Here is a 57,671-nt window from a genome sequence, read left to right on the forward strand (position 1 = left end):
CGTGTTGGAATCCCACCGATCTGCATGCATTGACCCACTTGGCGTCGTCGGCGTCGACGTGAAAGACGAGTCCCGCGAAACCAGCTCCACGAGCGGCGGCAGCAGCACCTCGGAGCAGCCGACGCCGACTCGCCACAGGATCCGTCGTACCCGCATCCAGGCTGACAGACGTCAGCGTGGCGCACCGGCCGAACTCTTCGGACGTGACGGGCCGGGGGTCGATCTGCGCGGTGGCGACCAGCCGGCCGTCATCACGCAACGTCATCACAGGGCCGGCGATCGACGCGGTCACCCACTCGGGTAGCGCTGCGCCGCAGGGATTGTCGACCAGTTCGAGCACCTCGGTCACCACGTCGTCCCCGGGGTCGACGGGGCAGATCAGTTTCCAGACCCGTCGGGTGCTGGGAATGAGAAACCTGTTGCTCAGCCGCGTCGCGGCGGGATGGTTCCCGCGCGCCCACGCGGTGATGACCTCGTACTCCCCACCCCACGGACCGGATGGGCCGTGGCGATCGACACCCATGCGTTCGAGCAGCAACGTGGTGATGCCGATCGATCGCAACGGCGGGTCGATGACGATCGTCGCCTCCGCCGTCTGCCCGTCAGCATCAGCGACGAGACGGATGATCCCCGCGATTCGCTCGGGACGGTCCATCTCGCCCAAGGCAGTGCTGTACGGCAGCATCCAGATCACCAGATGCCGTGCCCGCTCATCCGACGTCGCCATCGACTGCTCGATGTCTGCGAACGCGAGGGTGTTGTATTCGGGTTCCGCGTCGTACTCGGCTGCCCTGGCCAGCAGGTCGGCCAGTTGTCCGGCCTCAGCGGCGTCCAGACCGGTGCGCCACTCGTACTTGATCATCGAGGCTGTGGCGCCGTTCCCCGGGCGAGGAGCTTGCGGGTCTCGCGACGGAACACCTGATTGGCTGTCTCGTTGCGGCCCAACAGCATGTCGCCGGCGTCGGCGCTCGCCATGCCGCGCTGCGAGTTCCGGAGGAGGGGAAAGTCCTCGCTGTGCAGAACAGCGAGCAGGATCTCCCAGTTCTTGTCCCACCGTTTGGTCCAATGGGCCTCGTCCAGTCCCGAATTCTCCACCGAGGGGACCATCAGCCGCTGCTCCATGCGCGAACGGGTGGGATCGCGTTGATCGGGGCGGAAAGTCAGCAGCTGGAAGTGATCCGGCTGGCGCAGCAGCGTGCTGTTCGGCAGGAGGAAATGAGTTTCGGTGACATAGGAGTTCAGGTCGCGGTCGCCTGGATCTTCTTCCAGCCACCGATCGATCGACTTGCGCGGCGCGATGAAGCGGCAATGTCGGCCGAAGTCCTCGAATGCCATGACATTGGTGTGGATAACCTTGGCTGCGGTATTCGGGTGGGCGTACTGGATGTGGTACCCGTCGAGGAAGGCGTCCTGCATGATCTTCCAGTTGGTGGGTTCGTCGAACCCTCCAGCGCGGACGCAGACCAGCTTGTCCAGGTGGTAGCCGGCAAGGATCTCGTCCATCTCGGGTCCCAGCCACGCCGCGACGTCGATATCGGCATGAGCGTTGTCGATGACCCAGATGAACCCGTGACGCTCCTCGCACGGCACCTCGATCAGACCGTGCTGTGCGCGGTCGATCTCACCGAACGTGTTGTCTCTGGTCACCATTCGCAGCGCGCCATCGGGATCGTAGGACCACCGGTGGTAGGGGCAGGAGAAGAAGCGGCACCGCCCCTTCTCCTTCTCTTCGAGCAACGCCCCCCGGTGGCGGCAGAGGTTGACGAAGGTCTTGACGCTGCCGTCTTTCTGGCGAACGACGATGATGTTGTTGCGCGGCATGGTGACCGTCAGAAAGTCGTACGGTTTCGCGATCTCCGAGCCGTGGGCCACGATCGACGGGACGGTGCCGAAGATCAGGTCGCGTTCCGACTGTGCGATGACCGGATCGGTGAACTCTTCAGCGGAGAACCCGACCACATCGTCGAACTGGTCGGTGGTCTCGTGACGGAGCAACTCCAGAGCTCGACGAATGCGGTCCTGGCGGGGTGGCGAGACAGTCATCTCTTCTCTAGTTCTCGGGGGTGAACGTGATGGGCAGGCGCATACATCCCCGCACCTGGCTGGAGTGGAAGACAGGCGGATCGGACTCGACCAGCTGGTAGTCCGGTATCCGGCGGTGCAACTCTTCGAGCGCGATGGTCAACTCGATCCGACCCAGATGCGATCCCAGGCAGCGGTGGGGTCCAGCCCCGAATGACAGGTGGCGGTTGGGATGGCGCTCGACGGTGAAGTCGGCCGGGCCGGGGAACTCGTCGGGATCTCGGTTGGCGCCGCAGAGCATGAGGATCAGCTGATCGCCCTCAGCGATTCTCACGCCGCCCAGCTCGACGTCGCGGGTGGCACGGCGACCGGGGATGATCGCGGCCTCGATGCGCAGGATCTCCTCGACGGCCTTGGGGATCAGTGACGGGTCTTCGATGATCGCCGCCCGCTGATCCGGATTGTTCACCAGGTGCACGATGGCCCAGGCGAGCGAGCCCTGAACGGTGTGGAGGCCACCGATCAGCAGCAGGAAGAACATGCGGTTGAGCTCTTCGTCAGTGAGGAGCCGCTGACCGTCGGGGAGTTTCACCTCGGTGTGGATGAGAGTCGAGGTGATGTCGTCCCCGGGAGTGGCACGGCGTTGTTCGACGATCGACTGGAAATAGCCGAACATGGTGAAACCGGCCATCATCCGCGCCTGGTTCGACTCCTCCTCGGTCCCGCCCGGCTTCCCGAAGAGGATCGTGTCGGTCGCCTCGGTGAACAGTGGCGCATCCGTGAGCGGCCAATCCATCAGTGCCAGGAAGATCCGCGCCGGCAGCTCGTGCGCGAACTCCGAGATCCACTCGGCGTGCCCTGTGGTGGCGAACCGGTCGATCAACTCGTTCACGACGACACGGATGCTCTCGGACAGTCTCTTCATCCGTTGCGGACTGAACAAGGGTTGGAGGGCCTGACGATAGGAGGTGTGCTCCGGTGGATCGAGTTCGAGAGGGATGAACTTGCCGATGTCGTTGGTCACCAGGTTGTTCGGATAGCTGGAGAACGTGGCGGGATCGGTGAGGACAGCCTGGATCTCCTTGTAGCGGGTCACCACCCAGTGGCCGCCGTACGCCCGGGAGTACACCACCGGCCCCTTCGCGGCGAGCTCAGCCACGCGCTCCTGCATGACGTCCACCGGGGTGGCGAGGTCGGGGTCGTAGACGTCGAAGTCCACGACGAGGTCGGCGGGAACCTTCTCCACTGTTGTCATTTCCGTGCTCCGTCTCTGACTGCGAGTTCGATTGGTGTGTCAGGGAACTGGTTCGGGATTGAGATCCTCGGGGAACCACATCCCGACGCGGCTCAACGTGCCGCCGTCGGTTGCTCCGAGAGTGGCGCCGGAGATGTAGCTCGAATCGTCGGACACGAGGAAGAGTGCCACTTTGGCGTTGTCACGCAGGGACGGTGGCCGCGTGAGCTTCAGCGGCATCGGGGACACCGTCGGGTTCCACGGGCCCGCGGTCTCCTCGTAGGACTGACCGACCACAGGCGAGCCCGGCGGCATCAAGAAGTTGGGTGACATGCCGTGCGTCGGCGCGATCGCGTTCACCCGGATCCCGTAGCGACCGAGATCCAGGCTCAACCCGCGAACCAGGCCGTTCACGCCCGCCTTCGTCGCGATGTAGAACGGGATCTTCGGGTAGGCGACAAGCGACGCCGCTGATGAGGTGGCGAGGATGGTCCCTGCCCTTTTGGCCTTCATGTGCGGCACCACAGCCTGTGCGGTGTAGACCACGCCGGTGAGATTGACCCCCAGGACATGGTGCCAGTCAGCCTCGGTCAGATCCTCGAACTCGACAGCCTCCTCGATTCCCAAAGCTGCTGCGCCGCCGCGTGACACGATGCCGGCATTCGCCCATGCGATGTCGATCCTGCCGAAATGGTCGATGGTCTGCGCGACGGCATCGACGATCTGCGACTTCTCGGCGACGTCGGCGGTGATCGATATCGCCTCGCCCCCAGCCTGTTCCACGAGCTTGCGAGTCTGCTCGGCGCGGTCGCCGTCGATGTCGACGATGGCGACCTTGGCACCTTCTTCACTGAACAGGACCGAGCTCTCGCGTCCGAGACCGGAGCCCGCGCCGGTGATCAGTGCAATCTTGCCCTGCAGTCTCATGAACCCTCCTTTGGGTTACGGGGCGGCTGGTATGCGTGACCACACCACGAACCCACTACGTCAACCGCACGTCGCGTCGGTCGTGGCTGTGGCGCTCGCCACTGTGTCGAAAACCTTACGTGAGTAGATAATGGACGTCAATGAAAAGTCGTTCACCCTGATGCTTTGTCAGCTTTATGCCCAGTTCAGGAACATTTTTAGCAGCCCGCGGCGCTACGAGCGGGCGGGCACATGTCTCCCGAAGTTCCATCGGGGCGCCGAAAAGCCGGCACCGTCGCGCCGCCGCAGCGCCACGGCTGTTTCATGCGGGAAACATCGGCCACACAGCATGGTCACGGGAACTCCCTAACGTCTCGGCATGAGCACTGTGACCGAGCCACCACACAGCGAGATGGTCCGACTGGCCACCAAGCCACCCTGGTACACGTCGCTGTTCATCCAGTTGCTGGTGGCGATCGTCGCCGGCATCCTCGTCGGCTGGCTGTGGCCCGACATCGGCGGCGCACTCAAACCGCTGGCCGACGGGTTCATCAAGCTCATCAAGATGCTCATCGCCCCGATCATCTTCTGCACCGTCGTTCTCGGCATCGCTCACGTCGGGGATCTGAAGTCGGTGGGCCGCATCGGGGTGAAGGCGCTCATCTACTTCGAGGCGGTGACCACCTTCGCGCTGCTCTTCGGTCTGGTGGTCGGCAACATCGTCAAACCCGGCGGCGGGTTCAGCATCGATCCGCAGACACTGGCCAGCGGCGCCGACGCCGTGGCCAAGAAGACCAGCAACGGCGAGCTGCCCCATACCGTGGAGTTCCTGCTCAACATCATTCCCACCTCGGTGGTGTCGGCATTCGCAGAGAACGCACTGCTGCAGGTGCTGTTCTTCGCGGTGCTCTTCGGCTTGGCCCTGGCCAAGTTCGGGGAATCCGGGCCGCCGCTGATCCTGAATGTCGTCGACCATCTCAGCCACATCTTCTTCACCGTGATCGGCTGGGTGATGCGACTGGCTCCGCTCGGCGCGTTCGGCGCGATGGCCTACATCATCGGGCAGTACGGCATCGGATCGCTGGCCAGTTACGGAAAGCTGATCGCCGCCTGCTATGTGGCGGCGGTGCTGTTCATCCTCATCCTGGCGGTGATCGTGAAGGTCTTCGCCGGGGTGAACCTGTGGAAGTTCGTGAAGTACATCAAGGACGAGTTGTTCCTGGCTCTCGGCACGGCATCCACCGAAGTGGTGTTGCCCCGCATCATGGCCAAGCTGACCAATGCCGGATGCTCGCGCACGACAACGGGTCTGGTGGTTCCGACCGGATATTCGTTCAACCTCGACGGCGCCACCCTCTACCTGTCCATCTGCGTGTTGTTCCTGGCCCAGGCGCTCGGGGTGGATCTGAGCCTGGGCGAGCAGATCACGGCAGTGCTGGTGCTGATGCTGACCTCGAAAGGGATGGCCGGCGTGCCCGGTTCGTCCTTCCTGGCCCTGTCGGCGACGGTTGCCGCCATCGGACATGGGGCGATTCCCGTTGCCGCAGTGGCACTACTCCTGGGCGCCGATCGGATCATGGATTCGATGCGCGTCTCGGTGAACCTGCTCGGCAACTGCGTGGCGACCTTCGTGGTAGCGAACTGGGAGGGCCAGCTCGACAAGGAGCGGATGCAGAAGGTGCTCGACGGTGAGGAGGTCGAACCGCTGGCCGATGCGCCCGAGCAGGACGCGGTCACGGTCGGTCCACGCGACTGACCATCAACCGTCAAGCGATGCAACGAAATCCGATGTGGGTGGTGGCGCTGTCTTGCGACTGCGACGAACGGGCCGCCGGACGGTAGCGGTGGCAGTACTCGGGTGCGCACAGATGGGAACCGCCCTTGAGCGCCTGATGGACACGCGGATCAGGCGTCTCGGGTGGTGGCGGGCAGCAGCCCTGCGCTGGTGCGTCAGTGTGGTGCTGCCTGCGATACGTCGTGGTCGTCCACTCCCAGACGTTGCCGATCATGTCGAACAGCCCGAAGTCGTTGGGCGGGAACAGGCCCACCGGGGAGGTGCCCGTCCAGCCAAGGGCGCCGTCGTTTCGGTACGGGAAGCGGCCCTGCCATGTGTTGGCCATCAGTCGTCCGCCCGGGCGGGCGTCGTCGCCCCATGCGTACACGGTCTGCGAGCCGGCGCGCGCCGCGTACTCCCATTGAGCTTCGCTGGGCAGCCTGCGCCCGGCCCAGGCCGCGTAGGCGCCGGCATCCGGGTAGGCGACCTGCACGACGGGATGGTCGGGCCGGTCGGCTATCGACGAGTCGGGACCGAAGGGGTGCCGCCAGCATGCGCCCGGTTCCCACGACCACCACTGCCGCCAATCGCGAAGATCGACCGGACCCGCGGTCGCGCGGAACACCAGCGCCCCGGGCACCAGATCGGCGGTCGGGACGCCCGGGAAGTCAGCCGGGTCCAGCTGGCGCTCGGCGACCGTCACATATCCCGTGTCGGCGACGAACTCGGCGAACTGCGCGTTGATCACCGGGTGACGCTCGATCGCGAACGGTGCGACGGTGACGGCGTGGACGGGAGTCTCCTCGGGATAGAAACCCACCGTCCCCATGAGGAAGTCTCCTCCGGGTAGGTCCACCAACTCGGTCAGCACCCGACCAGCGTAAGTGCCGACGCGTCCGAGCAGGACGCGGTCATCACCCCTCCCCGCGCAGCTTTCACCCCGTCGGAGGCGCTTTGGGCGTTCCACGCGAGCGTTTGGTGCGGTACATGGCGCGGTCTGCGGTGGCCAACAAGTCGGCGAGCGGCGAGCCGGCAGGTGCCGTGGCCGTGCCGACGCTGGCGGACAGCTGGATCTGGTCGTCGCAATGCGGCACGTCGAAAGCCACCGACATCTCGGCGCGAAGGCGGTCGGCGATGAGCACCACATCCGATTCGGCGACGTCGGGGCAGAACACGACGAACTCGTCACCGCCGAAGCGCGCGGCATGATCGTGTGCCCGGATCACCCGGATGATCCGTTGGGCCACCTGCTGCAGTACCGCGTCACCCGCGTCGTGGCCATGAGTGTCATTGACCGCCTTGAAATCATCGATGTCGATGAACAGCACGCCGTCGTGCCTGCCGACGATGCTCGGATCGGTGAGGTGCAGCATGTGCTCGAATCCCGCCCGATTCGGCAGAGCGGTGAGCGGATCGGTCAGTGCCGCCCGTTGCAGCTCCTCGTCGTGGTGGTGCCGCTGAGTGACGTCCAGAAGATGTAGCAGGACCTCCGCGGGGCCGCCGTGGCGACCCGGCATGAGCAACGCCGTACACCAGCCCCACAACGTGCCCCCGTCCTTGCGCCGGTACTGGAGCTCACTGTGTTGTGCCGTCGGGCCGAGGGTGTCTGGATCGAAGGGCTTGTCGCGACCGCATACGTATTCAGATACGTTGTGGCCCGCCAGCTCGGCGGGACTCACACCCAGCAATGCTTCCAAAGCCGGGTTGGCTTGCTGGATCGCACCGCGGATGTCGCAGACCGCGATTCCGATGGGCGAGGTATCGATGATCGCCTGCATCTGGCGCAGCAGCCTGCCGCGTTCATGGTCGGCGTCGATGCGCGCCGTCACGTCACGCCATGCGGTGCGCATCTGCGCCGCGGAGCCGTCGGGGTGGCGCAGCACGTGTCGGCGGACTTCGAGGGCGACGTAGTGGCCGTCTCGGTGTCGCAACCGCAGTACCTGGGTAGTCGCCGCGAGGCCGCGCCACTGTCTGTCGCATGCCGCGCGCGCCAGTGCCTCGTCCTCGGGATGCATGAATTCGAAAGCCTGCCGTCCCACGAGCTCATCGGGGTGGTACCCGAGAACGTCGTTCACCGCAGGCGACACCCACAGAAAGGTCGTGTCGGCCAGTTGCCACGCGGCGATGTCCGGGCTGGTCTCGACAAGGAATTCGTGGAGCTGTCGCAGATCGGTCGTCTGCAGGTCCGCGGCGAGCGAGCCGGTGAGCAAGCGGAACCGCGAGACGACTTCGCAGGCTCCACCGTCGGGGGACACGAGGGGCACACTGTCAACGAGCAACCACGCGCGCTCCCCCACTCCATGCTGTCCGCTGCGGTAGATCCCGAGGATCGCGCCCCGGACAGGCTTGCCTGCGGCCAGCGCTCTCATCGACGGATGGTCTTCTCCCGGCAGCGCTGCGCCGTGTTCGTTACTGCCCGCCCAGCGCGGATCCGACGATCGTCGACCGAGAAGATCCTGCTCAGACAGGCCGAGTATCGATCCGGCGTTCTCCGTGGCGGCCAGGATCACGCCCTCGGATGACTGAACGACCAGTCCGTCGCGTGCGGGGTCGACATCCAGTCCTGCGCGAGCCGCCGCTGCGAGAGCTTCAGTCGGCTCCCATGAGCCCATAGTCCTGTATAGCGCTTTTCAGCTAACTCAAACCGCATTTCAGAAAACCGTCGAGGCCCGCGCAACCCCGGTGCTCCGCCGTGCGCACCCGTCACCCGACGCGCGTGTCGCGGCTGACCCGACCACGTGCGGCCAGCTCTCCGACCACCGCGACCCGCACGCCTGAGCGAGCAGTAGCGAGATCAAGACCAAGACCTGGGCCGCGGAGCCCGCCAAGACGAAGGTCTGGAGCGGGGAGAAGACGGTTCGCACATCGAAGCGCCCGGGATCTCCGGTTACTCACGCTTCAGCAGGGACTCACGGGTTTCGAGTCCGAATGCATTCTCCGACACCGAAGATCGGATCTGGTTCAAGACCTCCGCGGGCTCAGCGCGTGCCAGGTCCAACCGCCTGAACTCGGTTCGATCGGCTGTTGCGTCTATGAACACGACGTCTTCGGGATGGCCGGTGGCGGGATCGACGGCTGTGGTCTTGACCGACAGCGAGATGGTTTCTACGTACTCGCGGCGATCTGCCTGGAAAACCACGTGAAAGGTGCGCACAGCGACGGCCGCCACCGCTCGGTTGTAGCGCTCCCGCTGTTCTTCTGGAGTTGCCGGGATCTCCCGGATCTGGTCGCTTGCTTCGACGTACTCGTAGGCCTTGATCGCGGGAACCATGTCGGGCGTCGGAACGGCGAGTTCGATGGTCAAATGCCCGTCGTCGGGTTCGAAACGATAGTCGTGGTCGACATCGAATGCTTCGGGATATACGGAGTTGTCGAGGATCAGACCGATGTAGTCGTCGATGGCGTCGTGATCGCCGGCCTCGAGCGCGCCACGGAATTGATCGAGTAGGGCATTACTGTGTTCGACGTGCTCCTTCTCGTCTGCACAGAGGCGCTCGTAGTAGTCCTTCTCCGCGACGAGCTCCTCTTGCCGCGCCTTCTCGGCCGCGGCGTGCCGGGACTGCAGGGCAGCGTTCTTCTGCGGTAGGACGCGGTGGACGTAATCCGTCCACTGCGCATGCAGCGCTTGCCATTCCGCTCGAGCATCCGCGACCGCTTGCCCACGCGCCTTCTTGCCGAACATCTTCGTGATGCCCGTGGGTTCGGGCGGTGGAGTGAAGACGGGCTCCGCAGGAGGGTGTTCGAGTGCAGGCGGGGCGATCGGCGAAATCAAGTCGATTCGATCAAATGGCGGTGGAACATACTCCACCGTCAGCGAATCGACGTCGACAGAATGATCTGCGTCGAGGGCGGACGCCACGATGGAGTCGATCTGCGCGAGCGTGTGAGCAGCCTGCTCCGTCTGCGCCTCGGCCTCTTCTCGAGGATGTCGCAGTTCCGCAGGAATCCGGCGCGTCCGCCCCACCCGGTGGACGTTACCGCTGGAGACCTTTCACCACATCCGATTTCCGTCTCCTACCCGAGCGCACAGGCCTCCGGCACCCGTTGAACTCACGATGCGACGTCAATCGCGCGCCGCGGCGGACTGACGAGCGAATTGTTCGTAATCGATTGGCTTCCTGGGTAACACCTTTGACATGTCGTCGAAGTTTCCGGCGGGTAATCCGTTGACGTCGTAGTACTTCATCATCTGCACGTAGGTGTCCTGCGCGTCGGACGACCAGCTGCGAAATCCTCGGGTGTTGGGCGCCGCGCGCAACCCTCGAACGATGTCGGGCAGGGAACGCAATCTGGTCGACAGCAACGACCGGGCGATTGCGGAACCGAACGGTCTCACCGCCGCGAGCGGATTTTCCAGCGCTTGCGGGGGGATTCGGACCGCGACCATGGAATGGCCCAGGACCCGGCTCCAGATTCGCGCCATGTCGTGGCGGGTGAGCTCCACCGTCGAGAGGTCGTAGGTCTTGCCGATGTGTTCGTCTGGGTTGATCAAGACGTTCGCCGCCGCGGCAGAAATGTCCTCCACGTCGACGACGCCCATTCGACTGTCTGGCGACGTGGGGTAAGGGAGCAGTCCGGCGCCGAAAAAATCCCGGAAGTCCAACACGTTCTGCATGTAGTGCGAGGGGCGAAGCACGGTCACGGGCGCATCCGAATCACGCAGGAGCGCCTCGACTTCGAGCTTCTGCCGATGGTGAGGGAGTTCGGCGATGTCGGGGTGGATGACGGAGTGGAACACGATCTGATCGAGATGTTCGGCCTTGGCTGCGACTATCAGTCGTTCGGCCACGGGCACCTCGTCGACCAGCTGGGTCGGGGCAGCATGGTAGATCTGACGGGCTCCACGGAGCGCGTTCTCCAGATCGCCCGGTCGTCGCAGGTCGCCGATCACGATGTCACTCACCCCGTCTGATCGCGAACGCCGCGCCTGATCGTCGTTCTTGACGAACGCCCGCACAGCGTGTCCGTCGGCGGCGAGCTGTCGGACCAGGGGGCGTCCGACGCCACCTGCTGCGCTGGTGACCAGTATCATCGCGTGCTCCTGTCGTCGGAGGTGAATATGACTGTCGTGAAACACGTTTCGTCGTGTATCGCCGATCGGGTGATCATCTCTGCGCCTTTACTGGTCGCAGCGACCGCGCGAGTGCCGGCATGAGCACCCGCCGTGGGACCAGCCGGGCCAGTGCAGCGGTGATCGAGTTGCCGACTCCGGAGACCGCTGAGGGCGGTGTCGAGCGGCGATCAAGCACACGCAAGCCCGCCGCCGCGACCTGGTCGGCGGTCTGCATGCGGCCCACTGCGGTGGCGGTGTCGCCGATGACGTCGAAGAACTCGGTCTGGGTGGGTCCTGGCGCGAAGGAGAAGACCGTGACGCCGTGTGGTCGTGTTTCGTACCAGAGGGATTCGCTGAAGCTGACCACGAACGCCTTGGCGGCAGCGTAGACGGCCAGGGTCGGTACCGGTTGATATGCCGTCGTGCTGGAGACGTTCAGTATCGCGCCACGACGTCGCCGGATCATCTCCGGCAGGAATGCATGGCAGAGGTCGACGACCGACCCGATGTCGAGGGCCAGGACGCGCGCGAAGTCGTCAGCGTCGCCGTCGACGAACCGGCCTTGGACGGCGAATCCGGCGGCGTTGACCAGCAGGTCCACCTCCCCGTCGACGATTGCCCGCAATCGTGCTCCCGGATGCGACATGGATAGACCGAATGACACTGTCGTGCAATCGATTCCATGCCGCACCTTGAGATCCTCGGACAACAGGTCGAGTCGATCCTGACGGCGAGCGACCAACACGAGGTCACAGCCGCGTGCGGCGAGTGCCTTCGCGAACGCCTCCCCTATTCCGAGCTGGCACCGGTCACCAGCGCGCGGGTGGTCCGGTGGTCGTGAGTCACGGGAAGCCTCCTGCGTGTGTCAGCGTTCCGATATGGCGAGTTAGACGAGGCGGGGCGAACCGCCTTGATGCGACTATTGCACGCGTAATGCAATAAATGCAAGGTGCGATCCTCGTAGGATCGTCGGATGGCCGGACGGTCGAGCCTCGAGATCTCGGTGCGGCAGGCAGCTGTTGAGCGGGTGTTGGGTGGACAGCGGGCGTCGGCGGTCGCTAAAGAGCTCGGCGTGCATTCGTCCACCGTGCATCGGTGGGTCAACTCGGCGTCCGTGCGCGGCACCGATTCCGCCCCCACCGATCTGCGTCTGATGATCGCCACACAGGAGCTACTCCGCGAGCAGGACTACAGCCAGATCACCGTCGAAGCTGTTGCGCGACACTGCGGTGTCGCGCTGCGAACGGCCTTCCACCACTTCGACAGCAAGCGCGAACTCTTTCGAGCGGCGATCGACAACACCGCCACGGTTCTGGTCGGGGCCATGGCTCGCGAGTACGAAGCGGCGCCATGGCCGGACGAGCCGCTCCTGCAGCTGCGAATCTTTCTGCGCCGCTCCGCCGAAGCCATCTACGCCACGCCCTCGGCGCACGTCCTCTTCCGTGACCTCGGAGTTCCCCGCTCCGACAGCTTCGCCCTGCGGTGGCACGACACCTTCGAGCAGGCCGTCGCACAGATCCTGGAGCGGTGCGCGGCAGTCGAGTCGATCGACCCCGACACCGATGTCCCAGCAGCAGCTCACGCGATCACCGGAGCCATGCGCGGCATCCATGCCGCGGTCTTCGACGGCGGCGACCCGGCGCAGGCATTGCGCATCGTCGATCGTCTCCACCTCACGGTGTCGGCCGACTGAGGGCGCGGCGCTGGACTAGAAGCTGTGCCTTGGCGGCGTGGTCTTGGACTGTGATCCAAGTCGTCGGTGTCCACAGTCTCTACTCTGGCGGCATGACGGTTCGGCAGCGCCTGCATTGGTTGACCCTGCACGGCGTGATCCGAGGTCTCACCACACTCGGTGCTCGTCGCGGCGATCTGCAGGGCCGTCTGATCGCCGATCCCGCCGCCCGCGCGAACCCCGGCGAGTTCTCCGACGAGATCCGCGCCCAGGGCAAGCTCGCCCGTGCCCGCGCGGCCTGGCTCACGGCGGATCATGGCGTCGTCCACCAGATCCTGCGCTCCGATGATTTCGCCGTCACGTCGAGCGGCAACTCGCTGCCGGCATTTCTCGGCCGGATCGAGGAACGCCTGCGCGCGCGAGGCCGTATCCATCCACTCCTGCCACCCTCGATGTTGTCGGTGGAACCGCCCGACCACACCCGCTACCGCCGGACCGTCTCCTCCGTCTTCACCGCCCGGGCGGTGGCAGCGCTGGAGCAGCGCATCGAGTCGGCAGCGGTGGCGCTGGTCGACGAGCTCGACGGCGAGGCAGGCGTCGTCGACATTGTCGGGCGGTACTGCTCACAGTTGCCGGTGACGGTGATCGGCGACATCCTCGGGGTGCCTGAAGAGGATCGTCCCAAGATCCTGCAGTTCGGCGAGCTCGCGGCCCCGAGCCTGGACATCGGGTTGTCCTGGCCGCAATTTCTGCGCGTCGAGGAGGGCCTGGACAGCTTCACGCAGTGGTTGACCGACCACATTCGGCAGTTGCGGGCGTCGCCGGGCGATGACCTGATGAGCCAACTCATCGAAGCCAACGATGCCGGCACCCGGCTCGATGACTCCGAGCTGCTCGCCACGGCAGGTCTGGTGCTGGCCGCGGGCTTCGAGACCACAGTGAACCTGCTCGGTAACGGGATCGAACTGCTGCTCCGTCATCCTGATCAATTGGATTTGCTGCGGGAACAGCCCGACCTGTGGCCCAACGCCGTCGAAGAGATCCTGCGGCTCGAATCGCCCGTGCAGCTCACCGCACGCGTCGCCACGGCGGACTCCGAGTTTGCGGGGCACGTGGTGCGGGCCGGTGACGCTGTCGTGCTGTACCTCGCCGGGGCCAACCGCGACCCCGAGGTCTTCCCGAACCCCCACGTGTTCGACGTGACCCGCGACAACGCCGGGCGGCACCTGTCGTTCTCGGGGGGCCGGCATTTCTGTCTGGGTGCAGCTCTTGCGCGGTCGGAGGGTGCGGTGGGTCTCCGTACGTTCTTCGACCGCCATCCGCACCCGGCCCTGGCCGGCGAAGGCCGACGGCGGGACACCCGCGTGCTGCGCGGATGGGCGACCCTGCCGGTCGACCTTGCCTAGCCGGCCTCCGACGTCGCGGATCGAAACGTGGTTCGCCGAACTGGAACCACGGTCACCGGGGGCCTTTCCGGACGGCTCCGTCCTCCCCGAACGTTCCCAGCTACTCGCCGAGGCGTTGGGCCCCGGTCCCACAGGCTGGGCCATCGAACTGGGCGCGTTCATGGCGTCGCGCGTCACCGCCGCGATTCCCGAGCTGGCGGTGGACGTGGTCGCCGGAGAGGTCGCCAAGGGTTGCGAAGCCGTCGCCCTCGGTGCGCTGTCCCTGGTCGCCCTGGACGAAGACGTCTCCTTCGCGCAGATGCCGGAGGTCCTCGCAGGGCCGATGGAGGTGGTCGCACGCGGCATCGGCATCGAACACATGCTGCGAAGCATCCACCTGGCCCACTCAACCGCGGTCGGTTTTTTGCTCGACGCCGCCGAACGTCTCGTTCCGGAAGCGCAGCGCTTCACCGAGATGCGGCGCATCAACGAGGTGCTGTTCGGCATCGTCGACGTCCTCACCACGCACATGGCTGCGGAATACGCCCGCGCACACGAGGAGTGGGTGGCGGGGTCGGTGGCGCTGCGCGCCCAGATCGTGGAGGACCTGCTGGCGGGAACCCCCGTGCCGATGGATCGGGCCGTCCGTGTGCTCGGTTACGACCTGAACCGCTGGCACCTCGGGATCATCGTCTGGACCGGCCCGACAGCGTCTGTTGAACCGGCGCAGCTGAAAACGGTTGCAGCAGAAACGCTTGCCGCGGCTGGGTGCGCGTCGACGCTCGTCCATCCCATCGGTGCGCAGCGGGTGTGGGCCTGGGGGTCACGCACGACGACGCCGCCCGACGCTGTCATACCTACGGCACCACCGCCGCACGGCATACGCGTTGCGATCGGGACGGCCGGCGCCGGCGTCGAGGGCTTTGGTGAAACTCACCGGCGGGCAGCAGAAGTAGCGCGGATCGGCTCGATGTCGACGAGTCCGGGCTGCGTGTTCCGCTATCAAGACCTCGACATCGTGGCGATGCTCAGCACCGACCTCTCCGCGGCCCGGGAGTTCGTCGCACGCGAACTCGGGGACCTTGCCGGCAGCACCGAGGCGGTGCGGACCGTGCGTCACACCCTGAAGTGTTACCTCGACCGGGATAGAAGCCTGGCCGGAGCTGCGTCGGATCTGCAGGTCGCCCGGAACACCGTGGCGTACCGGGTACAACGCGCCGAGCAGCTGCGTGGCCGGCCCACGACAATCCGCCGCCTTCACTTGCACGCAGCGCTGACCCTCGTCGAGGAGCTCGGCGACATGGTGCTGACACCGACCTCCCACTCGTTGGACTGAGCGCTTACTCCCCCGCGTTGATCCTGGACTCGGGACCAGGTGCTGCGGGACTGGCCGGCAGTTGACTGATCGTCGAGCCGGTCGAGCGACCGGCAGACGGGAGTCGTCGATGGTCGTCCACCTCGTCCGCTTCTCGCGCGACGAACGCGCGTCGTGGGGTGTGCTCGCCGGCGAGCACATCTCGCCCCTGAGCGGGGACTATCCGCGCACGGCGGACCTGATCGAACGCGGGCGGGCCGACTGGACCGCGGCCGCAACGCATCCCGCGGAGGTCGGGCTCGACGACGTCGAACTGCTCTCGCCGGTCACTGTTCCCTGCCGGGTGATGTGCCAGGGGGCGAACTACCGCCAGCACGCCATCGAGTCGGGGATGGACCCCGACGCGCGCGACTTCAACCTGTTCTTCGACAAGACCGACGCGGCCGTCACCGGACCCAACGCCCCGGTCGTCCGCCCGGTGCACGTGACCCTGCTCGACTACGAGATCGAACTCGCGCTGGTGCTGCGCGGCGGGGTCGATGCACCGATAACGGTCACCACCGAGAACCTGCCCGAGTACGTCTTCGGTGTCACCATCGCCAACGACCTCTCGGCGCGTGACGTCCAGCTGCCGCAGGGACAGTTCCTCAAAGGCAAGAGCTATCGCGGATTCTGTCCCCTCGGGCCGGTGCTCGCGGTACTCGAGCCCGACGACTTCGGCCTGCTCGACGATCTCGAGCTGCGGCTGGAGGTCAACGGGTCGCTGAGACAGACCGACAGCACCAAGAACTTGCTCTATAAGCCTGCCGAAACACTCACGGAGATGAGCGAGTTCTGCAACTCCGATCCCGGGGATGTCCTGCTGACCGGAACGCCGCACGGCATCGTGGCGGGGTCACCGCCCGCGGTGGTCCGCCGCCTCGCCACGGCGCTGCTCCCGGAGGACAAACTGTGGGCTGCATTCGTCCGGATGAATCAGCGCAAGCCCTATCTGCAGCCCGGTGACGTCGTCACGGCGTCCATCCGCAACACCACGGGGACCCTTGACCTGGGCACACAGCGCACCACCATCACCACCGTCGGGAGGTCGAATACATGAGTGCCACACCCAATCCCTTGCAACCGGACCACCAGGACGACGCGGACAACGTCGACACGGCACCGGACCTCAGTGATCTGCCGGATCGTCTGGTACCGGACTTTATCGCGCACTGGGTCGTCAAGACGGCGCGCAGCGCCGAGATGATCGAATGGTACGGCCATGTCTTCGGGGCCCGCGTGGTTCACGAAGACGCTCAGATCGCGTTCCTCACCTGGGATCACGAGAGCCATCGGCTGGCTCTGGTCAAACTCCCACCGCCGCTGCGCTATGCGTTTCCCCTGTCGCGGTGGCGCCGAAAGACCTACGGCATCGACCATCTGGCCTTCACGTTCGTCTCGGTGGAGAAGTTGCTGTTGACCTACGAACGCCTCAAAGGTGTTGGTATCACACCGGTGTGGGCCATCAACCACGGACCGACGACAAGCCTCTACTTCGAGGACCCCGAGGGGATCCGACTGGAGTTCCAGACCGAGAACTTTCCCACCGCACAGCAGACCGCAGACTACTTCAACAGCCGCGAATTCGATGAGAACCCGATCGGTGTCGACATCGATCCTGATTACCTGCTCGAGCAGCTGCGTGCCGGCGTCGACTCCGAGCAACTACTGACCCAGGGCGCCGGCACCCGGCCCGGCACCAAGCCGCGGTCCAACAAGCGCGCCATCACCTGGAAGACATTGTGACACATGGTCAATGACTCGATCGTCATTGTCGGTGCCGGTGCTGCCGGATCGACCATGGCGCTGCTGCTCGCGCGCTACGGCATTCCCAGCACTCTCGTCGAAGAGCGGCGAGACCCGCGCCTGCATCCGGCAGCGCACGTCATCAACGCCCGAACGCTGGAGATCTGGCATCAGGCTTCCCCCGACCTGGGCGGCGCGCTGGACGACATCACACCGCCGATCGACACCGTCAACATCATCCGCTGGTGCACCGACGTCCGCTCCGATCCGATCGGCGAGATCGACCTGCTGTCCCAGCCGGCCCGGCTCGCGGAGGTCCGCACACACAGTCGTCATCTCATCTCCCACATCGGTCAGCATCTGCTCATGCCGACGCTGTGGAACGCAGTGGAGAGCGAACCCCTGGTCGATTTCCGCCGTGGCTGTCACGCCGAGATCCTCGGCAGCAGAGTCGTTCTACGGTCCGGAGAACGTGATCGCGAGGTCGTCGCGCCTTGCTTCGTCGTCGCCGCCGATGGGGCGAACAGTGCTCTGCGGGACAAGGCCGGAATCAGCATGAGCGGCCCTGTCCTGGCCAACATGGGCAGCGTCTTCTTCCATGCGCCCAGGCTGTACCCGGACGGTGCAAGTCGACCGCTCCTCAGTTGGATCTACCACCCGCGCTTCAGCGGCGTGATGATCGCTCACGCCGACGACGACTATGTGCTGATGACGCCGTATCTGCATGCGGCACAGTCGATCGCGCGTAACAGTCGACGGTACTGGGACTCAATCCTGCCCGACGTGATCGGGTCCGCCGGTTACCGAATCCGCTCGACCGGCACCTGGACCATGACCCAGCAGATCGCAGGCCGGTTCCGCCAGGGTCCGCTGCTGCTCATCGGCGATGCCGCGCATCGGTTTCCCCACACCGGGGGGTTCGGCCTCAACAGCGGGGTGCAGGACGCCCACAACCTTGCGTGGAAGCTCGCAGCGGTGCTGCGCGACGGCGCAACGGAATCCCTGTTGGACACCTACGAAGCCGAGCGGCGGCCGGTCATCGAGCGGTTCGCCGAGCAGAGCGCCCGCAACCACTTCGCCCTCGACCACGTCACCGCGCCACTGGGCATCACGAACCGATCGCTGCACCGGGCCACCGAGCTCTTCGGCTCGCTGCCGCTGAACTGGCTTCCCGACGGGATGATCGCGCGCGTCGCGGATGCGCTGACCACCGCCCAGACATCGCGCACCCGGCGCCTGCTGCGGCAGAGCGCGCACAGTCGGCGGCTGAGGCTGCAGATGGCCGAGGCCATTCCGGGGCAGGAGGAACATTTCGTCGCCAGCGGCCTGGAGTTCGGCTACGCGCACCACAGTGCGCTGATCGACGAATCCGAAGGTCCCTGCCCCGCGGGCGACGTCGCGCTCTATCGCCCGACCACCCACCCAGGCGCCCGCCTCCCGCATGCGACCTTCACGTCACCCGACGGTGTCGAGACGTCGACCCACGATGCTGTCCGCCGCCGGGGACTCACCTTGTTCACCGCCGATCCGCGGCCATGGACCGAAGCCCTATCGGAGCATCCCGTCTCGGTGCCGCTGGCAATCGTCGCAGTGAGCCGAGCAGACGGCGCTGTGGTGGACTTGCTTCAAGTGGGTGAACAGGGTGCGGTCGTGGTGAGACCGGACGGCCACGTGGTGTGGCGGACCCGCACCGGTCCGGCGTCGATCGACCGCCTCGTGAAATTCATCGAGAACCGTTGGCGTGATGTCTACGGTTACGACAGCGCGCACCGCGGTGAGCACTCCGCCTAGACCGAAGGACGGCTGACGTCATGACGATCGCCCACTCTCCCGAACCCGTGTCTGGTCCACGCGATGCGGCGACAGTGTCGGATCTCGACACGATCGCATCCCGTGTGCTCTGGCTGTCAACAGCGATGGTGCACCACGCCAACCGGAGACGTCTCAATGCCAGCGGCCTGAAAGTCGGCGGTCATCAGGCGTCGTCGGCATCGATCGCCGGCATCATGACTGCGCTGTACTTCGGACGGCTACGCGCCGGCGACAGGGTCTCGGTCAAACCCCACGCATCTCCGGTACTGCACAGCATCAACTACCTGCTCGGATCTCTGGACGAGCAGTACATGACCAGCCTGCGGGAATTCGGCGGCCTGCAGAGCTACCCCAGTCGGACCAAGGACCCCGATCCGGTCGACTACTCGACGGGATCAGTGGGCATCGGGGCGACGGCACCGATTTGGGCCACCTTCGCGCGCCGCTACGTCGACACCGTGTTCGGTGGCAGTGGGACCGGGCGTCAGTACTCGCTCGTCGGCGACGCGGAACTCGACGAGGGCGCCATCTGGGAAGCCGTGCTGGATCCGGTGGTCCCCGAGCTCGGGGAGATCGTCTGGATCGTCGACATGAACCGGCAGTCGCTGGACCGCGTCGTCCCCCACATCGCCTCCGGGCGGCTGGAGGCAATGTTCGCCGCCGCGGGATGGCAGGTGCTCACCGTGAAGTTCGGCACCGTGCTCGACGGGCTGTTCCGCCGGCCCGGCGGTGACGACCTGCGTCACCGCATCGTGACCATGCCCAACGCCGAATATCAACGGCTGCTTCGCTGTTCGGCAGAGGAGCTGCGCGCCAGGCTGCCCGGCAACGGGCCGGGATCGGCCGGAGTGGCCGCGTTGATCGCCGACCTCGACGACGCCACCCTGGTCCGGGCAATCGCCAATCTCGGTGGGCACGATCTCACGACCCTGCTTGACGCCTACGACCGAATCGACGACACCCGACCCACTGTCATCTTGGCCTACACCATCAAGGGGTACGGGTTGCCCACCCAAGGGCACCCACAGAACCATTCGTCGCTGTTGACCGACGACCAATTCGCCGACCTGGCAGCCACTCTCGGTGAGGACGCCGGTCAACCCTTCCACCGGTTCGACCCCGTGTCGTCCCCCGGCAGACTCTGCCGTCAGGTCGCCGAACGGCTGCACCGAGACGCCATTCAGCCCGTCGCACCCCCGCGGGTCCCGACCGACATCGGGCGCAACCCACCCGCGGTGTCCACCACCCAGAGCGCACTCGGACGCACCTTGCTCGACCTGACACGGGAAGCGCCCGAGGTGGCCCGGCGCATCGTCACCGTGAGCCCAGACGTCAGCTCCAGCACCAACCTGGCCGGGTGGCTCAACAAGGTGGGCGTGTGGTCGCCGTCGGAACGGCCCGACTGGTTCGCCGACGACTCGGACACGATCATGCATTGGCGGGAACGCCCGACCGGGCAGCACATGGAACTCGGGATCGCCGAGGTCAACCTCGTCGGCCTGCTCGGCGAACTCGGCGCCACCTGGAGTCGCTGGGGGCAGCCGCTGCTGCCCATCGGGGTGCTGTACGACCCCTTCGTCGAACGTGCGCTGGAACCGTGGTCCTTCGGTATCTATGCGGGCGGACAATCCGTCCTCGTCGGCACGCCGTCCGGGGTCACGTTGGCCGCCGAAGGCGGTGCGCATCAGTCGATCACCACGCCGTCCATCGGTCTCGAGCAACCCGGCTGCACCAGCTACGAACCGGCGTTCGCTGCCGAGGTCGAGTGGATTCTGCTCGAGTGCCTCAGCCGGCTGGGCAAGCCTGACGGGTCGTCGTCCTACCTGCGACTGTCGACCCGTCCGGTGCGCCAGGATCTGGCCGGCATTCCGACGGATCCGGCGGCACGGGAACGACGACGCCGGCACGTCCTCGCCGGCGCATACACCCTGCGGCCGGCCATCGCGCCCGCGGTGTCCATCGTGGCAATGGGCGCGCTGGCCACCGAGGCACTCGCAGCGGCGGACCGGCTCGCCGGCGCGGATGTCGAGGCCGAGGTCATCTGCGTGACGAGCCCCGACCTGCTGTACCGCGCGATCCGTGCCCGCGACGGCCTCATCGAAGGACCGTCGTGGATTCTCGACCAGATCTTCCCGTCCGATCGAGCCGCGCCCATGGTCACCGTGCTCGACGGGCATCCCCACACCCTGGCGTTCCTTGCGACGATCAATCGTGTGCGTTGTAAGTCGTTGGGAGTGAGCGTCTTCGGTCAGGTCGGTGACCTGGAGTCGGTGTATCGCCTGCACGGCATCGACACCGACAGCATCGTCGGTGCCGCCTTGGACGTGCGCTGACCCAGAGGAGTTAAGGCGCCTCGTCGTAGGTGGCGGTGTGGCCCCGGAGCCCGTCAGCTCTCGGCGGTCGCCGTCGGGGTGTCTCGCTTGCGCTCGTCGAGGTGCAACAACTCCCTTACCGCGGTGCGGGTTCCGTACGGGCGGAACATTCGGCTGGCGGGGCTGGGCCGCACGTTCAACGGCCACCAGAACCAGCGGCCCAGTAGCGCCGCGATGGCCGGTGTCATGAACGAGCGCACGACCAGGGTGTCGAAGAGCAGACCGAGCCCAATCGTGGTGCCGATCTGACCGAGCACCACCAAGTCGCTGAAGATGAACGACGACATCGTTGCCGCGAAGACCAGTCCGGCTGCGGTGACGACGCGGCCGGTACCGGCCATCGCTCGGATGATGCCGGTGCGCAGACCAGCGTGCATCTCCTCCTCGAACCGCGAGATCAGCAGCAAGTTGTAGTCCGCACCGACCGCGAGCAGCAAGATGATCGCCAACGGAACGACGATCCAGAACAGGTGAATGCCGAAGATGTACTGCCACAACAAGACTGACAGACCAACCGATGCGCCGAGGGATAGTGCCACGGTACCGACGATCACGATCGCGGCCACGATGCTGCGGGTGATGAACATCATGACCAGCAAGATCAGCGCCAACGCTGCCAGCGCGGAGATCAGCAGGTCGTAGGTCATCCCTTCCTGGATGTCCTTGTTTGTCGAAGCGAGACCCGCGACGTAGATCTTGGCGTCCGACATCGGGGTGGCCTTCAGGGCATCGAACGCCGCATCCTTGATTGCATCGATGTGCGGAATACCTTCGGGGTCAGCTGGATTGCCCTGATGGGTGACGATCATTCTGGCCGCTTTACCGTCGGGCGACAGGAACAGCTTCAGGCCGCGCTTGAAGTCCGGGTTGTCGAACGCCTCTGGCGGTAGGTAGAACGAGTCGTCGTTCTTGGCGTCGTCGAAGGCCTTCCCCATGGCGGTGGCATTGACCAGCGCCTCCTGGCTCTGGTTGTTGGTTCCACCCGTGGTCGCGTAGTTCGACAACGTCAGCTCGCGGTTGCGTTCCTGGATGGCGATCTGCGGTGGTAGCAGCGCAACCAGTTGGGGCTGGAGCGCATCCAGTTTGTCCAGGCTGGCGGTGATGGCGTTGAATTTGTCAGCCAGCTGCGAGATGCCATCGAGGGAATCGAACACCGAGCGCAGCGCGGCGCACATCGGGATGTCGAAACAGTGCGGCTCCCAGTAGAAGTAGTTGCGCAAGGGCCGGAACTGATCGTCGAAGTTGGCGAGCTTGTCACGCAGATCGGTGACCGTGTTGACGGTGTCGTGGAACGCCTCGGTCTGCTCGTGTGTGACCGCGGCGCTCTGCTGCTGCAGGGCCAGCTGCTGCCTGAGCACGTTGATGGTGTTGTCGATTTCGTTGGCTTGTTTGAGTAGATCCTGCGCACGGTCTTGCTGGTAGCTCAAGTTCATGATCTGGCTGGCACTCGACGCACTGATCTGAAACGGTATGGAGCTGTGCGTGATCGGCGTGCCGAGCGGCCGAGTGATCGACTGGACCAGGGCGATACCCGGCGTGTGCAGGACCGCTTTGGCAACGCGCTCCAGGATGAGCATGTCGGCCGGGTTACGCATGTCGTGATCGGTCTCGATCATCAACAGCTCTGGATTGATGCGCGCTTCGGTGAAATGCCGTTCAGCGGCCTGCATACCGACCACACCGGGCGCACTGTCCGGGATGTAGGGCCGGTTGTCGTAGCTGGTCTGGTAGCCGGGCAGCGCGAGCACGCCGATCAGCGCGATACCCATCGTCACCACCAGGATGGGGCCGGGCCAGCGCACGATGGCAGTGCCGATCCGGTGCCATCCGCGGGCCTGTAGCTTGCGCTTCGGTTCCAGCAATCCGAAACGGCTGGCGATCAACAGAACTGCGGGCCCCATCGTCAACGCCGCCGCCAAGGTGATGAGAACCCCGAGAGCCGCCGGTATGCCCAAGGTCTGGAAGTACGGCAGCCGGGTGAATTGCATACACGCGACAGCGCCGGCGATGGTCAGGCCCGAGCCGAGGATGACGTGCACGGTGCCGCGGTACATGTCGTAGTAGGCCGGCAGTCGTTCGAGCCCTTTGCTGCGCGCCTCCTGGTACCGGCCGACGACGAAGATCGCGTAATCCGTTCCGGCCGCGATGGCTATCAGTGTCAGAAGATTGGTCGAGTACGTGGACAGACCGATGAAACCGGAATGGGCCAGAACTGCGACCACGCCGCGCGCTGCCATCAGTTCGACGGCCACCGTGAGGAGAACGATCAGCATCGTCACCACCGAGCGGTAGACGACCAGCAGCATGATCGCGATCACGAGGAACGTGATGGCCGTGACCTCATGGGTGCCCTCGCTACCGACTTCGAAGTTGTCGGTGACCAAGGGCGATGCGCCGGTGACATAGGCTTTCACACCCGGCGGCGCCGGAGTGTCGGCGACGATCTTGCGGACTGCGTCCACCGACTCGTTGGACGCCGCCTCGCCCTGGTTTCCGTGCAGGTAGAGCTGTACGGTCGCGGCCTTGCCGTCCTTGCTCTGCGATCCACCGGCCGTGAGCGGGTCACCCCAGAAGTCCTGGATGTGCTCCACGTGTTCGGTGTCCGCCGACAGCCGCTTGACCAACCGGTCGTAGAACTCGTGTGCGTCGGCTCCCAACGGCTTGTCGCCCTCGAGCACGATCATCGCTGCGCTGTCGGAGTCGAATTCACCGAAGACCTGGCCGATATGGCGCATCGCCATGATCGACGGTGCGTCCGGCGCGTTGAGACCCACGGAGCGTTCTGCACCGACGACCTCAAGTTGGGGGGCCATCACGTTGGACAGCACCGCGATTGCGACCCAGACCAACACGATGGGGAGTGCGAGCCGGCGGATCAGCCGGGCCATCCGTGACCCCTCGGCGGTCTCCGCGCTGTGGTTGCTCATGCGGTCTTGTCCAGGCAGGAGATGTACCCGTTCACGTTGTTCGTGGACCTTTCGTCCTTGACTATCCCGTTGACCGTGATGCGGCATCCGATGGTCGCCCCGTCGCCTTGAGCGCGCAGGTCGGCATACAGCGTCGGGTCGTCGGTGGTCAGCGTCTGCGTCCACGGCAGCGGAACATCGTCGACGCGCTGCGGTTGGGCGTGGATGTCGAGGTAATTGATCGTGGCCACCGATCCCGGGGACCCGAAGACCTCGAAGATCACCTGCTTGGGGTTGAACCCCGTGTTCTCCAACGCGTCCGATCCCGGCCGGGACACCTCGTTGTCGGATCCGAAGATGCCGTGCAACCGGACCACGGTGAACGCGACCAACGCGACGACTACGACGGCGACGATGACCGTCCACCACCGCCGCGCGAACCGGCCAACCGAAATCCCACTCACTGGTGCGCCTTTCGCATCCGGCCGACATAGCCGGCACCGGCCGTGTCCGTCGATCATCCCGTGGACCGTACGAGAACGGTACGGTACCGTTCAACGCGTCGCAACCGCTTGACGCGCGCACGAATGACTGCTCTCCCCGCTGCGAACGTCGCCGGTCGCGGATGCATTCCGATCGCGCGACCTAAGGTGAAAAATGTGAACACCGAGTCCACGGCTGACACCGCGCAGTGTCCATGGACGACGCGTGAAGCTGAACTGCTCGCCGTCACGCTGCAGCAGTTACAACAGCACGGGTACGACCGGTTGACCGTCGAGGCCGTCGCGGCAGAAGCACGGGCCAGCAAGGCGACCATGTACCGGCGCTGGCCCTCGAAGGCCGAGTTGGTGCTGGCCGCATTCATCGAGGGCACCCGCAGTTCGTCGGTGCCGCCGCACACGGGCTCGCTGCGCACCGATCTGCTCGAGATCGGGCGCGCGGTGTGCGAGCATTCCCGCGAGCACACCGCCACCATGCGGGCGGTGCTAAACGAGATGTCGCACAACCCGCGGCTCAGCCAGGCGTTTCAGGAAAAGTTCGTCATACAGCGCAAATTGATCATCGACGGCGTGCTCGCCGCCGCGGTGGAACGCGGCGACATCGACGCATCGGCGATCAACGAGGAGATCTTCGATCTGCTGCCCGGATACCTCGTGTTCCGAGCGTTGGTCGCCGACCGACCGCCAACCGAGGACACCGTCCGTACCCTCGTGGACACGGTGCTGCTGCCCAGCTTGACCAGAAAGGTCACCGAGTTCTAGTGGCAGTGCACGTGCTCGACGGCCGTGCCAGCAGTCACCGGATCGACCGCGAGATCCGAGCCCACGCGATCGGTCAGCGTTCCGGTCGAGTGCGCGACCGTTCCGTCGACCATCGTCAGCTCGGCGCGCTGGTGCAGTAGCCCCTCCGGCGAGTTCTGGTGGTCGTACAGGTCGCCGGACCACACCACGAGATCGGCGAACAGCCCGGTTCGGATGCGGCCCCGGTCGTGTTCCGCGTGCCAGGCGCGCGCACCGTGGACGGTGTAGGCCTCCAAGCCGCGATCCAGGCCGACCCGTTCGTCGACGGTCCACGGGTCGGAGCCGTCCAGCCCGGCTCGTGTCGCCGCCGAGTACAGGCCGACGAGGGGATCCATCTCCCCCACCTGCCAGTCGCTCGAGAATGCCACCGTCGCACCGGATTCCAACAGGCTGCGGAAACGCCACGCGCGATCCCACCGCTCCTCGCCGACGTTCTCCATCCAGGTGCCCGCGACCAGATCTGGCGAGCAGTGTCGTGGTTGCATCGCCGCGGTCACACCCAGTTCCGCGAACCTCGGCAGGTCGTCGGGGTGCAAGCACTCGACGTGCACGATCCCGTGCCTGCGGTCGCGCGTCCCGTTCACCCGAGCGGCGTCCTCGATTGCGTCGAGGGTCAGGCGGATTCCCGCGTCTCCCGTCGCGTGGGTGTGGGTCTGGAATCCCATCCTGTCGAGTTCGCCGATCACGGCGACGAGTTCGCGTCCCGGATAACTCGGCCTGCCACGCTGACCCGGCCGGTTGGCGTAATCCTCCAGCATCAGCGCGGTGTGCGGTTCGATGACGTCGTCGGCGTACAGCTTGACCGGACCCAGTCGCAGCATCGGATGGTCCGCCGCCGAATCGACTGCGTCACGCAACCGCCGCCGGAAGCCACCGTCGGCGCCGACGGGATGGAACAGCGCCGCGATCACCCGCGACGTCAACACCCCCTCGGCCAAAGCACGCTCGAACAACGGCAATTCAGCCAACGGCACCTGTGGTTCCACGACCGTCGTGATGCCCAGCGCCGTCGCCATCCGCATACTCGACTGCAGCTTTCGGTAACGACGGTCGGGCGAGTACATCGGGACGTCGGCTTGCAGCGCCGCAAGGCCGGCCTCGGTCATGGCGCTCGTGTAGAAGTCGGTCACCCACCCGGTGGGATCTCCGGTGACTTCGTCGCGTTCGGGCCGCCCCCACGGCACGTCGGCGCCGTCTGCGATGCCCAGTACCGCCAGCGCTGCGCGGTTGAGCCATACCGAGTGCTGGTCGTAGGTCGTGATGAACAGCGGCTTGTCGGTGAGCCCGTCGAGGTCGCGAGCGTTGGGTCGACGTCCCTCGACCACCGAGTAGACGGCGTTCTCGGCGCAAATCCATGTCAGATCACTTCGCCTGCTGCTGAATTCGGAGATGCGTCGACGGACCTCGTTGAGGTCGTGTGCACCCTCGAGCGATACGGCGTCCTCGTCGAATCCGAGCAGCAGGTGGTTGTGACTGTCGACGATGCCCGGCGTCACCAGCCGGCCACCCGCGTCGATCACCTGCTCGGCGTCGGGAGCGGAGGCGACCGGACCGACGAAGGCGATGCGGCCGTCACGGACGCCGACGGCCTCGGCCCACGGCAGCGCGTCGTCGAACGTGCGGACCCGCGCGTTGGTGATGAGAGTGTCCATCTGCGTCAGCCCTCCTCGTCGCGCACGTCGAGCAACAGCAGGTGAGTGCCCGCCCGCGAGCGCAGATAGCAGAAGTAATAGGCGAAGCCGGCCGCGACGATGCCGACCGCGATGCCCAGGCTCAGCCACTGGTTCGGGTCCAGCACGCCGACCACGAAGATCGCCGCGATCGCGAGCAGCGCGGCCACCGGTGGTAGCGGCCACAGTGGCATACGGTAGCCGTCATCGGGAGACGCGTTGCGCCGCATCATGATTGCCGCGAGTGCTATGAACCCATAGCTGAAGGCCAGCGTCGATCCGGTGGCATTGAGCAGTACGTCCAGCGGCATCAGGCAGCCGACCGTCGCAAGAACGCCCATCACGATCGTCGCGACCCACGGCATCTGCGTCGACGCAGACACGCGGGTCAGCGGAGCGGCGAGCGAGGCGGGCAGGGCCTGGTCGCGTGCCGCGGCGAACAGCAGACGGCCGGATTGCAGTGCGATCGCGATGATCGCGTTGACGATCGCGAGCGCGATCGACACCAGCACGAACACCGTCACGGCGTGTCCGGCGCGCTCCTCGAGGAACGCCTCGACCGGCAGGTCCGATCCGAACAGGTCGGTCAGTGAACCCGTGCCGAGAAGGATTGCGGCGAGCGGAACGATCTCCGCTGCGATCGTGATCGCGGCGCTCCACAGCACCGCGCGGGCGACGGCGCGCCTGGCGTTCTTCGTCTCCTCGGCGAAGTACACCGCTCCGCCGTAGCCGTTGTAGGAGAAGATCCCCTGCGTGACGGCGATGACGAGGCCGGCGATTCCCAGCGGCGCCAGGCCGCCCGTCGCGGCGTCGAACGCCTGCGGATCGAGCAGGGCACTGACCGGCCGCTCGACGTGCACGAACCCGAGGACGGCCAGCAGCGCGAGTGCCGCCATCTCCACGAACAGGAACGCGCCGGTCACCCACGCGTTGGCGCGGATGTTCAGGCACGCCGTCGCCGTGGCCAGCACCGTCACGACGACCGCCGTCCACAGCGGGTCCAGGCCTCCGATCGCGACACCCAGGTAGTCGGCGACACCCAGCGCGAAGATCGCCACGATCAGCGGCAGCGTGACCAGTCCGACGAAGAACACCGCGACACCCGTTGCGGGGCCGAGGGTTCGGCTGACCAGCGAGTAGTCGCCGCCCGCAACGGGATGGCGGGATGCGAGCTCGGCGTAGCAGAGCGCGATCAGCACGCTGATCACACCGGCGATCGCGAAGCCCCAGAACACTCCCGTGCCGTAGGCGGCCAGCGCGGCCCCACCGAGGACGAAGACGCTGGAGGCGGGCGAGATGCCCGACAGCGTGATCAGGACGTTGCCGCCCACGCCGAGCGAACGCGAGAGCACGCCGTCGTAGGTCGCGGGCGGCTGGCCGGTGACGCCGGGGGGCGTCGTCGATCGGGTCATGTCGGGTCCAGACGTCGGGGAGGAATTCTTTGACAGTAACGTCGAAGAATGTGGCATGTGACCTCGATTACTGTCAACCCATGGCTCGACCGCGTAATCAGGGCGCCCGCCGACAGGCCCTCATCGAGGCCACCTACAGCGCCGGACACAAGCGCGGCCTGCGTTCGCTGTCCCTCACCGATGTCGCCGAGCAGGCCGGACTGAGCCGCGGCACCGTCCTCTACTACTACGACGACCTCGACGCACTGCTCGTGGAGGCGCATTCCGCCGGCGTGGAACGGTTCTGCAACGAGCGCGATCGCCTGGTCGGCGAGACGGCGGATGCTCGCAGGCAGCTCGGAATCGCGATCCGGGCGGGCCTACCCAGCGGACCCGACGACGCGCTGATGCGCCTGCTGTACGAATTCGACTTTCTCGCAGGCAACTCCGCTCTGCACGACGAACTCGTGCAGAAAATGTACCTCCGCCAGACCGCCACCTACCGCGGCATCGTGGCCGCGGGCAGGCACAGCGGCGTGTTCACGCCGAACCTCGACGACGATCAGCTCGCGATGACGTTCGTCGCGCTCGAAGACGCCTACGGCCTGCACGTCGTCGCGGGCAACGCGCTGCTGACGGTGGACAACGCCGCGGCCGCCATGATTGCGGTGGCGTCCGAATTAGGTTGCCCACCAAGCGATTAGACGGCGGTCTGCGGACTGTCGCGATCGCCCGCCATCCAAAGCTCGTCACTCAATCAGGGCATCAGCCCGCCACCATCGCATGACACGCATACTCCGCGGCGCCCACGGCCCCGTCCTCCCGCCCCGTCTGGCATATCCCGATCACGAGCCCCTTGGTGGCTGCCGGCCGCGCATGCTCGTACACCTGCTGCCGCACCGCCGACAGGACCACGTTCTCCGCGCCCCGGATACCTGTCGAGACGAAGACCGCCGCGGGGTTGAGGATCGTCACCAACCCGGCGATCGCATAACCCACGTCTTTTCCCGCAGAGCGCAATAACGCCGTCGCAGAGGGATCTTCCAACAGCGCTGCCTGCCCGATCGTCTGCATCGACAGCGGGCCCGCAGCACGCAACTCCGCCAGGGCCGGCGAAGCCCCCGACGACGCCAGCGCTTCTGCCTCCCTCACCAACGCCGGCGCTGACACCGACGCCTCCAGGCATCCCGTGTTACCGCACGCGCACACCGCGTCGCTCGCCGGGTCGACGCACACGTGCCCGATGTCCCCCGCGTACCCGTCGCTACCCCGCACCAGCGCGCCGTTCACCACCAGCCCGCAGCCCACGCCGCTGGAGATCTTGACCACCGCATAGTTGCGCAACCCCGACGCCGGCCCACCCCTAGCCCTCTCGGACACCGCCAGTACATTGACGTCGTTCTCCACGTAGACCGGAACACCGAATCGGCCCGAGAAATAACCCCCGATCGACACCCCCGCCCACGCCGGCATGGTCGGAGGAGGCTCTGAGACCTGACCCGCGTTGTCGATGTCGGCCGCAATCGACACCCCGATCAACCGCACCGTGGTCCGCGCGCTGGTCAACTCTTCCTTCAGCGCCACAGCGATCGCTGTCAAGGACGGCCCAGGATCCGAGGGTGCCGAACACTCCACCACGCGTCGCGTCACAACCGTCCCGTCGAGCTGCATCAGTACCAGAGACACCCCACCCGCGTCGATGTCCACCCCGGCCGCCACACCGAACGAGCCGTCCCCCAGAACCAACCGCGTCGCCCGCCGGCCACCCGTCGAGGCCATCGACTCTTCCTCACGCACAACTTTTTTCGTGATCAGCGATCCCACTTCCGGCGACAACCGCGACCGCGACACGTCCAGCCGTTCCGTCAGATCCGCCCGCGACAAAGACCCTCGGGTCAACAGCTCCCCCACGACCCGACGTTGCAGTGACGTCAGCCGCACCGGTTCCGTCATGAAAAGACGCAAGTTGTTCTAGACACGGACAGAAGGGTCTCATAGCGTCGAGAACGTCAGCAAGACCCAACGTTCTAAGGGATGGCAATGAGGCTCGGCTTCTACACCGACTACAGCGGCGACATCGCAAAGTTCGCCCAGGACACCGGTTTCACGTCGATGGAGCTGTCCGCGTGGCCCCAGTCGTCACTCAATGCCGACGAGGTCACCGATGAACGGCTCAAAGAGATTCGAGCCGACCTCGATAACCGAGGCATCGAGATCTCTGCGCTGGGCTATTACCCCAACTACCTCGCCGCCGACGAAGCCGAAGCCACTGAGTACAAGCGCTACTTCCGTAAGGTGATGCAGCTCGCCGCTCGCATGGAGGTCCCCGCCGTCTGCACGTTCGCCGGTATGACCCCTGGCCTCAGCGTCGAAGACTGCATGGAACCCTTCACCACCCTGTACACCGAATTCACCAAAGAGGCAGAGGATCTCGGCATCAAGATCGGCATCGAGAACTGCCCGATGCTGCATCACAAGAACCGCACCGGCGAGAACCTCGCCTTCTCCCCCGAGATCTGGCAGGCGATGTTCGAGGCCGTCCCTTCCCCCGCCCTGGGGCTGGAGATCGACCCGTCACACCTGGTGTTCCTCGGCATCGACTACCTCCAGGCGATATACGACTTCGGCGACCGCATCGTGCATTTCCACGCCAAGGACATCGACATCGACGAGCGCAAGCGCGGACGCCTCGGCTTCTACGGCAACGCCTTTGGGCCGATGCAGGGATTCGGGAACGGCTGGTGGCGATTCCGCGCCCCCGGGTGGGGCGTCATTGACTGGCGCCGCGTCATCACCGCCCTGACCGACGTCGGCTACACCGGCAACCTCGACATCGAGCACGAGGACGAGGTGTTCGCCAAGGCTGCGATGTCGAAGATCGACAGCGAGGCCGACATTGTCGAAATGCTCGGAAAAGAGCCCAACGCCCTGGTTTTGGGGTACCGCTATCTGGCGCCGATGATGCCGCTGGACTCTTCAGAACTGCTTCCGCACTAACCCTCAGGAGCCGGTCATGAGTCGCATCAAACACATCCTCGCCGTCACTGCCGTCGGTGTCCTTGCCATGGGGGGAGTTTCGGCCTGCGGCAGCTCCAGTGAGAGCACCTCGTCGTCCGGGACATCCAGCGCCGGCGTCACGGAGAAGCCGGCCACCAAACCCGACCGCCTCGTCATCCGCATCTGGAGCGGCGACCAGGAGAAGGTCTACGCCGACACTGCCGCTGCGAAGTTCACCAAGGACACCGGCATCCCCATCGTCTGGGACACCACAGACGAAGCGGTCAGCTACACCAAGCTCAACCAGGAGATGCAGTCCAACCAGCGTCCCAGCGCCGACGCCTCCTTCAACGCCCAGCAGCGTGCCTACACCAATGCTGCACGCGGATGGACGATTCCGCTCGACCCCGAAGTCGTCCCCAACCTGAAGAAGGTCACCGCTGAGACCGCCGCCCCGCCCGACCACACCGACGGACCGTGGGCGTACCTCAACCCCTACACCTTGACCGTGCCGTTCCTGGTCCGCACCGACAAGATCGATCCGGCGACCGTGAAGACCTGGGATGACCTGTTCAAGCCCGAACTGCGCGGAAGTCTCGCCGTCGACACCATCTACTCGTCGACCGCATTCGGCTTCGCCCAGTCCATGGGGATCGACCCCGCCAACAACCCGCCCGCCGGCATGGATTCCGTCTGGGCCAAGATCTCCGAACTCAAACCCAACCTCGCTCAGCTCGGTTCCAATTCCGACCTCGTGACCGCACTGACCACCGGCTCGGTCAAGATGGCGATCAGCAATTCCGGCACCGGCATCCAGGCGCAGAACGCCGGTGCCCCCGTCGCGCTCGTCGCACCGTCCGAAGGCATCTATGTCGTCGGCGACGCCTACTACATCCACAAGGGGATTCCCGACGAGAATGCCTACTACGCACAGGTTTTCGCCAACTACCTACTGGATCCCGAGGTACAATCGGTCGTCGCCGACAAGCTGGGCCTGATCCCGGTCAACCCGGACGCCACCGTGCCCGCGTACATGGCAGACAACAAGGCCGTTTTTCCACGCAGCGCTGAGGACCTGAAAGCCGTCAAAGCGGTCGTGGCGCCCATCCCGCTGATGGCGAAGAATGACGAGGCATGGCAGAAGGCCTACGACGCCGCGATCGGCCGCTAGGACGTACGTGATGAACTCGACCGCCGCCATCCGGGTGGAGCATGTCGTCAAGACCTACGGGCACATGACCGTGCTCGACGATGTGTCCGTTGAGATCGGCGTCGGCGAGTTCTTCACGCTCCTCGGCCCTTCGGGCTCCGGCAAGTCCACGCTGCTCAGGGTCATCGCCGGCCTGCTCGACGCCGACAGTGGTGACGTCATCATCGATGGCCGCAGCATGACCGGCCGCCCGCCGCACACCCGCGACCTCGGCGTCGTGTTCCAGTCTCTCGCCCTGTTCCCCCACCTGTCCGTCGGGGACAACGTCGCATTCCCGCTGCGGATGCGTCGAGTCGGCCGCAAGGAGATCGCCCGGCGCGTCAACGAGGCACTCGATCTCGTTCAGCTGCCCAACCTGCAGCAGCGCGCCGTCAGCGAACTGTCCGGCGGGCAGAGCCAACGCGTGGCATTGGCGCGCGCGCTCGTCTACGAACCACGCATCCTGCTGCTCGACGAACCGCTCTCCGCGCTCGACCGGCGGCTGCGCGAATCCATGCAGCTCGAACTCACCCGTATCCACCGCGAGCTCGGCGTCACCATCGTCAACGTCACCCACGATCAACGCGAAGCCCTGATGGTCAGCGACCGAATTGCCGTGATGGACGCCGGCCGCGTCGTGCAGTGCGGACAGGGTTCCGAGCTGTATGCCAATCCTGCAACCACATTCGTGGCCGGATTCCTCGGCGACCCGCTTCTCCTCGAGGGCTCCGTTGACAGCGCGGGGACGTTGCGGTGCTCCGCCGATATCCCGGTCACCGTCGTCGTCGGGTCCTCCGTGCCACTCGGCCGTGCTACCGCGGTCATGCGGCCCGAACGCCTCCGCCTCGTTCCCGCGGACGAGCGACACTGCTATGACAACGGGCTCCCGGGCGAGGTGCAGTTCTCCGCGTTCGACGGCCAAGGCACCTTCTATCAGATCCGACTGGACTGTGGACCCACCGCCGCCGTGCACGTACCGGCCAGTCGCAACGGCGCGACCCACGACGTGGGCGACAATGTCGTCGTCGCCTGGAACGCCGACGACGTCCCCATCGTCACGCAGGCCTGACCGATGCACTCCCGCAACGTCTCCGAGAAATGGCACTCCCAGGACACCCCTGCGCTGTTCCGCATCATCGACAGCCTCATCGTCATGCGCACGGCCGTCAGTAAGGCTGTGCCTCCGCGTGCCGGACGCGTCGCCGCACTGATACCCGGACTGATCCTGGCCGGCTCCCTGGTCGCCGGACTCGGCGTGCTGCTATGGAGCAGCATCCACGAATACGACAGCTTTCTCGCCACTGAGGGCGACCTGTCCTTCACGCAGTACCGTGACCTCGTCGCCGACCCCCAGTTCCACACCGTGCTGACGCGATCGGTGGTGATGGCTGTGCTCGTTCCTATGGTGGCGATCGCCATCGCCATCCCGTATGCGTTGACACTGACCCGAATTCGGTTGCGTTGGCTGCGCCTCGCCCTCCTCATCGGAGTGTTCGTGCCGATGCTCACCGGAGACATCACCCGCACCTTCGGACTACTCGTGACCATCGGGCCTGGCGGTCCCGTCGAATGGTTGACCGGCGCATCCCTGGTCGGCGGCCTGTGGGGCATCGGCATCGGTATCGTGCAGATCCTGCTTCCCGCTGCCGTCGTCGTGCTGCTCCCCGCCGTGCTGCGCGTCAACCCTGAACTCGGCGCCGCTGCAGCCACTCTCGGGGCCACACCATTCACCGTCTTTCTACGAATCACGCTGCCGCAGCTACGCGTCGGGATCGTCGCCGCATATGCCGCGTGCTTCGCGCTGACGATGGCCGCGTTCGCCGACCCCGCCATCCTCGGCCGCGGCCTGAGAAATTTCGTGTCGAACTTCCTGCAGGACCGCTACCTCGGGCTCGGCAACCCACCGCAGGGCGCAGCGATCGGCATCTTGCTGCTGCTCATCGTCAGCGTCGGCACCGCGCTGATCCTGTTCCTCGGACGGGCCAGGAGAGGACGGTGAAGCGCATCCGCGTTGCCGCCGTCATCACCGGCCTGGCGCTGATCCCGCTGCTGGCGCCGACGCTGCTGGTACTCATGGCGTCGCTGTCGTCCGGCGAGGTGCTGACTTTCCCGCCGCAAGGCTTCACGACGCACTGGTACACCGACATGTTCAGCGACACCGCAGTGTGGACGGCACTGGGCAACAGCCTTTTCGTCGCCGGCATCAGCGTGGTCATCAACGTCGTCTGCGGCGTCCCGGCCGCGCTGGCGCTACCGAATGTGGGCCGCTACAGCAGAACGCTTTTCACAGTGCTGCTCTCGCTGGGGTTGTCGTCGCCGACGATCGTCACGGCATTCGCCTACTTCGACCTGTACGGCTGGCTCGGAGTGCGCGGCAGCCTGACCGCGGTCGCCGTAGCCGTTGCGGTGACGTGCTTCCCGTTCATGCTGTGGACGGTGCTGGCAGCGATCGAGGACACCGACCCGAACCTGGTGCCCGCCGCGGCCACGCTGGGAGCAGATCCCGTCGAGCAGTTCCTGTTCGTGCGGCTCCCGCTGCTAGCACCCGGCATCGTCACGGGCGCATTGGTGGTGTTCGTGCTGAGCATGACCGACTTCGTCGTCAGCCAGGTGCTGACCAACATCGACAACCAGACGCTGCCGGTGTTCGTGTACTCCGGTCTGCGCGGCGCGATCACGCCCGCCCTCGGTGCGGTATCCGCGTTCTTCATCGCGGTCGTGGCCTTGGCGTTCGCCATCGTGCTGCGCCTGGGCAAGGTGGAAAGGTTTCTGTTCCGGTCATGAAAGCTGGCATCGTCGGAACGGGCTTCATGGCCCGCACCCACGCAGAAGCCCTTGCACGGCTCGGCATATGCGTCGGCGGTGTCGTCGGATCGCGGACCGTCGACTTCGCGCCCACCTACGGAAGCTTCGACGACATGCTGGGCGATGTGGACGTCGTACATGTCTGTTCGCCCAACTACCTTCACTTCGAGCAGGCGCTCGCCGCACTGCGAGCCGGCAAGCATGTCGTCTGCGAGAAGCCGTTGGCCCTGTCGTCGTCGCAGGCGCATCAACTCTGCTCTGCCGCGGACGAATTCGGTCTAATCAACGCTGTCTGCTTCATTTCGCGGTTCTACCCGCTGTGCCAGGAGGCTGCGTCTCGGTTCCTGGGCGAGGTGCGCCTCATCACCGGAAGCTATCTCCAAGATTGGCTGTCGAAAGACACCGACTGGAATTGGCGACTCGACCCCGCTGTGGGGGGACCGCTGCGCGCGGTCGGCGACATCGGTTCGCATTGGCTCGATCTCGTCAGCTACGTGACGGGGCAGCGGATCGAGGCCGTGATGGCAGACCTGACGACGGTAGTGCCCACTCGTCAACGACCGACCGGCGCGGTGGAGACGTTCGCCGCCTCGTCCGGTCCTATTGAGCCGGTGCAGATGTCGACAGAGGACGTGGCAGGAATGCTGCTGCGGTTCGAGGGCGGTGCTCGCGGGGTACTGACGCTGTCGCAGGTGTCGCCGGGCCGCAAGAACTATCTGAGCTTCGAGATCAGCGGCGCCTCGGAATCTCTGGCGTGGAACACCGAGGATCCCGAGCGCCTGTGGATCGGGCATCGGGACGAGCCCAACCAGATACAGCTGCGTTCCATCGGCGACTACCCGGCCGGCCACGCCCAGGGCTACCCGGATGCGTTCAAGGCACTGTTCCGCGCCGTGTACGCCGCCGTCGACGGCGGCCCAGCAGAGGGTTATCCGACATTCGAGGACGGCTTCGAACAGGTCGTGGTCGGCGACGCCATCGCGGAGAGCGCACGCTCCGGACAGTGGGTGTTCGTACAGCGCTGAGGGCCACTGCAGAGCCATGGCCAACAGTCGTCGATCTGCTCGAGTCGGCAGGGCACACGCCGCTGCCCCGAACTACACCGCGGCAGCGCCGCCACGCAGCTATGGGCAGCGTCGTCGAAGTCGCTCACCAACCTCGACGCGCAATCAAAAGTCTCTTCTTGCGTTGAATTTAGATTCCCGGTACGTTGAGACTTCGGAAGTGGTCGGGGCGTTGACGCACGTGCGTGCTCCCGCGGCGCGAGAGATGGGCGGGTTCCGATCGTTGCGCCTCTGCTGTGTCCGCGGCCCTCCCCTGATCACCGTTCGCCGGAAGGAGCGCAGGTGTACATCGACGCAGATCGCCCACTACTGACGCTGGTGGTCACCATGCACGTGGAGCCCGAGGTTGTTGATGATCGGGTTCGGCAAATTGTCGACCAGGCACGACGTTTCGCCTCCCGGCCGGGCTTCGTGTCGTGCTGCGTTCATCGCAGCAGTGACCGCACCAAGATCGTCGAGTACATCCAGTGGGCGAGCATCGCTGACCTTCAGGCTGCGGCCGGCAGCGTCGAGGAGGTCCATCCGCCCGATTTCGCGATCAGCATCGACGTGACGGTGCTCGACGTCGTCGAAGTTGTAGAGCCCGCGCGAGATTGATCCTGCGGCGCTCAGGTGGTCAGGTCACCGTGGATGTAGCGCTGCAGGTTGGGGGCGACAGCGTCGATGACCTCGTCGCGGGCCATGGAGGCGATCGGTTCGACCTTCCATACGTAGCGCATCAGCGCGAGTCCGATGATCTGTGAAGCGATCAGGCCGCTGCGCACGAGGCGTTCGTGATCGTCGGTACCGAGGCTCGACACCCCCATGAGGCTGCGTTCGACGATCAGTCGCAGCTTTTCTCTGGTGCTGGCTTCGTGCGCGGCGGTGAGGACGGTGGCTCGCAGGGTGGGCCCGATCTCCTCGTCGGCCCAGCTGTCCATCATGGTGGCCAGCAGACGCCGACCCAGTTCGTCGGTGGGCGCCTGCCACGACGCCATGACCGCCTCCAGCCACTTCTGCGGCGGCTGGGTGGCCGCGTCGAGGAGGTTTTCCTTGGACCCGAAGTAGTGATAGATCAGCGCGGGATCGACGTCGGCAGCACGGGCTATAGCACGGATTGTCGTTCCTGCCCAGCCGGTTTCGGCGAACGCGAGGCGCGCCGCAGTCAGGATGCGTGCCTGGAGAACCCCGCGTTCGTCGCGAGGGCCCGGGGTCGGCGGATTTTTCACCACGGCGAGCAGTGTAGCGCCACAGTTTCCTATTGCGTTGAAACTAGTTTCAACGTAGCGTGAATTTCGTTGTCGTGGAGCGAACCGATGGAGGAAAGATGGCTGACACCGCCGCCGTGGTGGTCGTGGGAGCGGGACCCGTCGGGCTGGTCGCCGCAGCCGAACTCGCCCGTCGCGGGGTGTCGGTGCGAATCGTCGACAAACTGGCCGTCCCCACCGACGAATCGCGGGCAATCGCGGTGCACGCGCGCAGTTTGGACATGTTCGCACGCATGGGAGTGGTCGACGCACTCATCGCGACGGGAGTGAAAGCCCGTGGGATGGCGCTCTACTCGGGCGGCGATCTCTTGATGCGCGTTCCCCTCGACGGCGTTCACGCCGCATATCCGTTCAGCCTCAACACACCTCAGACCGAGACCGAACGGGTGCTGACTGAGCACCTGGCGTCACTGGGCGTTGAAGTGGAGCGTGGCGTCGAGCTGGTTGCCCTGAGTCAAGACGGTGACGGCGTCACAGTCGGTCTGCGCCACGGCGACGGCACCGACGAAAACGTCACGGTGGCATGGGTGATCGGCGCCGACGGCGCCCATAGCGCCGTCCGTCACCTGCTCGGCGGCAGGCTCCGCGGTTCGTTCGTCGGTGAGAGGTTCCTGCTCGGCGACGTCGACGCCGAACACGATCTGGATCCGGAGACGATGTTCACGTTCTTCGCTCCCCAGGGCCCGGTGTTGGCCATGCCGATGCGGGACGGCCGGATACGGGTGATGGCCCAGGTGCACGACGCCGACGGCGCACCACTGAATCTCCATCCACGCCTCGAGGACCTGCAGACCGTGGTCGACGACCGGGTCGGTGGCATCGACCTGGTGCGGGCGCATTGGCTCACGACATTTGAAATCCACCATGCCCAGATCGATCAATACCGTTGGGGGCGTGTGTTCTTGGCCGGGGATGCTGCCCACATCCACAGCCCGGCGGGTGGGCAGGGCATGAACACCGGGATGCAGGACGCGCACAACCTGGCATGGAAGCTCGCCGCCGTCATCCACGCGACCGCAGGCGACGGCCTGCTGGACAGCTACCACGCAGAACGGCACCCCGTGGCACAGCAGGTGATCGAGTCCAGCGACCGGCTGAGCCGCGGCGGGACCGTCAGCGGCGCCGGACAGCATCTGCGCAACGCCTTGCTCAAGGTGGCATCACATGTCGGGCCCATTCCGCGGGCCATGGCCGACTGGGCCGCCGAAGTCAACATCAACTACCGCCGGAGTCCCGTGGTGATCGAGCACAGTCGTCGCAGCGGCCCTGTCGCCGCCGGCGACTACTTCCCCCCTCTGGGCGACAGCGATGTCGCCCACAGGCTGGGCGCCGCGTGGGGCGTGGGCCACGCGATCCTCACCATCGCGACCGGCGACGACGCACCGCCGGTGAGCACCCTCCGGCATGGTCGGCGCATCTTGCTCACCTCCGACGCCGGTGGTCCCATCCGCTCGGGTTACGACGTGTCGATCGCCGATCCGCAGCAGCATGTGGCCAGGAGGCTCGGTCTCGAGCGGGGCGGCGGAACGGTCGTGATCCGCCCCGACGGATACATCGGAGCCATCGCCACAGAGCACGCACCGAACGTCGTCGACGACTACTTCGCGACCTTGCAGCGCTGAGGACGACCTGTGTACACCTTCGACATCGATCCGCACGCCATGTTCGAGGATCGCACTCATCAATTTGCCGGCTTCGGCATCCCGCTGGCGGACATCGACGGTGTGCGCGCCCGAACCACCGACATGTGGGCTGACGCGCCCGGCGGCTGGTCCTTCGAATGGTCGGCGCTGGCAGAGTCCTATGCCGAAGCCGCCGATCACCAGCTCGCCGCCTACGCCTACGGGTGTGCGCACTTCCCCTGCCTGAACACCGATGCCCGCATCCGCGCACTGGCCCTGCAGCTCGAGCACTACGAACTGGCGGCGAAGAATTTCCCCGTGCATTTCGAGCGGCGCGTCCTCACGCTTCCCTACCGCGGCAACACCATCGACATGCCGGTTCACCTGTTCTCCACCGACGGCAACCTGAAGGGCCATCCTGTGCTGCTTGCCGGCGGCGGGGTGGACACCTTCAAGATGGACTTCCACCCGTTCTGTGTGGCGCTGACCCAAGGCACCGGGATGACCGCCCTGGCCATCGATCTCCCAGGCACCGGGGAGACCTCGGTGCCGTTGAACGTTCACGCCGATGAGGTCATTTCGGGAATCATCGATGCTGCCCGCACCCTCGGAGACGGTCGGGTCGCCCACTTCGGCCTGTCGTTCGGCGCCAACTTCTCGGCCGCGTCCGGTCTTTCCGGACTCGTCGACGCTGCCGTCAACATCGGTGGCCCGCTGGTCGATGCGTTCGCCGCCGACAATCTCGGCCAGCTCCCCTACGGTATGCGCGACATCGTCGGCAACGCACTGCGTCTCGACGAACCACCCACCCTGGCCGAACTGACCGCCGCTATGGCTGGCATGTCGAGAGCCGGCCTCCTTGTCGCGGAACGTAACTCACCCATGATGGTCATCAACGGCGCCGACGACTACTTCGTCCCGACATCCGACACGCTGGTCTTCGGCGGTCGCCCCCACACCGAGGTCCATCTCCTCCCCGACAGCGGGCACTGCGCCATGACCAAGATCGCCGAAGTCGTGCCCATGATCATCGGCTGGCTGCGCACCCAATTCCCTGACACCGCTGTCCCACCCACGACCCAGGAGCCCTGACATGACCCACCCCCGCCTGACCGGAAAGCGTGCGCTCGTCACCGGCGGCAGCCGCGGCATCGGCGCCGCAGTCGCACGCAAACTCGCCGCCGACGGGGCCGCTGTAGCAGTCAACTACGTCCGCGATCGCGAATCCGCCACCAGCCTCGTCGAGGAACTCGTCGAGGCTGGGCACCGTGCCGTCGCGATCCAGGCCGACGTCTCCGACCCCGCCCAAACCCGCGGACTGATCGACGACGTCGTCGCAGCGTTGGGCGGGTTGGATGTGTTGGCCAGCAACGCCGGGATCGAGCACTTCGGCGCGCTGGAGACGATCACCCCCGCCGATTTTGACCGGGTGTTTCACATCAACGTCGCCGGACAACTGTTCGCCGCTCAAGCCGCTGCCGCGGTGATGACGTCCGGGGGGCGCATCACTCTCACGTCGTCGGTGAGCGCCCGCATCGGCGTGTACCACCACACCCTCTACGCCGCGAGCAAGGCTGCGGTATCGGCAATGGTGCTCAACCTCGCCCCCGAACTGGCCGAGCGCGGCATCGCGATCAACGCCGTCGCTCCCGGTGGCACAGCCACCGACATGGCCACCGAACACGCCGCGTCCTACCTGCACCCAGCTCTCGCCGAAGTTCCCGTGCAGGCCGCGATCTCGTCGATGAACGCCCTGGGCCGACTCGCGGAACCCGACGAAATCGCTGCAGCAGTAGCCTTTCTGCTATCCCCAGATGCGTCCTATTTCACCGGAGCCACCCTCGACGCCTCCGGCGGCTGGATGTGACCCCACCACACGATGACCTCACCGCACTTCGCTCGGCCATCGCCGGCTCCGTGGTGACCCCCTCCGACGAAGGATGGGACGCCGCGCGGGCCGCGTGGAACACCGCCGCAGACCGCCAGCCGGACCTCATCGCTCTGCCACGATCCACCGCAGACGTCGTTGCGATCGTGGCCTTCGCCCGAGCGGCCGGATTGCGGATCGCCCCACAATGCTCCGGCCACAACGCGAGCGCACTGCCGCCCCTCACCGGGACGGTGCTGGTCTCCACGACGAACATGGCCGGGGCCTCGGTGGATCCTGTGAGCCGCACACTGCGCGTAGAAGCCGGAACCTGCTGGGGGACAGCAACATCTGCCATCGATCAGCACGGATTGTTCGCCGCGTCCGGTTCCTCACCGGACGTCGGTGTGGTCGGTTACGTCCTCGGCGGTGGCTTGAGCCTCATGGGCCGCACACTCGGCCTGGCCGCCAACCATGTCACGTCACTCGACGTCGTCACCCCCGACGGCGCCGTGCACACCGCGACCGCGAAAGCTGACGCCGATTTGTTCTGGGCGCTCCGAGGTGGCGGCGCCAATTTCGGGATCGTCACCGCCATGGAACTTCAACTGTTCCCCCTCACCAACGTCACGGCGGGGATGTTTGTCTGGCCCTACGCCCAGCGCGCCGATGTCGTCACCGCCTGGTACCGATGGACTCGCACCGCACCCCAGGACGCCACGACCTCGCTACGGCTCATCACCTTTCCGCCGTCGGACGAACTGCCGCCGTATCTGTCCGGGCAGTCCGTCGTCATCATCGACGGCACCGTCGTCGGCGGCGACGCCGAGCCGATCCTGGCCGACCTGCGAGCTCTGCACCCCCACGTCGACACGTGGACGCCCCGAAGCGCCGGCGACATGGAGCACCTGCATCTCGATCCAGGACAGCCGGTTCCGTTCTGCAGCACCACCGCGCTTCTCGACGACATCGACGACATCGGCCTGTCTGCCTTCGCCGATCTCATGTCCTGCGACGATCCGCTGATGTTCGTCGAACTGCGTCACCTCGGGGGCGCCCTGGCCGCGGAAGGATCGTTAGACGGCGGCGCCACCTGCGGCCTGCCTGGTGAATTCCTGCTCTATGCAGTGGGAGTGGGGTTCGACGCCACAGCCATCGAGCCGGCACTGGCCGTGGCGAGGACAGCGATGGCGCCCTACGCTAACGGCAAGTGCTTCGCCAACTTTGCCGAACGCCCCACTGACAGCGAAACACTGTTTTGCGACAACAGTTTCCAGCGACTACAGCACCTGCGCGCGCGGATTGATCCCAATAACGTCATGCTCGCCGCACACCCCATCAGTCCCGGCTGTTCGCGAACCCCGCAATGACTCTCCGACCTCTGTTTCACTGATCACATGACCGCCATCAAGCACATCGGCATCGTTGTGTTCGCCGATGCCGAGGAACTCGACGTCGTAGGGCCGTGGGAGGTCCTCGCGTTTTGGACTCTGAAGTTCCCCAAGGACGGTTACGACGTCTCGTGCATCTCCGCTGCAGGTGGCCTCGTGCAATGCGCCAAAGGACTCGTCCTGCAAGCCCATCACTCATTCGCCGATGCGCCACCTCTGCAGGCGCTCGTGTACCCCGGCGGGGAAGGCACACGAACCCAACTCAACGACCACGGCCGACTCGACTGGATCCGCCGTCAGCGCGACACCGTGCCGCTGATGACCAGTGTGTGCACCGGTTCTCTCGTCTACGCCGCAGCTGGTTTGTTGAGCCACCGCCCCGCCACCACACACTGGGCGCACCTCGACACACTGGCTCAACTGGACCCCACCATCGACGTCCGCCGCGATCAGCGATTCGTCGACGACGGTGACATCATCACGTCCGCCGGAGTTTCAGCCGGCATAGACATGGCGCTGCATCTCGTTGCCCGACTCGCGGGAATCGACCGTGCCCGCGACGTCAGGCGGGGAATCCAATACGACCCCCATCCGCCCGTCTGACCACCTCAGAGATGATTGAGTTCGTGTCCCGTGACGCGGCATCACATTTCGGCCGATGCCGACACCTCGGATTCCGCTGCAAGGAACGCGGTTCGGTATCTGCCCGGTGGGGCGCCGTGCCACCGAGCGAAGGTCCGGTTGAACGCATATTCCGAGGTGTATCCGACATCACGGGCGATATGTGCGACCGGGAGCGCGGTGAGCCGGAGGTTGTTCGCGGCCAGTTCCATTCGCCACTTGGTCAGGTACTCGGCCGGCGGGCACCCCACCTCTGTGCTGAACCGGCGCACGAGCGTCGCACGAGAAACTCCGGCGCTTCTGGCGAGAGTTTCGAGCGTCCACGGATACGCCGGATCTCGATGAATCGCCGTGAGTGCTGCGGCGGTGACAGGATCAGTTAATCCCCGGAGCCAAGACGGCGGGTGTTCGGCCGCGCGACTTGATTCGAGCCAAACCCGCAACAGCTGGATGAGCATGATGTGCACGATGTGGTCGAGGACCGCGCTGGCACCTGGCCCCGGGTGAGCCAACTCGTCACTGAGCAGCTGCAGCGCACTTCGCAGGGGCGGCGGCGCTGTCAGCGCTGGAACGTGTACGACATCCGGCAACAGGCCGAATGCATTGAACGCCGTCGCCGGATCGTGTCGGAAAGCCGCGCACAAGATGCGGGTCGCCGCTGGCTGAGTGCCCAATGGCACGTTCTCGCCGGCCCTGACGGCTGCCGCAGCGCCGTCGTGGTCGAAAGGTTGCACCGGAGCGCTGGGGTCGCTGGCCAGCACGTGGGTGGGGCCGCTCGGCAGCAGCACCAGGTCGCCGGCTACGAGACTCAGTGGACTACCACCGCTCATCAACAAACACGCGGTACCTGCCGTGACCGCGTGAAATGCTGCGCCGGGCATGGCATTTGCATCCATGAGCATCCCCCAACGCCCACCGGCGACGACGCTGGCAGCCACCGAACCGCGAACGGATGCCCGATTCAGGACGTCGGTCAACGTGTCCATCGCTCGAGCGTATTACCGAAAGCTTCACCACAACAGATGTATTGATCTGATCAGACAAATAAATGAGTACTTCAGATATCGCGGAGATCTGCTCTGCGCTATAGCGTCGACTGGGCCGCAGATCGGCAGGAAAATGCCGAGCGCTTCAAAAGGAGTATCCGTGCGAGTTTTCATCGTCTACGCCCACCCGAATCCGACGTCGCTGAACGCAACGCTGCGGGACCACGCTGTCAGTGTGCTGCAGCGCGAAGGGCACGACGTCCAGGTATCAGACCTCTACGCGATGAATTGGAAAGCCGTTGCCGACGCCGAGGACTTCCCTGCGCGAGACCGCTCAGCGCCGTTCGACCTCGTTTCGGCTTCCGGAGAAGCCTATCTCGCCGGCTCCCAGACGCGTGACGTCGCAGCCGAACAGGAAAAGCTGCTGTGGGCGGACGCCATCATCTTCCAATTCCCCATCTGGTGGTACGGCGTGCCGGCGATCCTCAAGGGCTGGGTCGACAGGGTGTACGCCTACCGCTTCGCATATGGCTACAAGGACGGAACCAACGCCTACCGCTTCGGCGAAGGCATCCTCGCCGGGAAGCGAGCATTGGTCTCGGTGACCGCAGGCGGGCCCGTCGCCGATTACGGGCCCCGTGGAATCAATGGCCCGTTGGAAGAACTGCTGTTCCCCTTCACCCGTGGGGCACTGTTCTACCCAGGGATGGAAGTGTTGCCGGTCTTTGCTGTTCATGGCGCGATGTCGATTGACGATGACGGGGTCCAGCGCGCCCGGGAGGCGCTCGAGCAGCGGCTCGACCGACTGTTCACCGACACACCGACCCCCTTCCGTCGCCAAAACGGTGGCGACTACCCCGATAAGCACACCCTGGCCGCGCATGTCGCTCCTGGGGTCTCCGGTCTGGCGGCCCATATCGCCTAGAAATCGCTGCCCGGATTGAAGAGCCGCTGACAGTCGGCGCCGCAACCGATCAGGAACGAGTATCGGCGCGGCATCAGACGATGTCGATGATCCCGGCGATACAGCGATCGCGGGCCTAGGAAGCGCCGCGGTTTGGAACTCGCGAGAACATAGGAGCATTCATGATTGATGGACGGTGCCGCGTCCTGATACCGTTGCCGGACAACGACTTCGACACCACCGAGGCCGCCGTGTCGTGGAAGACATTCGTAGGAAGCGGCTTCGAGGTGACTTTCGCCACCGAGCATGGGCGCGTGGCTGCCTGCGATCAGCGGCTGCTGTCGAGTGGCTGGTTGCATCCATTGCCGGCGCAAGAGGAAGCCGTAGCGGCCTACAACGAGATGATCCAGACGGCAGCTTTTCAGTCGCCAATCACTTATCGCGCGATCGAGGCCGACCACTTCGACGCGATACACCTCTCGGGTGGGCACGCCAAGGGCATGCGCCAATACCTCGACAGCACGGTGCTGCAGAAGAAGGTGGTCGACTTCGTGCGAGCCGAAAAATTGGTAGGTGCGGTGTGCCATGGAGTGCTGGTGCCCGCCAAGGCCATCGACCCTGCCACGGGAAAGAGCGTGCTCGACGGTCATCGGGTCACCACTCTGACCAAGCCACTCGAGAAGCGGGCATTCCTCACCACGGTGTTACGCGTTGGTCGCCGATACCGGACCTACTGGAAATACACCGAAACCGAGGTGCGTGCCGCTGTCGGGACGAAGGGCGCCATGCTGCGCGGGGAGACCGTCGAATCGCCGTTCATCGTGAAGGACGGTCGGTTCCTCACCGGCAGATACCCACTCGACGTCGCGCTCTACGCCGAGACCTTCGTGCGGATGTTGGTCGACGTGCATCGCCAGGAGGCATAGCTCACTCCACGGGGAAGCCCAGCTACCAGACCACTGTCAATGGGCTCTTTAGGTGGTGACCAACCCCATGGGCGCCGAGCCCCCGTCCGTCAGCGCCGGTGCCTCTGGCATCGCCATGCCGGGCCGGCGAATAGCGCGCGTCGACGGCAGGAAGGCTCCCGAGTGCCGTTGTCCCGCTGAGCGAAAACTCTGCGCACACTACGAAGACCATCCGGCTCGAGCACCCGCTCGGCTGGCCCGTCAACAGCCCGAGAACACGCCGTGTCTCTTGAATACGGCATCGCCGCGTGGCTGTCAGATCGAGTGGCCGCCGACGGGCGACCAACCACAGGCCGACGGCCAGTTCCCGTTCAATCAGAGTACGAAGGACGAAGCTCATGAGATGCAGCAGGCTGTTGTCGAGTTTTGTTATGGCTGTGCTTGTTTCGGCCGCACAGTCAGCCGTCGGCGCGCCCTCCGCGTCGGCCGCGTCGTGTCCCGACGTCGAGGTGATCTTCGCTCGCGGAACACACGAAGCCCCCGGTGCCGGGCCAACAGGCCAGGCGTTCGTCGACGCGCTGCGCCAGCAGCTAGGCGAGCGCTCACTCGAGGTCTATCCGGTTGACTACCCGGCATCCGACCAGTGGGCTACCGGCGCCGACGGCGTCAGGGATGCCGCCGCTCGCGTGGTCTCGATCGCAACGTCCTGCCCCCGAACCAAGACGGTGCTCGGGGGGTACTCGCAGGGAGCCGCGGTGGCCGGATTCGTGACGTCGTCCGCCGTGCCGGACGGTGTCGATCCCACGACGGTACCCCGACCGCTGGCCCCTGACGTCGCCGAGCACGTCGTAGCAGTCGTGCTTTTCGGTTTGCCGAATTCTCGTGCAATGAACTTCCTGGGTCAGCCGCCGGTCACGATCGGCCCGTTATACGAGGACAAGACCAGTGAACTGTGCGCCATGGATGATCCCGTCTGTTCAGACGGGCTCAACTTCGCGGTCCACAACCCCGCTAGCTACATCGGCGAACTAGCCAGTCAGGGGGCGTCGTTCGCCGCCGGTCGCCTGGTCGATAGAACGCGGTGACGCCGGGGACATCTTGCGGACGTGCATCGGCGTCTTCGACGCCGTGCCTGGACTTGGGGGTAGCTTCGGTCCTGTTGAAGCGGGAGGGCGTCTTGGCAACCACGATGGAGATGGCGTGCGATGAACGCCGCGAGTTCGCGGACCTCCTTGCAGGCTTGGCGCCGGAGCAGTGGGACGAGCCGACCCTGTGTAGTCAATGGCGTGTGCGCGATGTCGTCGCCCATGCCATCGGCTACGACGAATTGAGCACCGCCGATCTAGTCGGCCGCTTCGTCCGCGGTGGGTTCCTGGTCAACCGAATCAATGCGATCGGCACAGGCGATCTAGCTGGTCGCACACCCGAGGACCTCGTTCAGCTGGTGCGCGACCACATTTGTCCGCGCGGTTTGACGGCAGGATTCGGCGGCATGATCGCTCTGGTCGACGGGATGGTCCACCAGCAAGACATTCGTCGACCGTTGGGCGTACCGCGCACCATCCCGTCTGAGCGCCTCAGGGCCGTGCTCGACTACGCGCTCTACGTACCACTCATCCGGGGTGCCTGGCGCGCACGTGGGGTTCGGCTCGTCGCCACCGACCTGGAGTGGTCGCATGGCAAAGGACTCACAGTCCGGGGCCCCGGCGAAGCGCTCCTGATGGCGATGGCGGCTCGACCCGACGCACTTCAACAACTTGTCGGGCCGGGTAAAGAGCGGCTCGCACAACACATCTGACCGCAGTTCTTCTCCGGTCGGCCACGCCAACACACCGAGCACGTGAGACAGGATGTGATCGTTCTCGGATTTTTAGATTCGAGACGGTCACTCAACCGCCATCTCAAATTGGAATCCACCGACAGGATTAGAACGGACACCGCCCCTCGCCGACGAACCGCCTGCCGTCGGAGTTTTGCCATTGAGATAGCGCATGCACCAACGTGCGCGATCTCGAACGACAACCCACCACGCAGAATGGCAACCGACAAGCCGGCACTTACACGGTCCAATCTTGCCGTGAACCAGCGACATTAGCTTTACTGAACCACGTACAGAATCTTTAGTTGTACTACTCCGCGGAAGATTCCTACCGTCATCGACATGACCGCGACCGCTCTCATCGTGCTGACCGGCTTCGCCACCACGATGGCGCTCATCGCCGCCATCGGCGCGCAGAACGCCTTCGTTCTCCGGCAGGGCATCCGCGGTGAGCACGTCCTTCCCGTCGTCGCCGTCTGCACCGTCTCCGACCTCCTGCTCATCACCGCCGGGATCGCCGGGTTCGGCGCACTGGTGAGCGCTTACCCTCAGCTCGTGTCAGTCGCGACCTACGGCGGCGCCGCGTTCCTGCTCGTCTACGGACTCCTCGCCGCGCGCCGCGCATTCCGGCCGAGCGCGCTGACCCCCGCCGACGCTCGGCCCGCACGCCTGGCCAGCGTGCTCGCCACCTGCCTTGCGCTGACCTTCCTCAACCCACACGTCTACCTCGACACCGTGGTGCTGCTCGGCACCTTGGCGAACGAGCATCGCGAGGGCCGCTGGCTGTTCGGCGTCGGCGCCGTCACCGCCAGCGCCGTCTGGTTCACCGCGCTGGGCTTCGGAGCCACGCGGCTGCGCAGCCACTTCGCCTCTCCGCGCACGTGGCGGGTGCTCGACGGCACCATCGCCGTTGTCATGATCGCCCTGAGTGTGACGCTTGTCCTCCGCTAACCCGAATCGCAGATGTCGGCGGGCGACTAGGACACAATTGGGGGATGTCCCCCAACCACGCTGAGGGGCTTCGAGAGCGCAAGAAGCGTCAGACCCGCGAAGCGGTGCGGTGCGCCGCCTTCCGACTGTTCGAGCAAATCGGCTACCCCAGCACCACCATCGAGCAGATCGCGGCCGAAGCCGACATCTCGCCGCGCACCTTCTTCCGCTACTTCCCCACCAAGGCGGCCCTGCTGATCCCCGATCAGCTGATGGAGCCGATCATCGCGCTCTTCCTCGCAGCGCCCGCCGAACTGGCGCCGATCGCCGCCTACCGGCACGCGGTCACACAGATGTTCCGCGGGATCGACTCTCCCGAATGGAGCGACGAGATGGCCCGCCAACGGCTGCTATACACGCTGCCCGAAGCCAGCGGCGCTCTCTACGAGACCTACATCGAGGCGATCGAGATGATCACCGAGGCGCTTGCGTCCCGACTCGGCCTCCCAGTCGACGATCCGCGCCTGCGCACCACCGCCGGCGCGATGACCGGCGTCATGATGGCCGCGCTGCACAACACCCCCATCGATCCCACCGCGATCGTCGCGGGACTCGACTTCCTCGAGAAAGGACTGCCGCTCACCTCGTAGCGCGGCAATGTCCGGCGACCTCGACATCGGCTCTATATTCTCGCCGGGTGCCCGAAGTGTGGACCCGGCGGAGCGTTCTGGCGTTGACAGCGACGGCGACGGCGGCGCTGCTGACCGCCTGCCGATCCGAGAAGCCGGGTGCGGTGGCCTCCGACGGATCGGTCACCGTGACACACGCCTTCGGCGAGACCACGATCCCCAAGCCGCCGACGCGCGTCGTCAGCGCGGGACTCAACGACGCCGACGACCTGCTGGCCCTCGGTGTGGTTCCGGTGGCGGTCACCGACTGGTTCGGCGGCGAGCCGTTCGGCGTCTGGCCGTGGGCGCAGGCCCGGCTCGGCGGCGCGACGCCGGCGGTGCTGTCCCTGGCTGACGGCGTGCAGATCGAGCAGATCGCCGCCGCCCGGCCCGACCTCATCGTCGCGACCAATGCGGGCCTGGATCGGGACACCTACCAGGCACTGAAGGCCATCGCCCCCACCATCGCGCAGTCGGGCCGCAACGCCTTCTTCGAACCCTGGCGCGACCAGGCCACGCTCATCGGGCAGGCCACCTTCCACCGCGACGACATGGCAAAGCTCGTCTCGGACATCGACGCATCGCTGAAGAAGGTGAAGGACGACCATCCGGAGTTCGCGAACAAGTCGGTGCTGCTGCTCGACGGCCGGGTCGACGGTGCGGGCGCCCGCGTCACCGGACCGGCCTGGCGGCGGGCGTTCCTCACCGAGATGGGCCTGACCCTCGCCGACGCGGACGGCACCATCACCCGGGACCGCCTTCCGCAGGTGCTCGACTCCGCCGACGTCGTCATCTGGACCACCGAAAGCGACGATGAACAGGCTGCGCTGCTGGCCGACCCCATCGTCGCCGCGTCGCGGGCGACCACCCGCAAGCACACCGTCTTCACCGGAAAAGAGCTCGCCGGCGCGATCGCCTACGCCTCGGTGCTGTCCTACCCGGTGGTCGTCGACAAGCTGCCGCCGATGATCACGACCGCCCTGAGCTGATCTAATGGGTCGGTGACCGAGCCCCACACTGACCAGCACGCCACCTTCGCGCGTGTCGGCTCGGCCTACTATCCGATCCTCGTCGCGGTGTTCACCGCCCTGGTGATCATCTCCAACGTGACCGCCACCAAGGGCGTCGCGTTCGGGCCGATCATCACCGACGGCGGCTTCATCGTGTTCCCGCTGACCTACGTGATCGGCGACGTGCTGAGCGAGGTGTACGGGTTCAAGGCCGCACGCCGAGCCATCTTCACCGGCTTCGCGATGAACATCCTTGCCGCCCTTGCCTTCTGGGTCACCATCTATTTGCCCGCCGCGGATTTCTACACCAACCAGGAGCACTTCGAGAACGTCGTCCACGCGTACACCCAGCTGATCGTGGCGGGCCTCGCCGGCTTCATCGTGGGTCAGACCCTCAATGCGTGGGTGGTGGTGGCGATCAAGGAGCGCACCAAGGAGAAGCACCTGTGGGCCCGGCTGGTGGGGTCGACGTTCGTCGGGCAGCTCGGCGACACCCTGGTGTTCTGCACGATCGCCGCGAGCGCGATCGGCATCACGACGTTCAAGGATTTCGCCGTCTACACCGCCCTGGGCTGGGTCTACAAGACCGCCGTCGAGGTGGTGATGCTGCCCATCACCTATCGGGTGATTGCGACCATCAAACGCCGCGAGCCCACATACCAGCTGGTGGGCTAACTAACCCACTTCTATGTGCATGTCGGCCTGCCGGCCGCCACTGCGCGCCGCCCCGACACCGGCGATCACCACCACGAAAATGCCGATGATCGCAGAGACGCCCAGACTCTGGTGCAGCAGCGTGAAGCCGACCACGAACGCCAACGCCGGCTCCAGGCACATCAGCGTGCCGAACGCCGCCGTCGTCAGCCGGCGCAGCGCCAGCAGCTCGAGCACGAACGGCACCACCGGCAGCAGGATCGCCATCCCCAGTCCGATGAGAACCACGTGCAGCGTCAGCCGCTCGAACACCGTCGGGCTGACCGTGAACGTCGATACCAGCCCCGCGATGGGCATCGACACCGCCAACCCGGTCACGCCCGCGACCGAGTCGCCCACGTTCTGGGTCAGCAGGATGTAGAGCGCCCACGCGGCGCCGGCGGCGAGCGCCAGCGCCACCCCCTTGAGATCGACGCCGCCGCTGAAGGGTTGGCTGAGCAGGACCACGCCGAGCGCGGCGAGCCCGGGCCACAGCACGCGCGCCCGTCCTCTGCCGTGCGCGGCGGCGACCGTGAGCGGACCCAGGAACTCCAATGCCGTCGCGGTTCCGAGCGGCAATCGGTCCAGCGACGCCATGAAGAACAGCGACACCGCGGCGCTGACGACACCGAGCACCACGCACATACCGAATGTCTTTCGCGTGAATGCCGACGGGCGTGGCCGCACCACGATCAGCAGGATCAGCCCGGCCCACGCCAACCGCAGCCAGGCGGTGCCGTCCGAACCGATGTGTTCGATCAGATTGACCGCGACCACCATGCCCAGCTGCACCGAGACCATCGCGGTCACCGCCATCAGCGCGCCCGCGCGCGCCGAGCCCCCACCCATTCGTGCATTCAACCCTGCGCGCGACGGTAGCGTTGGCAGATGGGTGCGACAGCTGACGCGATCCACGACTACGGCGATCGTGGCCTGCTCCTCGAATTCGGTGACACGGCCGAAGTACTCGCCTGGACAGAGGCACTGCGGGCAGCTGAGTTGCCCGGAATCGTGGACCTGGTGCCCGCCGCGCAGACCGTCCTGATCATTCTGGCCGACAGTCGGCGTCAGGCGTCGACGCGCCAACGCCTCGACCGGGTGGCGCCCGCCGCCGACAGCATCGCCGAATCGAGCTCTCCCCCTGACGGGGACGCCGACGTCGTCATTGACGTGGTCTACGACGGTGCCGACCTCGATGAGGTGGCCCGGCTGACCGGCCTGTCGGTCGACGAGGTCGTCGCCGCCCACACGGGGCGCCTCTGGCGGGTCGGATTCAGTGGCTTCGCACCGGGTTTCGGCTATCTACTGGGCGGCGACGGGCGGCTCGAAGTCCCCCGGCGCGCCGAGCCCCGCACCAAGGTGCCTGTCGGTTCGGTCGCGCTGGCAGGCCCGTTCAGCGGGGTCTATCCGTCGGAATCGCCGGGCGGCTGGCAGTTGATCGGCCGGACCGACGCCGTGTTGTGGGACGTCGACCGTGAGGAACCCGCGCTGCTGACTCCGGGACGCTGGGTGCAGTTCCGGGCGGTGACCGCATGACCGGGGTGACGCTGGAGATCCTGCAGCCCGGCCCGCTGGCGCTGATCGAGGATCTGGGCAGACCGGGTCTGTCACACCTCGGCGTGACGCGCTCCGGGGCCGCCGATCGTCGCTCCCACACCCTGGCCAACCGGCTGGTGGCCAACCCTGACGATCGCGCCACCGTCGAGGTGACGCTCGGCGGATTCACCGCGCGTGTGTGCGGCGGCGACGCGATCGTCGCGGTGACCGGCGCTGACACCGATCCAGCAGTAGACGGAATCCCGTTCGGCACCAACAGCGTTCATCACGTCCGCGCCGGCGAGGTGATTTCGCTGGGCCTCGCCCGGTCAGGTCTGCGCTCCTATCTCGCGGTACGCGGCGGTGTCGACGTCGAGCCGGTGCTCGGATCGCGCAGCTTCGACGTGCTGTCCTCGATCGGACCGCGGCCGCTGACATCCGGGGACGTGGTGCGGGTCGGTGAGCACACCGACGAGTTCCCCGAACTCGACCAGGCGCCGGTGGCCGCACTCGACGACGCCGCGGTCGATCTGCGGGTGGTTCCCGGGCCCCGTGACGACTGGTTCATCGACCCCGACGTCCTCGTCCGCACCAACTGGCAGGTCACCGACCGCAGCGACCGCGTCGGTATGCGCCTGGTCGGAATGCCGCTGGAGTATCGATGGCCGGACCGCCAGCTGCCCAGTGAGGGCGCGATGCGCGGGTCGATTCAGGTGCCGCCCAACGGCTTTCCCGTGATCCTGGGCCCCGACCACCCTGTCACGGGCGGCTACCCGGTGATCGGCGTCGTCGTCGACGACGACGTCGACTCGATAGCGCAGGCTCGGCCCGGCCAGACGGTACGACTGCACTGGGCGCGCCCGAGAGCGCCGTTCTCCCCGCCGGACGAGCACTCCGCCTGGTAGACCTGCAGTGTGCGTGCCCGCCTCGTCCACACCTCCGATCTCGACGACGACTCCCGCGCCGACGCGCGCCGCATGCTCACCGAGGCCTACGGCGGCGAATTCTCCGACAGCGACTGGGAGCACGCGCTGGGCGGTATGCATGCGGTGGTCTGCCAGCGCGGAGCGATCATCGGCCACGCCGCCGTCGTCGCGCGACGGCTGCTCTACCGCGACACCGCGCTGCGGTGCGGCTACGTCGAGGCGGTCGCCGTGCGGGAGGACCACCGCGGCCAGGGACTGGCCCACGCCTTGATGGAGGCCGCCGAACAGGTGATCCGCGGCGGCTACGTCCTGGGCGCGCTGAGTACCAGCGAGTTGGGTCGCCCGCTCTACACCAGCCGCGGCTGGACACCGTGGCGCGGCACCACCTCGGTGCTGGCACCCAGCGGATTGATGCGCACCCCCGATGACGACGGCAGCGTGTTCGTCCTGCCGGTGACCTCGACAGTCGACCTCGATGCGGCCGACGCCGACTTGGCCTGTGACTGGCGCGACGGCGACGTCTGGTGACGCCTCACATCGAGCCCGTTCCGCTGGTGAGCGGAAATTCACGGCCTGTCCGGCGGTGACACCGGGCCGCAACGGTCAGGTAACCGGCGCGAAACACGACCTGAATAGACAGTGGTCATGAGTGAGCCGGACTGGTCGCCGCTCACCGGATTCCGAGTCGCGGTGACCTCAGCGCGGCGCGCTGACGAGCTCGCCGCCCTGCTGACCCGGCGCGGTGCGACCGTCACCAGCGCCGCCGCCATCGAGATGGTGCCGCTGCCCGACGACGACGAGCTGCGCCACCGAACCCAGGCCCTCATCGACGAACCACCGGACATCGTGGTCGCGACCACCGGTATCGGGCTGCGCGGCTGGATGGCCGCGGCCGACGGCTGGGGCCTGGCGACCGAACTCACCGCTGCGCTGGGCAAGGCGCGCGTGGTGTCCCGCGGCCCGAAAGCCACCGGTGCGCTGCGGGCCGCCGGCCTGCCCGAGGAGTGGTCCCCGGATTCGGAGTCCTCGCGCGAGGTCCTGCACTATCTGCTCGAAGGCGGCATCGACGGCGCCCGCATCGCGGTGCAGCTGCACGGCGCGACCGCCGACTGGGACCCGTTCCCAGAATTCCTCGACGAACTGCGTGCCGCCGGCGCCGATGTGGTGCCCATCCGGGTGTATCGCTGGCACCCCGCGCCGCGACACGGCGACTTCGACGCGCTCGTCGTCGGGATCGCCGAGGAGAAGTTCGACGCCGTCAGCTTCACCTCCGCGCCCGCGGTGGCCTCGGTGCTGATGCGGGCACAGGAACTCGGTGTCGAGGACGAGCTGCTCGCCGCACTGCGCGGCAGCGTGCACGCGATGTGCGTGGGCCCGGTGACCGCACGGCCGCTGGTCCGGCTCGGGGTGCCGACGTCAGCTCCGGAGCGAATGCGGTTGGGCGCGTTGGCCCGCCACATCACCGACGAACTGCCGCTGCTGCAGGCCCGCACCGTTCAGGTGGCCGGGCACCTGCTGGAGATTCGCGGCAACTGCGTGCTGGTCGACGGAGAGGTCAGGGCGATGTCTCCGGCGGCGATGGCCACCATCCGTGCGTTGGCCCACCGCCCCGGCGCGGTAGTGTCGCGAGCCGACCTGCTGCGCGCCCTCCCCGGCAGCGGGACCGACACCCATGCCGTCGAAACCGCGGTCCTGCGACTGCGAACGGCCCTGGGCGACAAGAAGATGGTGGCTACCGTGGTGAAGCGCGGTTACCGGCTGCCCGTCGACGAGACGTACGCCTCATGAGTTACGTACTGGTGGCGCACGGCACCCGCAAGCCGCAGGGCGTTGAATTGATCGGCGATCTGGCGGGCCGGGTGTCCGAGGTACTCAGGCACCCGGTGCACGTGGCCTTCGTCGACGTCGTCGGGCCCACACCTGCCGAAGTCCTCGACGCCCACACCGACGAGCCCGCCGTCCTGGTGCCGGCCTTCCTGGCGCGCGGCTACCACGTGAGTACCGACATTCCCCAACACGTGCACGACAGCGGCCACCCCGCTGTCACCGTGACCGCCGCGCTGGGTCCTGATCCGCAACTCGTCCGGGTGGTCGTCGACCGGCTCGTCGAATCTGGCTGGCAGCGCGACGATTCGGTGATTTTGGCGGCCGCCGGCACCTCGGACCCGGCCGCACTGCGTGATCTGCACACCACGGCCGCGTGGGTGTCGGCGACGATCGGTTCACGCGTGGAACTGGCGTTCGCCGCGACCGGGGAGCCTCGAGTTGCCGATGCCGTCACCGCGCTCCGCCGCCGCGGCCGGCGTGTGGTCGTTGCATCGTACCTGTTGTCCGAGGGCCTGTTTCAGGATCGCCTGCGGGACAGCGGCGCCGACGTGGTGACCGAGCCGCTGGGACGCCACCCCGGCATCACGCGGCTGATCGCCCACCGGTTCCTGCGGGCCAGGACGCCGAGCCTCACCCGTCAGGGGTGATCGACAGTCGACGGCGCCTGCGCAGCCACCAGCGGCGTGTCGACACCGACCCGACCCAGTGCAGCAGAGCCACCGGGGTCCCCGATCGGAGCGTCGCGGCCGGAAAGGGTCACGCTGAAGAACGCCGCATTGTCCTCGAGGTGCGCGAGTTCCTCGTCGGGCAGGTCGGTTTCGTAGTAGATGGCATCGACACGGCACGCCAGGCGGCAGGCACCGCAGTCCACGCACTCGTTGGGGTTGATGTACATCGCCCGCGCACCCTCGTAGATGCAGTCGGCCGGGCACTCCTGCACGCAGGACTTGTCGACGATGTCCCTGCACGCGCTACCGATCACATACGTCATACCGACTACGTTAGGTAGTTGTCGCAGCCGTGTCGCGGGCCGAAAGTCCCTAGTCCGAGGCAGAAGTGCCGATCTGGACGTCACCGTCCGGGGTGACGCGCGTGGCATAGACCGGCAGCTCGTAGGTCGGATCGTCCAGGCAGATGCCGTCGTCGAGGGCGAACGCCTGCTTCTTGAGCGGGGACTGCACCGTGATGCGCCCACCGCGGTCACCGACGATGCCCCGCGACATCACCGCCGCACCGGTGAACGGGTCGATGTTGCCGATCGCATGCAGGGTGCCGTCGTCGAGGCGGAACAGCGCCGCCTGCGCTCCATCGGGCAGCAGCACCCCGACACCACGATTGGGCAGCAGGAAGTCGTAGGCGCAGGCTGTCGTCCAGACATCGACCGCGCTGCGATCGCTGAGAATCGTCATCGCTGAACCACCTTCGGCACACCGAGCGGAGTCGGCACCATGCGCCCCGCATTCGTCGTGAACGTGACCGTCGGATCCTCGACACCGGGGGCGTTGACGAACGAGACGAAACGCGCCAGCTTGTCGGGATCGTCGAGCACGCCCTTCCATTCACACGCGTACCCCTCGACGTGGCGGGCTACCGCGGCCTCGAATTCCCTTGCCAATCCCAAGGAGTCGTCGCAGACCACCGCCCGTATGTGGTCCAGCCCCTTCTCCTCCACCCAGGGTGCGGTGCGTTGCAACCGGTCGGCGGTGCGGATGTAGAACATCAGGAAGCGGTCGATGTAGCGCACCAGCGTGTCGTCGTCCAGATCGCCGGCAAGCAGCTCCGCGTGGCGTGGGGTCATTCCACCGTTGCCACCGACGTAGAGATTCCACCCGGTCTCGGTGGCGATGACGCCGACGTCCTTACCCCGCGCCTCCGCGCATTCCCGGGCGCACCCTGACACGCCCATCTTGATCTTGTGGGGTGAGCGCAGACCGCGGTAGCGCATTTCGAGATTGATGGCCATCTGCACCGAATCCTGCTGCCCGTAACGGCACCAGTCACTTCCGACGCAGCTCTTCACCGTGCGCAGCGACTTTCCGTATGCCTGACCGGATTCCATGCCGCCC

General features: G+C 65.9%; 56 protein-coding genes (1 of these 56 running past the window's edge). 36 read left to right on the forward strand and 20 right to left on the reverse strand.

Going from position 1 to position 57,671, the window contains the following annotated elements:
* The 4 genes from PGN37_RS12390 to PGN37_RS12405 form a co-directional block, all read right to left on the reverse strand.
* Positions 1-862 (reverse strand): hypothetical protein (locus tag PGN37_RS12390; RefSeq protein ID WP_335331326.1); only part of this gene is annotated, 862 nt, incomplete at its 3' end.
* Positions 859-2,043 carry an aromatic ring-hydroxylating oxygenase subunit alpha gene (locus PGN37_RS12395; RefSeq protein WP_335331327.1) on the reverse strand — a complete coding sequence of 395 codons (1,185 nt, stop codon included), beginning with the start codon at positions 2,041-2,043 and terminating at the stop codon, positions 859-861. The genes PGN37_RS12395 and PGN37_RS12390, both read right to left, overlap by 4 nt.
* 7 nt (positions 2,044-2,050) lie before the next feature.
* The gene (locus tag PGN37_RS12400) at positions 2,051-3,277 is read right to left on the reverse strand and encodes a cytochrome P450 (protein ID WP_335331328.1); all 1,227 of its coding nucleotides are present in this window, start codon (positions 3,275-3,277) and stop codon (positions 2,051-2,053) included.
* 39 nt (positions 3,278-3,316) lie between these two features.
* On the reverse strand, positions 3,317-4,183 hold the full coding sequence (locus tag PGN37_RS12405) for an SDR family NAD(P)-dependent oxidoreductase (RefSeq protein ID WP_335331329.1): 867 nt from the start codon (positions 4,181-4,183) through the stop codon (positions 3,317-3,319).
* Between the two features lie 358 nt (positions 4,184-4,541).
* On the opposite strand from PGN37_RS12405, the gene dctA reads away from it, so the two are divergent.
* A complete protein-coding gene (dctA, locus tag PGN37_RS12410; RefSeq protein ID WP_335331330.1) occupies positions 4,542-5,918 on the forward strand; it encodes a C4-dicarboxylate transporter DctA in 1,377 nt (458 codons plus the stop codon).
* Positions 5,919-5,928: 10 nt separating this feature from the next.
* Here dctA and PGN37_RS12415 read toward each other — a convergent pair whose 3' ends face one another.
* From PGN37_RS12415 to PGN37_RS12435, 5 genes are all read right to left on the reverse strand, one after another.
* Complete coding sequence (locus PGN37_RS12415; protein ID WP_335331331.1) at positions 5,929-6,807, reverse strand: formylglycine-generating enzyme family protein; 879 nt, start codon at positions 6,805-6,807, stop codon at positions 5,929-5,931.
* A gap of 64 nt (positions 6,808-6,871) precedes the next feature.
* Positions 6,872-8,548, reverse strand: a complete 1,677-nt coding sequence (locus PGN37_RS12420; protein WP_335331332.1) for a sensor domain-containing diguanylate cyclase — start codon at positions 8,546-8,548, stop codon at positions 6,872-6,874.
* A gap of 275 nt (positions 8,549-8,823) precedes the next feature.
* A complete protein-coding gene (locus PGN37_RS12425; RefSeq protein ID WP_335331333.1) occupies positions 8,824-9,900 on the reverse strand; it encodes a hypothetical protein in 1,077 nt (358 codons plus the stop codon).
* A gap of 99 nt (positions 9,901-9,999) precedes the next feature.
* Positions 10,000-10,968: an SDR family oxidoreductase gene (locus tag PGN37_RS12430; RefSeq protein ID WP_335331334.1), complete on the reverse strand. Its 969-nt coding sequence runs from the start codon at positions 10,966-10,968 to the stop codon at positions 10,000-10,002.
* Between the two features lie 73 nt (positions 10,969-11,041).
* Positions 11,042-11,734 (reverse strand): SDR family NAD(P)-dependent oxidoreductase, encoded by a 693-nt coding sequence (locus tag PGN37_RS12435; protein WP_335331335.1) that lies wholly within the window; start codon positions 11,732-11,734, stop codon positions 11,042-11,044.
* Between PGN37_RS12435 and PGN37_RS12440 the strand changes: the two genes are divergently transcribed.
* The 8 genes from PGN37_RS12440 to PGN37_RS12475 all read left to right on the forward strand — a co-directional run bounded on the left by PGN37_RS12440 (position 11,672) and on the right by PGN37_RS12475 (position 21,291).
* Positions 11,672-11,830: a hypothetical protein gene (locus tag PGN37_RS12440; RefSeq protein WP_335331453.1), complete on the forward strand. Its 159-nt coding sequence runs from the start codon at positions 11,672-11,674 to the stop codon at positions 11,828-11,830. The two genes, PGN37_RS12435 and PGN37_RS12440, sit on opposite strands and share 63 nt — an antisense overlap.
* Positions 11,831-11,962: 132 nt before the next feature.
* Positions 11,963-12,682, forward strand: coding sequence for a TetR family transcriptional regulator (locus PGN37_RS12445; RefSeq protein ID WP_335331336.1), 720 nt, complete (start codon positions 11,963-11,965; stop codon positions 12,680-12,682).
* 92 nt (positions 12,683-12,774) lie between these two features.
* Positions 12,775-14,067, forward strand: a complete 1,293-nt coding sequence (locus PGN37_RS12450) for a cytochrome P450 (protein WP_335331337.1) — start codon at positions 12,775-12,777, stop codon at positions 14,065-14,067.
* A complete protein-coding gene (locus tag PGN37_RS12455) occupies positions 14,060-15,382 on the forward strand; it encodes a PucR family transcriptional regulator (protein WP_335331338.1) in 1,323 nt (440 codons plus the stop codon). Before PGN37_RS12450 ends, PGN37_RS12455 begins: the two co-directional genes overlap by 8 nt.
* A 109-nt stretch (positions 15,383-15,491) precedes the next feature.
* Entirely contained in the window at positions 15,492-16,460 is a 969-nt protein-coding gene (locus tag PGN37_RS12460; protein ID WP_335331339.1) for a fumarylacetoacetate hydrolase family protein, read from the forward strand.
* Positions 16,457-17,146, forward strand: a complete 690-nt coding sequence (locus PGN37_RS12465) for a VOC family protein (protein ID WP_335331340.1) — start codon at positions 16,457-16,459, stop codon at positions 17,144-17,146. The genes PGN37_RS12460 and PGN37_RS12465 overlap by 4 nt, the downstream gene beginning before the upstream one ends.
* A 3-nt stretch (positions 17,147-17,149) precedes the next feature.
* Complete coding sequence (locus PGN37_RS12470) at positions 17,150-18,937, forward strand: FAD-dependent monooxygenase (RefSeq protein ID WP_335331341.1); 1,788 nt, start codon at positions 17,150-17,152, stop codon at positions 18,935-18,937.
* A gap of 20 nt (positions 18,938-18,957) precedes the next feature.
* On the forward strand, positions 18,958-21,291 hold the full coding sequence (locus tag PGN37_RS12475; protein WP_335331342.1) for a transketolase-like TK C-terminal-containing protein: 2,334 nt from the start codon (positions 18,958-18,960) through the stop codon (positions 21,289-21,291).
* Between the two features lie 53 nt (positions 21,292-21,344).
* Here PGN37_RS12475 and PGN37_RS12480 read toward each other — a convergent pair whose 3' ends face one another.
* Together PGN37_RS12480 and PGN37_RS12485 are read right to left on the reverse strand one after the other, a co-directional pair.
* Positions 21,345-24,257, reverse strand: coding sequence for an MMPL/RND family transporter (locus PGN37_RS12480; protein WP_335331343.1), 2,913 nt, complete (start codon positions 24,255-24,257; stop codon positions 21,345-21,347).
* On the reverse strand, positions 24,254-24,700 hold the full coding sequence (locus tag PGN37_RS12485) for an MmpS family transport accessory protein (protein ID WP_335331344.1): 447 nt from the start codon (positions 24,698-24,700) through the stop codon (positions 24,254-24,256). The genes PGN37_RS12480 and PGN37_RS12485 overlap by 4 nt, the downstream gene beginning before the upstream one ends.
* Before the next feature lie 195 nt (positions 24,701-24,895).
* Here PGN37_RS12485 and PGN37_RS12490 point away from each other — a divergent pair, with 195 nt between their 5' ends.
* Positions 24,896-25,498: a TetR/AcrR family transcriptional regulator gene (locus PGN37_RS12490; RefSeq protein WP_335331345.1), complete on the forward strand. Its 603-nt coding sequence runs from the start codon at positions 24,896-24,898 to the stop codon at positions 25,496-25,498.
* On the opposite strand, the gene PGN37_RS12495 is transcribed toward PGN37_RS12490, so the two are convergent.
* Together PGN37_RS12495 and PGN37_RS12500 are read right to left on the reverse strand one after the other, a co-directional pair.
* Positions 25,495-27,189, reverse strand: coding sequence for an amidohydrolase (locus PGN37_RS12495; RefSeq protein WP_335331346.1), 1,695 nt, complete (start codon positions 27,187-27,189; stop codon positions 25,495-25,497). The genes PGN37_RS12490 and PGN37_RS12495 overlap by 4 nt on opposite strands.
* A 5-nt stretch (positions 27,190-27,194) precedes the next feature.
* On the reverse strand, positions 27,195-28,619 hold the full coding sequence (locus PGN37_RS12500) for an APC family permease (protein WP_335331347.1): 1,425 nt from the start codon (positions 28,617-28,619) through the stop codon (positions 27,195-27,197).
* A gap of 80 nt (positions 28,620-28,699) precedes the next feature.
* On the opposite strand from PGN37_RS12500, the gene PGN37_RS12505 reads away from it, so the two are divergent.
* Complete coding sequence (locus tag PGN37_RS12505; protein WP_335331348.1) at positions 28,700-29,302, forward strand: TetR/AcrR family transcriptional regulator; 603 nt, start codon at positions 28,700-28,702, stop codon at positions 29,300-29,302.
* A 61-nt stretch (positions 29,303-29,363) separates the two neighbouring features.
* Here the strand turns inward: PGN37_RS12505 and PGN37_RS12510 are convergent, their stop codons facing one another.
* Entirely contained in the window at positions 29,364-30,551 is a 1,188-nt protein-coding gene (locus tag PGN37_RS12510) for an ROK family transcriptional regulator (RefSeq protein ID WP_335331349.1), read from the reverse strand.
* A gap of 81 nt (positions 30,552-30,632) precedes the next feature.
* Here PGN37_RS12510 and PGN37_RS12515 point away from each other — a divergent pair, with 81 nt between their 5' ends.
* The 7 genes from PGN37_RS12515 to PGN37_RS12545 all read left to right on the forward strand — a co-directional run bounded on the left by PGN37_RS12515 (position 30,633) and on the right by PGN37_RS12545 (position 37,250).
* On the forward strand, positions 30,633-31,595 hold the full coding sequence (locus PGN37_RS12515) for a sugar phosphate isomerase/epimerase family protein (protein ID WP_335331350.1): 963 nt from the start codon (positions 30,633-30,635) through the stop codon (positions 31,593-31,595).
* Positions 31,596-31,611: 16 nt separating this feature from the next.
* The gene (locus PGN37_RS12520; RefSeq protein ID WP_335331351.1) at positions 31,612-32,766 is read left to right on the forward strand and encodes an ABC transporter substrate-binding protein; all 1,155 of its coding nucleotides are present in this window, start codon (positions 31,612-31,614) and stop codon (positions 32,764-32,766) included.
* A 10-nt stretch (positions 32,767-32,776) separates the two neighbouring features.
* Positions 32,777-33,853 (forward strand): ABC transporter ATP-binding protein, encoded by a 1,077-nt coding sequence (locus tag PGN37_RS12525; protein WP_335331352.1) that lies wholly within the window; start codon positions 32,777-32,779, stop codon positions 33,851-33,853.
* Between the two features lie 3 nt (positions 33,854-33,856).
* Positions 33,857-34,783 (forward strand): ABC transporter permease, encoded by a 927-nt coding sequence (locus PGN37_RS12530; protein ID WP_335331353.1) that lies wholly within the window; start codon positions 33,857-33,859, stop codon positions 34,781-34,783.
* Positions 34,780-35,568 carry an ABC transporter permease gene (locus PGN37_RS12535; protein ID WP_335331354.1) on the forward strand — a complete coding sequence of 263 codons (789 nt, stop codon included), beginning with the start codon at positions 34,780-34,782 and terminating at the stop codon, positions 35,566-35,568. Before PGN37_RS12530 ends, PGN37_RS12535 begins: the two co-directional genes overlap by 4 nt.
* Positions 35,565-36,614, forward strand: a complete 1,050-nt coding sequence (locus tag PGN37_RS12540; RefSeq protein WP_335331355.1) for a Gfo/Idh/MocA family protein — start codon at positions 35,565-35,567, stop codon at positions 36,612-36,614. The genes PGN37_RS12535 and PGN37_RS12540 overlap by 4 nt, the downstream gene beginning before the upstream one ends.
* 372 nt (positions 36,615-36,986) lie before the next feature.
* On the forward strand, positions 36,987-37,250 hold the full coding sequence (locus PGN37_RS12545; protein ID WP_442932916.1) for a hypothetical protein: 264 nt from the start codon (positions 36,987-36,989) through the stop codon (positions 37,248-37,250).
* An 11-nt stretch (positions 37,251-37,261) separates the two neighbouring features.
* Here the strand turns inward: PGN37_RS12545 and PGN37_RS12550 are convergent, their stop codons facing one another.
* On the reverse strand, positions 37,262-37,864 hold the full coding sequence (locus PGN37_RS12550; protein WP_335331356.1) for a TetR/AcrR family transcriptional regulator: 603 nt from the start codon (positions 37,862-37,864) through the stop codon (positions 37,262-37,264).
* Positions 37,865-37,959: 95 nt separating this feature from the next.
* Between PGN37_RS12550 and PGN37_RS12555 the strand changes: the two genes are divergently transcribed.
* Genes PGN37_RS12555 through PGN37_RS12575 form a run of 5 tightly spaced genes read left to right on the forward strand, consistent with a single transcriptional unit; the run spans position 37,960 to position 43,383 of the window.
* Positions 37,960-39,522, forward strand: a complete 1,563-nt coding sequence (locus tag PGN37_RS12555) for an FAD-dependent monooxygenase (protein WP_335331357.1) — start codon at positions 37,960-37,962, stop codon at positions 39,520-39,522.
* Positions 39,523-39,531: 9 nt separating this feature from the next.
* Positions 39,532-40,614 (forward strand): alpha/beta hydrolase, encoded by a 1,083-nt coding sequence (locus tag PGN37_RS12560; RefSeq protein ID WP_335331358.1) that lies wholly within the window; start codon positions 39,532-39,534, stop codon positions 40,612-40,614.
* A gap of 1 nt (position 40,615) precedes the next feature.
* Positions 40,616-41,389: an SDR family NAD(P)-dependent oxidoreductase gene (locus PGN37_RS12565; protein ID WP_335331359.1), complete on the forward strand. Its 774-nt coding sequence runs from the start codon at positions 40,616-40,618 to the stop codon at positions 41,387-41,389.
* Entirely contained in the window at positions 41,386-42,759 is a 1,374-nt protein-coding gene (locus PGN37_RS12570; RefSeq protein WP_335331360.1) for an FAD-binding oxidoreductase, read from the forward strand. Before PGN37_RS12565 ends, PGN37_RS12570 begins: the two co-directional genes overlap by 4 nt.
* Positions 42,760-42,786: 27 nt before the next feature.
* Positions 42,787-43,383 carry a DJ-1/PfpI family protein gene (locus PGN37_RS12575; RefSeq protein WP_335331361.1) on the forward strand — a complete coding sequence of 199 codons (597 nt, stop codon included), beginning with the start codon at positions 42,787-42,789 and terminating at the stop codon, positions 43,381-43,383.
* A 41-nt stretch (positions 43,384-43,424) separates the two neighbouring features.
* Here PGN37_RS12575 and PGN37_RS12580 read toward each other — a convergent pair whose 3' ends face one another.
* Complete coding sequence (locus tag PGN37_RS12580; RefSeq protein ID WP_335331362.1) at positions 43,425-44,387, reverse strand: AraC family transcriptional regulator; 963 nt, start codon at positions 44,385-44,387, stop codon at positions 43,425-43,427.
* 160 nt (positions 44,388-44,547) lie between these two features.
* Here PGN37_RS12580 and PGN37_RS12585 point away from each other — a divergent pair, with 160 nt between their 5' ends.
* The 8 genes from PGN37_RS12585 (at position 44,548) to PGN37_RS12620 (ending at position 51,298) form a co-directional block, all read left to right on the forward strand.
* The gene (locus PGN37_RS12585) at positions 44,548-45,312 is read left to right on the forward strand and encodes an NAD(P)H-dependent oxidoreductase (protein ID WP_335331363.1); all 765 of its coding nucleotides are present in this window, start codon (positions 44,548-44,550) and stop codon (positions 45,310-45,312) included.
* 161 nt (positions 45,313-45,473) lie between these two features.
* Positions 45,474-46,217, forward strand: coding sequence for a type 1 glutamine amidotransferase domain-containing protein (locus tag PGN37_RS12590; RefSeq protein WP_335331364.1), 744 nt, complete (start codon positions 45,474-45,476; stop codon positions 46,215-46,217).
* A 410-nt stretch (positions 46,218-46,627) separates the two neighbouring features.
* Complete coding sequence (locus PGN37_RS12595) at positions 46,628-47,281, forward strand: cutinase family protein (RefSeq protein ID WP_335331365.1); 654 nt, start codon at positions 46,628-46,630, stop codon at positions 47,279-47,281.
* A gap of 104 nt (positions 47,282-47,385) precedes the next feature.
* Positions 47,386-47,994 carry a maleylpyruvate isomerase family mycothiol-dependent enzyme gene (locus PGN37_RS12600; protein ID WP_335331448.1) on the forward strand — a complete coding sequence of 203 codons (609 nt, stop codon included), beginning with the start codon at positions 47,386-47,388 and terminating at the stop codon, positions 47,992-47,994.
* A gap of 363 nt (positions 47,995-48,357) precedes the next feature.
* Positions 48,358-48,966, forward strand: coding sequence for an L-lysine exporter (gene lysE, locus PGN37_RS12605; protein ID WP_335331366.1), 609 nt, complete (start codon positions 48,358-48,360; stop codon positions 48,964-48,966).
* 44 nt (positions 48,967-49,010) lie between these two features.
* Positions 49,011-49,595, forward strand: a complete 585-nt coding sequence (locus PGN37_RS12610; RefSeq protein WP_335331367.1) for an acyl-CoA-like ligand-binding transcription factor — start codon at positions 49,011-49,013, stop codon at positions 49,593-49,595.
* A gap of 47 nt (positions 49,596-49,642) precedes the next feature.
* Positions 49,643-50,602, forward strand: coding sequence for an ABC transporter substrate-binding protein (locus tag PGN37_RS12615; protein WP_335331368.1), 960 nt, complete (start codon positions 49,643-49,645; stop codon positions 50,600-50,602).
* A 12-nt stretch (positions 50,603-50,614) separates the two neighbouring features.
* Entirely contained in the window at positions 50,615-51,298 is a 684-nt protein-coding gene (locus PGN37_RS12620) for a queuosine precursor transporter (RefSeq protein ID WP_335331369.1), read from the forward strand.
* Here PGN37_RS12620 and PGN37_RS12625 read toward each other — a convergent pair whose 3' ends face one another.
* On the reverse strand, positions 51,299-52,165 hold the full coding sequence (locus PGN37_RS12625; RefSeq protein WP_335331370.1) for an EamA family transporter: 867 nt from the start codon (positions 52,163-52,165) through the stop codon (positions 51,299-51,301).
* A 39-nt stretch (positions 52,166-52,204) separates the two neighbouring features.
* Here PGN37_RS12625 and PGN37_RS12630 point away from each other — a divergent pair, with 39 nt between their 5' ends.
* From PGN37_RS12630 to PGN37_RS12650, 5 genes are all read left to right on the forward strand, one after another.
* Entirely contained in the window at positions 52,205-52,852 is a 648-nt protein-coding gene (locus PGN37_RS12630) for a 5-oxoprolinase subunit B family protein (protein ID WP_335331371.1), read from the forward strand.
* Complete coding sequence (locus PGN37_RS12635) at positions 52,849-53,757, forward strand: 5-oxoprolinase/urea amidolyase family protein (RefSeq protein ID WP_335331372.1); 909 nt, start codon at positions 52,849-52,851, stop codon at positions 53,755-53,757. Before PGN37_RS12630 ends, PGN37_RS12635 begins: the two co-directional genes overlap by 4 nt.
* Before the next feature lie 9 nt (positions 53,758-53,766).
* A complete protein-coding gene (locus tag PGN37_RS12640; RefSeq protein WP_335331373.1) occupies positions 53,767-54,306 on the forward strand; it encodes a GNAT family N-acetyltransferase in 540 nt (179 codons plus the stop codon).
* Between the two features lie 117 nt (positions 54,307-54,423).
* The gene (locus PGN37_RS12645) at positions 54,424-55,566 is read left to right on the forward strand and encodes a uroporphyrinogen-III synthase (RefSeq protein ID WP_335331374.1); all 1,143 of its coding nucleotides are present in this window, start codon (positions 54,424-54,426) and stop codon (positions 55,564-55,566) included.
* The gene (locus PGN37_RS12650; protein WP_335331375.1) at positions 55,563-56,252 is read left to right on the forward strand and encodes a sirohydrochlorin chelatase; all 690 of its coding nucleotides are present in this window, start codon (positions 55,563-55,565) and stop codon (positions 56,250-56,252) included. Before PGN37_RS12645 ends, PGN37_RS12650 begins: the two co-directional genes overlap by 4 nt.
* Here the strand turns inward: PGN37_RS12650 and fdxA are convergent.
* The 3 genes in view from fdxA to nirB are tightly spaced (at most 49 nt apart) and all read right to left on the reverse strand, a layout consistent with a single transcriptional unit that may run on beyond the window.
* Complete coding sequence (fdxA, locus tag PGN37_RS12655; protein WP_335331376.1) at positions 56,243-56,596, reverse strand: ferredoxin; 354 nt, start codon at positions 56,594-56,596, stop codon at positions 56,243-56,245. The two genes, PGN37_RS12650 and fdxA, sit on opposite strands and share 10 nt — an antisense overlap.
* Before the next feature lie 49 nt (positions 56,597-56,645).
* A complete protein-coding gene (nirD, locus tag PGN37_RS12660) occupies positions 56,646-57,014 on the reverse strand; it encodes a nitrite reductase small subunit NirD (protein WP_335331377.1) in 369 nt (122 codons plus the stop codon).
* Positions 57,011-57,671: the final stretch of a nitrite reductase large subunit NirB gene (gene nirB / locus PGN37_RS12665; protein WP_335331378.1), read on the reverse strand. Its footprint extends 1,862 nt past the window's final position; 661 of the gene's 2,523 nt are visible here — the last part of the coding sequence; its start codon lies off the right edge, out of view; the stop codon is at positions 57,011-57,013. The genes nirD and nirB overlap by 4 nt, the downstream gene beginning before the upstream one ends.

This window comes from Mycobacterium kyogaense, assembly GCF_036946525.1.
Taxonomy (GTDB): Bacteria; Actinomycetota; Actinomycetes; order Mycobacteriales; family Mycobacteriaceae; genus Mycobacterium; species Mycobacterium kyogaense_A.

Coding starts and splice junctions, on each gene's coding strand:
- PGN37_RS12405 (WP_335331329.1), bottom strand. CDS start 4,183: ATGAGACTGCAGGGCAAGATTGCACTGATCACCGGCGCGGGCTCCGGT.
- PGN37_RS12510 (WP_335331349.1), bottom strand. CDS start 30,551: ATGACGGAACCGGTGCGGCTGACGTCACTGCAACGTCGGGTCGTGGGG.
- PGN37_RS12520 (WP_335331351.1), top strand. CDS start 31,612: ATGAGTCGCATCAAACACATCCTCGCCGTCACTGCCGTCGGTGTCCTT.
- PGN37_RS12505 (WP_335331348.1), top strand. CDS start 28,700: ATGGCTCGACCGCGTAATCAGGGCGCCCGCCGACAGGCCCTCATCGAG.
- PGN37_RS12565 (WP_335331359.1), top strand. CDS start 40,616: ATGACCCACCCCCGCCTGACCGGAAAGCGTGCGCTCGTCACCGGCGGC.
- PGN37_RS12445 (WP_335331336.1), top strand. CDS start 11,963: ATGGCCGGACGGTCGAGCCTCGAGATCTCGGTGCGGCAGGCAGCTGTT.
- PGN37_RS12440 (WP_335331453.1), top strand. CDS start 11,672: ATGCCGCACCTTGAGATCCTCGGACAACAGGTCGAGTCGATCCTGACG.
- PGN37_RS12470 (WP_335331341.1), top strand. CDS start 17,150: ATGGTCAATGACTCGATCGTCATTGTCGGTGCCGGTGCTGCCGGATCG.
- PGN37_RS12450 (WP_335331337.1), top strand. CDS start 12,775: ATGACGGTTCGGCAGCGCCTGCATTGGTTGACCCTGCACGGCGTGATC.
- PGN37_RS12580 (WP_335331362.1), bottom strand. CDS start 44,387: ATGGACACGTTGACCGACGTCCTGAATCGGGCATCCGTTCGCGGTTCG.
- PGN37_RS12635 (WP_335331372.1), top strand. CDS start 52,849: ATGACCGGGGTGACGCTGGAGATCCTGCAGCCCGGCCCGCTGGCGCTG.
- PGN37_RS12420 (WP_335331332.1), bottom strand. CDS start 8,548: ATGGGCTCATGGGAGCCGACTGAAGCTCTCGCAGCGGCGGCTCGCGCA.
- PGN37_RS12645 (WP_335331374.1), top strand. CDS start 54,424: ATGAGTGAGCCGGACTGGTCGCCGCTCACCGGATTCCGAGTCGCGGTG.
- PGN37_RS12480 (WP_335331343.1), bottom strand. CDS start 24,257: ATGAGCAACCACAGCGCGGAGACCGCCGAGGGGTCACGGATGGCCCGG.
- PGN37_RS12575 (WP_335331361.1), top strand. CDS start 42,787: ATGACCGCCATCAAGCACATCGGCATCGTTGTGTTCGCCGATGCCGAG.
- nirD (WP_335331377.1), bottom strand. CDS start 57,014: ATGACGATTCTCAGCGATCGCAGCGCGGTCGATGTCTGGACGACAGCC.
- PGN37_RS12590 (WP_335331364.1), top strand. CDS start 45,474: ATGATTGATGGACGGTGCCGCGTCCTGATACCGTTGCCGGACAACGAC.
- lysE (WP_335331366.1), top strand. CDS start 48,358: ATGACCGCGACCGCTCTCATCGTGCTGACCGGCTTCGCCACCACGATG.
- PGN37_RS12495 (WP_335331346.1), bottom strand. CDS start 27,189: ATGGACACTCTCATCACCAACGCGCGGGTCCGCACGTTCGACGACGCG.
- PGN37_RS12525 (WP_335331352.1), top strand. CDS start 32,777: ATGAACTCGACCGCCGCCATCCGGGTGGAGCATGTCGTCAAGACCTAC.
- PGN37_RS12530 (WP_335331353.1), top strand. CDS start 33,857: ATGCACTCCCGCAACGTCTCCGAGAAATGGCACTCCCAGGACACCCCT.
- PGN37_RS12540 (WP_335331355.1), top strand. CDS start 35,565: ATGAAAGCTGGCATCGTCGGAACGGGCTTCATGGCCCGCACCCACGCA.
- PGN37_RS12610 (WP_335331367.1), top strand. CDS start 49,011: ATGTCCCCCAACCACGCTGAGGGGCTTCGAGAGCGCAAGAAGCGTCAG.
- PGN37_RS12475 (WP_335331342.1), top strand. CDS start 18,958: ATGACGATCGCCCACTCTCCCGAACCCGTGTCTGGTCCACGCGATGCG.
- PGN37_RS12600 (WP_335331448.1), top strand. CDS start 47,386: ATGGAGATGGCGTGCGATGAACGCCGCGAGTTCGCGGACCTCCTTGCA.
- PGN37_RS12625 (WP_335331370.1), bottom strand. CDS start 52,165: ATGGGTGGGGGCTCGGCGCGCGCGGGCGCGCTGATGGCGGTGACCGCG.
- PGN37_RS12430 (WP_335331334.1), bottom strand. CDS start 10,968: ATGATACTGGTCACCAGCGCAGCAGGTGGCGTCGGACGCCCCCTGGTC.
- PGN37_RS12460 (WP_335331339.1), top strand. CDS start 15,492: ATGGTCGTCCACCTCGTCCGCTTCTCGCGCGACGAACGCGCGTCGTGG.
- PGN37_RS12500 (WP_335331347.1), bottom strand. CDS start 28,619: ATGACCCGATCGACGACGCCCCCCGGCGTCACCGGCCAGCCGCCCGCG.
- PGN37_RS12630 (WP_335331371.1), top strand. CDS start 52,205: ATGGGTGCGACAGCTGACGCGATCCACGACTACGGCGATCGTGGCCTG.
- PGN37_RS12465 (WP_335331340.1), top strand. CDS start 16,457: ATGAGTGCCACACCCAATCCCTTGCAACCGGACCACCAGGACGACGCG.
- PGN37_RS12555 (WP_335331357.1), top strand. CDS start 37,960: ATGGCTGACACCGCCGCCGTGGTGGTCGTGGGAGCGGGACCCGTCGGG.
- PGN37_RS12595 (WP_335331365.1), top strand. CDS start 46,628: ATGGCTGTGCTTGTTTCGGCCGCACAGTCAGCCGTCGGCGCGCCCTCC.
- fdxA (WP_335331376.1), bottom strand. CDS start 56,596: ATGACGTATGTGATCGGTAGCGCGTGCAGGGACATCGTCGACAAGTCC.
- dctA (WP_335331330.1), top strand. CDS start 4,542: ATGAGCACTGTGACCGAGCCACCACACAGCGAGATGGTCCGACTGGCC.
- PGN37_RS12650 (WP_335331375.1), top strand. CDS start 55,563: ATGAGTTACGTACTGGTGGCGCACGGCACCCGCAAGCCGCAGGGCGTT.
- PGN37_RS12515 (WP_335331350.1), top strand. CDS start 30,633: ATGGCAATGAGGCTCGGCTTCTACACCGACTACAGCGGCGACATCGCA.
- PGN37_RS12400 (WP_335331328.1), bottom strand. CDS start 3,277: ATGACAACAGTGGAGAAGGTTCCCGCCGACCTCGTCGTGGACTTCGAC.
- PGN37_RS12395 (WP_335331327.1), bottom strand. CDS start 2,043: ATGACTGTCTCGCCACCCCGCCAGGACCGCATTCGTCGAGCTCTGGAG.